Source organism: Aeromonas sp. S19(2024), from assembly GCF_041402625.1.
GTDB lineage: Bacteria > Pseudomonadota > Gammaproteobacteria > Enterobacterales > Aeromonadaceae > Aeromonas > Aeromonas caviae.
In genome coordinates this window covers 56,322-113,992 of sequence record NZ_JBGLQU010000012.1, presented here as the reverse complement: position 1 = coordinate 113,992, position 57,671 = coordinate 56,322, and the positions used below count along the sequence as shown (strand labels likewise).

Genomic DNA, 57,671 nt, shown 5'->3' with positions numbered 1-57,671 from the left:
CGCCTGCTGATAATCCACCATGGCGTTATAGCCCCGGTGTCCATGCTTGTCGCCATCGTTTACCCCGACGATGGGATGCACGTTGTAGCCGGTCTCGTCATCGAAACCACCAGCGACCTTGATCTGACCCGCATCACCCACCTGGCTGGCGCTGCTGAAAGCAGCCTGACGCTGCTTGTGGGAGCCCGCGCCCAGGTTGAACTTGTGCTGATTAGTCCCCTGGTCCGGGCGAGTGATAATGTTGATGACCCCACCGATGGCATCGGACCCATAAATGGTGGCGCGTGCACCGCGGATATATTCGATCCGCTCCACCTGGTTGAGGGGCAGGTTGTTGAGCTCGGTCATCCCGGCGGTCAGAGAGGCGCTGCGCACCCCGTCCACCAGCACCAGGGTCTGGGAAGAGGTGCCACCACGTACCCGCAGCGAGCTGAGCTGGCCGCGGCCGCCGTTGCTGACCACTTCCACGCCGGGCAGGGTCTTGACCACGTCGGTCACGGTCTGGGCTTGCAGGCGATCGATCTCGTCACGGGTCACCACGTTGACGGGAGCCAGCACACTGGAGGCAGGCTGGGCGACACGGGTAGCGGTCACCACCATGGTGGGATTGACGGGGATGGTCAGTTGTTGGGCAAAGGCCGCCGTTGGCAACAGGGCAGCCGCCAATAATGTCTTGGACATGAGAGATCCTTAAGTTCGCGTAAGCATCTACTTCGTGGCCGGTTTCTCTCGGCCCGAAATACGAACTTTGGCAGGTCTTCGGGCTTGGGGGCTGATGGCCTACGGCGACGGCTTCCCACCTGACGGCAGTGCCCTGATGTCGCTTCGTTCCCCCTTACCGCTGCGCGCCAGCTCCGGATTCTCACCGGATTCCCTTTTAAGCATGATGCGCCAAAGCGGGGGGATTATAGGCAGAGCCGCCTTGGATGTATAGCCATCTGGATTTCTAATGTCGTTTTTACCCAAAGCCGGTGCCAAGTGGCGCAGATCCTCGCCCCCTCTCGTACCTTGAGGCTCGTTGACCGTCATTCGAGAGGGTCAAACACAAGAAATGTTGAGCCAGATCCCACGGCTTTTTGGTAACATGCGGCAAACGTTTGACATCCGAGGAAGCCGTAATGACGACCCCCCCTATGATCGGCCTGGTAATGGGCTCCGACTCTGACTGGCCCGTGATGCAGGCCGCCGCCCGCATCCTCAAGGAGCACGGCGTGCCCTATGAAGCGCGCGTCGTATCCGCCCATCGCACCCCGGATCTCCTGTTTGAATATGCCGCCAGTGCGCGCGATCGCGGTCTGCGCGCCATCATCGCCGGCGCCGGCGGCGCAGCCCACCTGCCGGGCATGCTGGCCGCCAAGACCACGATCCCGGTGCTGGGCGTGCCCATCCCCACCCGCCAGCTCAAGGGGATGGATTCCCTGCTCTCCATCGTGCAGATGCCCAAGGGCGTGCCGGTCGCCACCTTCGCCATCGGCGAGGCGGGTGCCGCCAATGCCGGTCTGTTCGCCGTATCCCTGCTCTCTGTCGCCCAGGATGGCGACGCTCCCCGTTATCACCAGCAGCTCGACGGCTTCCGCGCCAAGGAGCGCGACCGGGTGCTGGCGCTCACCCTGGAGGAGCCGGCATGATACTGCCCCCCGCCACTTTGGGTATGCTCGGTGGCGGCCAGCTCGGCCGCTACTTCGTGATGTCTGCCCACCGTCTCGGCTACAAGGTGATCGTGCTGGACCCGGACCCCGTCAGCATCGCCGGTGCAGCCGCCGACGAGCAGATTGTGGCCGCCTATGACGATGCCGATGCCCTGCGCGATCTGGCCAGCCGCTGCGACGCCATCACCTGCGAGTTCGAAAACGTGCCCGCCGCCTCCCTGGCCCTGCTGGAGCAGTACAAGCCGGTGCGCCCGGCCGCGAGCGCAGTACGTGTCTGTCAGGATCGCCGGGAAGAGAAAGCCTTCCTGACCCGCGCCAGCGTACCGGTCGCCCCGAACCTGACCCTGCTGCCCGGCGAGCCGCTGCCCGCCCTGCCCGGCGACCTCTTCCCCGCCATCCTCAAGACCGCCCGCGAGGGCTACGATGGCAAGGGGCAGTGGACTATCCACAATGCGGGCGAATTGCCAGCGGCCCTGGCCGCCAGCAGCGTGCCCTGCGTGCTGGAAAAACGCCTGCCACTGGAGGGGGAGTTTGCCCTCACCCTGGCCCGCAGTCCGAGCGGTGCCATCAGTGCCCTGCCCCTGGTGCAGAACTGGCACAGCGGCGGCATCCTGGATCAGACCCGCTCCCCGGCCAATGTGCCCGCCCTGGAGCGCGAAGCCCAGCGCATCGCCGAGCACATCATCGCCGCCCTCGACTATGTGGGCGTGCTGACGGTGGAGTTCTTCCTGGTCGGCGGTGAGCTGCTGGTCAACGAGATGGCCCCCCGGCCCCACAATTCGGGTCATCCCAGCATCGACAACGCCGGTTGCAGCCAGTTCGAGTTGCAGGTGCGCGCCCTGTGCGATCTGCCGTTGCCGGCACAGGCTGAGGTTCAGCCCGCCATCCTGCTCAACCTGCTCGGGGATCTGTGGCAAGACGGAACGCCGGACTGGGCCGGCGCCCTGGCCCTGCCCGGGGTGCACCTTCACCTCTATGGCAAGGGCGAAGCCCGCCCCGGCCGCAAGATGGGCCACGTCACCGTCACTGGCCGCGACTGGGCGGCGGTCGAGGCCACCGCGCACCAGCTGCGCGCCCTGCTGGGTCTGCCTCCGCGCTGAGTCCACCCCTTGACATGCAAAGACCCGGGCCAAGGCCCGGGTCTTTTTTTATGACTTGAGAAGCGAGAGGGGTCAGGCCCTGTCGACAGCCGCAACGGGAGCCGGCAGGCGGATGGTGAGGGAGAGCACCAGGGCCACCACCAGCAACACCAGGATCAGGTTGAAAGTCGCCATGAAGCCGCCGAACAGGGAGGCCACGATGGAGCCGATGATGCTGCCCAGACCAAAGCCCAGATAGATGACGCCGTAGTTCTTGGTCAGGTTGTTGAGGCCGAAGAAGTCGCTCACCAGCGAGGGGTAGACGGTGATGGTCCCGCCGAAGCTGAACGCCACGCAGGCCACCGCCACGAAGAAGAGGTTGGCATTGAGCGGCACGAACAGCAGCAGCGCCATGCCCGCCAGGGTAATCAACTGGGCGATGGTGATGACCCGGATACGGGACATCTTGTCGGAGAGGATGCCCAGCACCAGCCGGCCGCCCAGGTTGGCCATGGCGATGATGGCGACGGCGTTGGCGGCGACCACGGCCGGCAGGCCCACCATCTTCTCGCCGATGTCCTTGGCCACGCCGATGACGTAGAGACCGCTCATGCAGGCGGTGAGGAACATCAGCGCCAGCATCCAGTATTGGGGCTTGCGCATCGCCTCGGCCAGGGTGAAGTCGCGGCTCTCGCTCTGCTGCACGGCGGCGGCCTGCTGGGGCGCATCCTTCATCAGCATGCCACCCACCAGCACCATGGACATGGCGATCAGCCCCCACAGCTGGAAGGTGGTCTCAAGGCCGTTGCTGGAAAGCAGCAGCAGGTTGATGTACTTGAAGCCCAGGCTGCCGAGGCCGTAGGCACCGATGGAGCAGGCGGAGATGAGCCCCTTGCGCTCCGGGAACCACTTCACGCAGTTGGAGAGGGTCATCAGGTAACCGGTACCGTCGGCAAAACCGACCAGGATGCCGGCGCAGAGGTAGAGCATCGCCAGGTTGCTGGCATGGGCGGTGAGGAAGAAGCCGATGCCGAGCAGCACGCCGGCGCCCAGGGTGACGTTGCGCACCCCGAACCGCTCCTGCAGCTTGCCCGCCAGGGAGGAGGCCACCGCCAGGGAGAGGCTGAGCAGGCCGAAAGCGAAGGCGACCTGGCTCACCGGCTCGTCCAGCTTGTCGGAAAGCTGGGCGTTGAACAGGCTCCAGGTGTACACGGATCCCAGCGCGAACTGGGTGATGATGGTCCCCAACAGGGTGAGGTAGCGGGTGCGATTCAGATCGATGGTCATGATGCGTCTCGAGGAATGGCCTTAAGGAAATTGGGGCCACTATAGGCAAGACGCCACTCCCGCCGACCGATTAAGGCATGAAATGCAGATCGGCGGGAATGAATGACAATCAGAGCCGCATCAGCTGACGGAACGCCTTGATGTTGCTGCGGCTGACCGGCACCTCGAACGGCAGGTCATGGAGCCGGATGAGATAGGTGCTGTTGAACCAGGGCACTATCTCGCGGATCTTGTTGATGTTGACGCAGTAGGAGCGGTGGCAACGAAAGAACCCCTCGGCAGGCAACCGACTGACAAACTCGCTGAGGGTCATGGTCATCACGTAGCGATCGGTACGGGTGTAGACATGGGTCAGCTTCTCGTCGGCTTCCGCGTAGTAGATCTGCTCGCAGGGGGTGACGATGATGCGCTCCCCCTTCACCAGATTGACGGTGCGGTTCTGTGGCAACCCGGACTCCGCACCCTGGGGCTGGGACTTGCCCGCCAGTTCGAGCTTTTGCAGCAGATTGATGAGACGCGGCTCGTTGTAGGGCTTGAGGATGTAGTCGAACGCCTCCAGCTCGAACGCCTCCACCGCAAACTCCTTGTAGGCGGTGACGAAGACGATGTGGGGCGGATAGCTCGACTTGTGCAGGTTCTTGGCCAGCAGCAGGCCGTCGATGGCGGGGATCTGGATATCCAGAAACACCACGTCCACCTCGTGATCCTGCAGATACTTGAACGCCTCCAGCCCGTCCTCGAAGCTCGCCACTATCTCGATGTTGCTGTGCTGCCCCACCAGAAAGGCCAGCTCCTCGCGGGCAAGGTATTCGTCTTCCACTATGATGGCTTTCAGCATGGCATTGCCTCCTGATCAGGCAGATAGAAACAGACTTCGGTCCCCGGCTCCAGCCGCTTGAGGTGCAGGCCGTCGCCATAGAGCAGCTTGACCCGCTGATGCACGTTCATCAGACCGATGCTGCGGCTCTCCACCCGACCGGCGGCGACCCCGTCGATCACCGCCTGGCTGATGCCGTAGCCGGTGTCGCGCACCGCGACCCGGATGCCGCCCGCCAGCTGCTTCACCTCGATGGTGACCCGACCCGGCGCACTGCGGGGCTGGATGCCGTGCAGGATGGCGTTTTCCACCAACGGCTGCAACAGCAGGCTCGGCACCTGGATATGCACGTCGTCCACCTCGAACACCACCTCCAGCTTGTCGCCGAAGCGGGCCTGCTCGATGGCCACGTAGTCGCGCACCTGCTGCAGCTCCTCCTGGATGTCGATGAGGGTGTCCCCCTTGTTGAGGTTGTAGCGCAGGTAATCCGCGAGGTTCGCGATCAGCTGGCGTGCCTGCTGGGGACGGATGCGGATCAGCGACGAGATGGCATTGAGGGCGTTGAACAGGAAGTGGGGGTTGATCTTGCTCTGCAGCGCGGTGAACTCCGCCTTGCGGGTCATCTCCTTGAGCTGCTCGATACGCGACACCTCCATCTGGGTGGAGATGAGCTGGGAGAGACCCACCGCCATCTCCTTGAGGGAGCTGGTGATGCTGTGGGTGCGGCGATAATAGATCTTGAGGGTGCCGCTGACGGCGCCGTTTTCCCGCAGCGGAATAATGATGACCGAGTGGAAATCGGAGAGGTGATACTGGCGCAGATCGTTGTTGATGATGATCTGGTCCAGCAGCACCGCTCTGTGGGTCATGTCGCTGATGGCGTGGTGCTCGTCCAGCTCGTAGTAATCCTTGCCCACCCCCACATAGGCCAGCACGTCGCGGGTATCGGTGATGGCCACCGCATCGGCGCTGATCTCGCTGCGAATGATGCCGCACACCTGGCTCAGGGAGTGGCGATCGATGTTCTGGAAAAACGGCAACGTCTTGTTGGCGATGTCGAGCGCCAGCTTGGCCTGCTTGGCGGCAATCAGCTCCTTCTCGTCATCCAGATCCTGCACCAGCTTGATGATGAGCCCGATACAGAGCGCCCCGGCGATCATCGGGTAGGCAATATGACTGACTATCTCCACACCTACCGCATGGGGCTCGGTCAGTTGCCAGATCAGCAGCATGGTCAGCCCCTCGCAGGCCATCCCCGCCAGGATGCCATAGAGCCAGAGCCGCGACTTGCGACAGCGCAGGTGCAGCCAGGTGGCAAGCAGGCCGGCGATGATGCTGGCGATGAGACAGGGAATGGAGGTGTGGCCATCCATGTCGATGAGGTAGCGGTGCAGCCCCGAGATGACCCCGGCCGGAATGCCGACCCAGGGGCCGAACAGGATGCCGCCCGAGATGATGGCGATGATCCGCACATTGATGAGGGCCCCCTCCACCGGAATGCCGGTGTAGGTGCTGAACACCGCGAACAAACAGAAGATGGCCGCCACCAGCACCAGCTCGGCCGGGGTGTGGTCACGCTTCTGGAACAATCGCTGAAACGGCCGGGTGCGGGTGAGAAGAAAGAGCGTCATCAGCATCAGCGCCGCCCGCTCAAACACCGCCAACAACATCATCTGATTTTCGAGCATGGCTCTCCTCCGTCAATGGCATGGCGCCAGGGGGCGGATCATACCCCTTATCTGCCGCCGACTCATGGGCGAATCCGGGGAGAGCGGTTCAGCTTTCGGGGAAAGCGCCGATAAGAGGAGGCCCTCGCCAAGGAGGGCCCAGTCCGACAAAGGAGATAACTATGTTTCAAAAAAGCATGGTGCTGGCAGTGATGATCGGTTGCAGCAGTGCCGCCGTTCACGCCAATACGCAGGTGAGCCAGCTGAACTGGCAGGCCACCGCCAGCAAAGAGACCAACATGGAAGTAGCGCTTACCCACCCAGGCCTCCAGGCCATCAATTCGGATCCGGCACAGGCTCCCGTCCAGATCCTGGCAGCAGACCTGAGCCACCCGGATTTCAACACCACCTATCGTTTGCAAGCCCGCGCACTCTACGGCTCCCTGCCACAGCAGGATGATCTCCGGATCACGCTGGCGCTCAACGGACAACCCCTCGAAGCAAGCCGCGCCCTCCCCCTGGCCCAGGCGACCCGCTATTACCTCAGCTATCAGGCCCCGTCAGCCAGACCGGACCAGGTGGGCGAAGCCGCCTATGAGTTGATGGTGTACTGGCTGGGCTGACCACAGGAGCCGAAGGCATGTTCCCATGCCTTCATTCCTCCCCTTCCATCACCTGCAGCTGGGTCGCCGCCAACCGAACGACCTCGTACTCTTGCTGCAAACGGGCCAGCGCCTCGGGCAGCCTGGCCTGATCGAGCTCCCAGGATTCTATTTCGCTGCAGGTCGCCACCAGTTTCAGAGTGCCCATGATCCTGGCGCCCCCTTTCAGACGATGTATACGGTCGATGAACTGGCCGACATGCCCCTCCTCCGCGGCCCGTTGCAATCCCGCGATATCGTCGTCACTGGCCCGCACAAACTCGGCCAGCAGAGGCACCATCAGGGTCGACTGATGTGCGGTCAGCGGCCCCAGATACCGCCGGATCTCCTCCATACAGACGACCATGTCACTCTGCTCTTCCCGCTGCATGTGCCGACGCAGGCAATGATCGAGCGCCTCCAGCCCGACGGGCTTGAACAGACAGTCATCCATCCCTGCCGCCTGCCCTTCATTGATCTGCTCCTGCCGCGCATCGGCCGTCAGCCCGAGGATCACGGGGCGTCGCCAGCCGTGCAGCCGCTCCAGCTCCCGGCATTGGCGAACCAGCTCGAAGCCGTTCATGCCGGGCATGTTGAAGTCGGTCATGATGACATCCACCCTGGCTCCGATCAGCAGCCGCAGCGCCTCTTCCCCCGACTCGACGGCCGTGGCGTCATGGCCCAGATAAGCCAGCTGCTGGCTGACCAGCAACCGGTTGGCTGGATGATCGTCCACGACCATGATCTTCAGTCGCCGCACCGGCTCCACCGCCGGCTCCTGTGCAGGCGTGGCGGGCATCGCCACGGCATCGGCCACCGGCAGCTTGATCTCGATACTGACCCGAGTCCCCTGCCCGGGCGCACTCTCCAGTTTCAAGGAGCCGCCCATCGTCTCGCACAGGGAGCGGGAGATCATCAGACCCAGGCCTGTACCCGACTGCTGGATTTTCTCGGGTTGGCTGGCCTGGCTGAAGGGCTCGAACAGCCTGGCCTGCTCGGCCTGATCGATGCCGATACCGGTATCCAGGATGGTTAGCTGCACGGTACACCAGCCATCGCTGACCCGGGAGGCCAGCGTCACCGTGACCGACCCGCGCTCGGTGTACTTGATGGCGTTGCTGATCAGGTTGGAGACAATCTGCTTGTAACAAAGACCATCGATCTGCACCCAGGAAGGAGTGCCCGTGACGAGATCCAGCCGCAGATTTTTCTGCCTCGCCAACGCGGTAAAGACGGTGACGACCGATGCTGTCAGGGTCACGATGTCATGGGGTTCGGGGGCAAGTTCGAACCGGCCAGACTCGATCTTGGAAATATCCAGGATGTCGCCGATGAGGCTCAGCAGATCGCTGGCCGAGCCATGGGCAATAGCGAGGGAGGCCTGATCCTCCTCGTGCAGCCGACCCCGCTTGAGCGCCAGTTCCAGCAAGCCGATGATGGCATTCATGGGGGTACGGATCTCGTGGCTCATGGTCGCGAGGAAGGTGCTCTTGGCACGGTTTGCCTCCTGGGCCTCCTGGCTGGCCACCGCCAGCTCATCGAGCAGGCGTACCCGTTCGCTGACGTCGATCCAGCCTCCCACGCCCCCCTGCACATTGCCGTCCAGATCGTAGTAAGGCTGAACCCAGTGATAGACGTCGACCCCGCCCGTCGGCAGGACCAGACGGTGATCCCCCTCCTGGGCGCGGCGGCTGTCACAGGAAAGCACCAGATCCCCGTGCAGGGGAGCAAGAAAAGGCCAGCGCGTTCGCGCGTCGTCCAGGCCCGTGCCGAGCAGGCTGACCTTGGGCTCGCCAAGGAAGCTGGCATAGCTGCTGTTGCACAGTACCAGGATCCCGTTCAAATCCCGCGCATAGATGGGGTGAGGTGTCCCGTCCACCAGATCGGCGATGAACTTGAGCTGGGTGCTCAGCGCCCCCTCCACCAGTCGCCGCTCGCGGATCTGCTTGCGCAGGGACAGGCCCCACAGGCCAACCCAGAGGGTTAGCAGCAGGATCAAGGCGATAAAGACCCCGAACTCTTGAATCAACTCCTGCCAGGTGATGGCTTCCTGCTGGGGGCTCACTCGCCAGCGGTTGGAGAGCCCTTCCAGCTCATCCGGCGGAATGATGGCAATCACCTTGTCCAGAATGTCCCGCAGTACGGGATGCGCGGGGGTGACCGCCAACGCGGCACCGATGGGGATGGAATCGAACAGCTCCCCCGTAATGATCAGGCTGTCGGGGAATTTGCTGTTCACGTAGTACTTGGCCACCCGCAGCGGCAGTATGGTCACATCGCACACATCCATCGCCACACAGCGCATGGCATCTTCAATCGTATCGAACTGCCGCGACGTCAGCTTGCCGTATTCCGCCTCGATGGCCTGGGTCGAGATAAAGCCTCTGACCATGGCCACGGTGCCGGTCTTGAGCAGCGATGCAGGGGGGACCTCCCGGTGGCGCAGCCCCACCACATAGGAGAGGGGATCGAGGACAAAGGCCCGGCTGAACAGATAGCGGTTCCTGCGCTCGGCAGAAGGGCTCAACACCCCCGCATCCACCTGGCCGCTATCCAGCAACTGGGTCATCTGCTCCGGCGTCTTGGCAGGCACCACCTCGAGCTCCACCCCCAGCTTGGCTCGCATGACCTGCAGCAGATCGGCGACCACGCCGTGCATGGTACCGGTGACGTCATAGAAACTGAGGGGCGGGATGCCGCTGTTCACCGCAATCCGGATCTTCTCCCGTTTGCTCAGCCATTCCCATTGCTCGCGGCTCAGGTCGATTCTGCTGGCACCGATGGAGAGGCCCCCCCCATTCCAGCGCTTGGCCACTTCCGCCCGCTTGCCCTCGAGGATCTCCCCCAGCGCGATATCCATGATCCTCTTGAGTCGCCGCTCCTTGGGATTGAGGGCAAAGGCAAAACCGGCGGTATCGATATAGAGCGGCTTCAATAATTGAATGCTGCTCTGATAGAACTTGTTGACGATGAAATTGCCGGAGATCATGTCCACCATGACGGCATCAACCTGACCATATGCTACCGCGGACAATGCACTATAGCGGGATGGGTATATTTTAATTTTGTAGTCCGACAGATAGCGCATGATGTCCATGAACGGCAAATAATACTCCGGCACGGCTACTGTTCTTATTTCTCGCTCTTTGACCTGAATGTTTTTATAGATGGCAGGGTCGTCAGCAATATATTTATCAGTCAGCAGAAGATGCTGTTCCCGCTCATAGGAATTGGAGGTACTCAGCAGATCGATCTCCCCCCGCTGGAGCGCTTCAATGGCAGCCGCCCTGGAGGGATATCCCTTCACCAGGATCTCGATGTGCAGCAGATGGGTCAGCATGCCGACGATGTCGGCCGTCACCCCTTCATAGGCATTCGCCCTCAGGGTGATGTCCATAGGCGGGTTGTCAGGTCTGGGCACTCCCAGGATCAGCCGCTCGCGCGCCTGCAACCAGCGCCACTCCTCCCCATGCAGCGGCAAGGGGCTGGCATCGAGGTATTCCCCGCCATCCCGCGAATAGACTTGCAGCAGGGGCTCTTCCGGTTCCTGGGCCGCCAGCGGCCACACCCAGACCAGCGCCAGCAGAAGCAACAGCAATTTCGCCCTGTTCACAGCAGTTTCTGCCGTCTGGCCAGACTGATCAGATCAACGATGTTGGTGATGTTGAGTTTCTTCATCAACCGGGTCTTGTAGGTACTGACGGTTTTCTCGCTCAACAGCATGCTTTGGGCAATCTGCTTGTTGGCATGACCCTGACAAATCTGCAGCAGCACGCTCATCTCGCGGGAAGAGAGGGTCGACAGCAGATCTTCCCGATCGACCGTATGGGCATGCCTGGCGCCGGCGATGACGTCACGGGGGTAATAGAGTTGCCGCTTTTCTATTTTTGCTATCGCATCCTTCAGCAAATACAAATCATCCAGCTTGGACAAGAACCCCTCGGCACCAGCTTGCAGGCACCGCACCATAATATGGTGGGTGGACTGTGCAGACAGCACCAGAATCTTGGCGCCAATATCCAGCATCTTGATTCTCTTTATCACTTCGATGCCATCAAGCTGAGGTATTCCAATATCAAGAATGACAATATCTGGATGGGTGTTCCTGGCCATGGCGATAGCATCAACACCATTATCAACCTCGCCTAACACATGATGTTCTTCCTGTTTCAACAACATGTTCACGGCCATTCTTATTGCTGGATGATCATCAACTATCAATACCTTCGCCATATATAGATCCGTTATTCAGCCCTGTCCGACGAGCATATTAACTACAAATCAAGCAACGACACCATACAGCTTGATCTTGTTTTCAATATGTTAAATAAATATAAAAATGGCATTCTCAAGTTAATCACCATTATAGCTTCATTTATTTTTTATATATTTATCAATATATTGCATTTTATTTGCCTCGTATGGAGCCTGGTGGTGGCCGGGTCCCCTCCCTCGTTGATGTCCCCTCCTTCCCGGTTTTTCCTGTGCTCTTCCTCCCGCAATAAAAGACCTAAAAAACATATAAATCAAATACATGAGACACAACACCCCACTGAAAGGAAAGGGAAATCAATTATTTTATAAAGTTTGCGCCCCACCATCCTTTGAGATTTTTCCTACGCACCATTCGGTCGATCAAAACAGATCCGATCGTTATCTTAGTCGACGAAAAAACAAGCTGGTCCGAGGAGAAACATATTCCAGGTCCGGCTGCCACGACTGGTCGAATCGTCGCCAACGTGGCAAGGCATGCCCCTGACGGGCAATGAACCAACCGGGTGGTCAATACCATCCAGAAGATATGTAGGAAATATCGTAATGAAGAAGACTCTGATTGCTCTGTCCGTGGCTACCCTGGGCTTTGCCGCCACCGCTCAAGCCGCCGTAGAAGCGTCTGCCGTCGCGACCTGGCAGGCCACTGCCAAGAAAGACACCACTTCCGAGCTGGTGGTCACCCCGCTCTCCAGCCTCTCCTTCCAATATGCCGAAGGGATCAAGGGGTTCAACACCGTCAACGGCCTGTTCGATGTCGCCATCAAGGGTGATGCCAGCGCGACCGACTTCACCCTGAAGGCGAAGAAGCTGAACGGCACCCTGAATCACCTGGGTGGCGACTCCACCGTCGATGTGGGCGTGCTGTGGGGCGGCGCACCGGTCAGCACAACCGCCTACACCACCCTGATCGACACCGCTGCCGGCATCACGGGGGGGAATCTTTCTCCTCTTGCCAACGGCTTCAAGAACGATGCCGAACGCGTCACAGCGCAGGGTTCCTTCACTTTCAACATTGAAAGTGCCACTGCCAGCGGCACCCCCACCACCTTTGACGCCCTGCCGGACGGCCTGTGGAGCGGTGAAGTCAACGTCGAGTTCGTAGCGAACTGGAGCTAACTCATCCACCGCTTACCATTGAGGGCCCTGCGGGGCCCTTTGTTCTCTTAGGGGCACATCATGAACCTGAAAATTGCAGCGATATGGCTGCTGCTCATTCCCGGTATCAGCCAGGCAATCAATGTCGGCGCCGTCACCACCTTCATCGATGCAGGCAGCCAGGAGGTCGCCAAACAGATTGAAAATGGCAGTGACCAGGCCAGATTGGTCACGATCAGCGTGACACGCATCACCTCACCGGAAGAGGGAGGGCAGGAGATCCCCATGGAAGTCAGCGGCGAGCTGATGTTGTCACCCAGTAGGCTGATGCTGCCCGCCAATGCCAAAAACAACGTCAGGTTCTTTTACAAGGGTCCGCAGGATGACAAGGAGCGTTACTACCGCATCCGCTGGCTGGACACGGCGCTCTCCGTCGACGATCAGCGCAACGAACGCCGTCAGGCTGTTGCCACCACGTCAGCACAGATAGGCACCATTCTGGTGGTAACACCACGCCAGCACCGGTTCGCCTATGACCTGAAGGACGACACGCTCACCAACCAGGGCAATGCCTCCTATCGCACGGTAGCGTATGGCCCCTGCCTGAAAGGCGAGGAGCTGTGCAAGGAAACCTACTACGACCTGCCGGGCAAGCAACGCCGGTTCAAGCAGGTCAATATGCGTGATCCAAAGAGCCACCTGGGACTCTGGCTGGGTCAGGAATTCGTCGTCATCAAGTAACCCCCTATCACGGTGCCGCCCCACCCTCTTGCAGGGTGACGGCTCTCGATCTCCACACCCGGAACCATGGTGCTCGATATGTTGAAAAAAGCCTGGCTGTTGCCGCTCTCCTGGCTGATTGCGATGTCAGCCTCGGCCAGCACTGCTGCCCCTCTCAAAATTGCCAACGTCATCATTCCTGCCAGTTTTGCCAAGGCGCTGGAAGAGGGGCTGGCGGTACCGGTACGCCTGCGATACACGGATGAGGACAACAGGATCGACACCCTGACCGACGACACCATCGGCAATGCCACCCTGCTGCTGCAAGACGGCAAGCTGCACTTGTTGCACCTTGATTTCAGTGCCGGCCAGCAGCAAGGCGTGCTGAACGATGCCCTTACCACTCTGCTCTCCAGCAAACAAAGACGCACCTTTTCTGCCGATGGCGACTTGCAGATCGATGCCGATGCCAGCATGCAGTTGGACCTCGTCGCCATGCTGCTCACCATCCGGGTGTCACGGGATGCCTTTGGCCAGGCGAGGCAATCTGACAACCGTGTAGCACTGACCCCGACGGTGGACACCCTGACGGGCGTACAGCGCTACAACCTGGGTTACTCCTTCATCAATACCCCCCAGAGCGGGCACCAGGACTCCAATTTCCTGCAGCTGGAGAGTACCGTCGGGCTGGGCGCGCACCATGTCGCCGTGGATGCCTCCCTTTACAACCTGGGTGAGCCGGAGCAGAGCGGCGATATCTACCGCGCCATGTACGAACGGGATCTCGATGATCGCCGCATCGCAGCAGGCATGGTCTCGACATGGGACCTGCAGACACTGGGGGTGGTGACGGGCCTGACCACGGGTCGCCTCTACGGCGCATCCTATGGCAACCAGGCGCAATCTCGAAAACAGACCACCAACGAATCGACCACTCCGGTGCAAGTCTTCATGCCCGCCAACGGCGAGGCCAGGGTCTATCGGGATGAACGCCTGATAGGCCTGCAAAACCTGGCGATCGGCAACCAGCACATCGACACCTCCGCGTTCCCCAACGGGGTCTACAACGTCACGGTCGAAGTCTATGTCGACGGCCGCCTGACCAGCACGACCACCCAGCGAGTCACCAAGCTGGGCGGCAATCAGGGCTTTACCCGGGAGTGGGGATGGCAATGGTGGGGAGGCATGATGGAGAACAGCCAGCACAGCGGCGATTCCCCCCTGCTCGGTCTGTCGCTGGCACGCTCGCTGGATACCCTTGATCTGGCGACGACCACCTATGCTTTCAGGGATGCGGCCGTCGGCGAGGCACGCGCAAGCTGGCAGGTCACGGATCGCCTCGGCACCCAGTTGCAAAGCATGCTGTCCACCGATCACTCCTGGCGGCTGGCGTCCAGCCTTTCCTTGCAAGCCCATGACAATGCCTCCCTGTGGGTCAGCCAGGAAAAACTGTATGCAGGCGATGCCCTGGGAGTGAGTGCAACCGAGCTCTATTCTGCCGGCATCACGATCAATCTGGGTGGCTGGGTCAGCGGCATGGGCCAGCTGACCTTCAACACCACGCACGACCGTCAGATGAACAGCGATCGCAGTTATGCGGATTACTACCAGCACCTCTATGCGGGCCGATACGGCAACCTCTCCATGCGCGCCAGCCTGCAGAGCGACAGTGGCACACTCAATGGATTCAGCAACAAGAGCATCACCCTGGACTACGCCATCCCGTTCGACAATCTGTTCAGCTTCGGCATGAGCAGCAACGAGCAGGGCCAGACCACGGCCAACCTCAACTATCAGAAGCGCATGGAGGGAGCCATCAACCTGGCCGCACTGAATGCCTCCCGCATGATGCACGGCAGCGACACACACAATATGGCGCTTTCCGGCACCCTGGGGTTCGAGAACAGGGTCATCGGCGGCACCATGACGCTGGGTCGCGGTCATGGCGGCGACGTGAATGGCAACCTGATTGCACGGGGTGCCCTGATCACCACGGAGAACGACGTGATCGCATCCAGCCGGAGCACCTCTGGTTCAGGCCTCATCATCAATACCGGCATCCACCGGGAAGGACAGATGCTCGCCAAGGTGAATGGACAGGACTACCCCCTGCAAGGGGAACAGACCTTCCTAGCGCTCCCGCCTTATCAGGAATACGAGGTGGAACTGCTCAACAGCAAGACGGGCAAGGACAGCTATGACATCAACACCGGCAAGCAGCGCTACACCCTGTTCCCCGGCAACGTCGCCACTCTGGATGCCGGCAGCAGCATCAAGGAGATGGTCACCGTGTTTGGCGTACTCAGGGCAGAAGATGGCTCGCTGCTTGCTAACGCCCGCATTGACAACCACATCGGCACCACGGTGACCAACGAGGTCGGCGAGTTCACCCTGGACGTGGACAAGGCCAACCCCATGCTGACTTTCCGCCGGGGAAGCGACTTCTGTGAAGCCGACCTGGATCTTGCACAACACATGGGCGCGGCCTGGGTCGGCATCGTGACCTGCCAGGGGCTGCCCACCTACGCCATGGTGAGAGAGTATTGAACATGAACATCACACACAGATTGCTGCTGGTCATTGCACTTGGCGCCAGCTGGGCACAGCAAGGCAGTGCGGCCGTATCCAAAACCGTCTGGCCGAATGCCGCGCTGCGCCATTTTCTGTTTATTGAAAATCAGGAAGACAACAACCTGTTTGTTGCGCCGACCGATGGTCTGGATCCGCGTCTGACCGGCGCAAATGCCTGGACCTCGCTCAAAGGAAATGGTCAGGTGAGCCTGGCGTACGTTGATAACGGATACAACACCGATATCAACAACTGGAACGTCGATATGTGGGAAAACGGCCCTATTCGCCGCCCTTATGTCAACCAACGCTGCATCATGTCTTATACCCGTTGTGACCCCGACACCGCTGAGGCGGTCAACAAGCCGGCCGTCGTTGATGACTTGGGCTTTTTCGGTCTCATCGGGGCATCTGCCGGGTGGGGTCATGGCAAATTGAGTGCAAGTTTCTTTGATTATCTTCGAACCATGCCTGTCGGAGCTGTTTTGAACAGGGAGATGAACCTGTGCAGGACCACGCTCAAATATGACGCGGCAGCCGGTGAACGCTGCATCAATCAGAACAGCGGAAACTGGTATGTCAGAAACATGCAGCACAAGAAGGCCGGCCATCTTCGCTTCGTACAAACCAATGCAATAAGTGAAGTCATTGTGGACAGCAATGGTGTTCCTTATGTCTTGCCCGGTTCACAAGGTTGTGAGAATTACAGGCTGGGCACCCGAGATGGGATTTTGTGTCGTTTTCTTGATTACAACTTCAATGAAGATGGCAGTCAGAACTACACCGAGCCCTACATGTATACCAATGTCAAAAACAGCTCGCTGAATAGCGCCATTGGTTCTGCGGATCTGCAAATGAGCGCAGATTTGAAAAATTGGGCAAGCAAAGGCTCTCGCTACAACATCAGCTATTTAAGAGGACAGCCATCTGTTTATCTTTTCTTGTCCAGCAATTTCTTCAAACAAGTTGTGAGGCTGGGACTGCAAGATCAACTGACTCGCAGTCTGATCAACTTCAATATGAAGAATGGATATGCTCCCGAGAGTGGATACTATGAATTCAGCGGCACAACCGAAATTCATATAAAACCACGGGACTTCAGCGTATCCATCTTGTCTTCGGAGGGCGTCAGCAATCCTTACAGGGAGGGGCAGGTCGGAAAAGATATTCTGAGCTTCTCATACAATATCTCTGATAGCGGCCCCATCAGTGCCGATATGCTGGAAATTTCTATTTCACAGGACAGAGGGTCGCCTTATCGGGGATATTGCACTTTCTATCCGGCAAGCTCCTTCGCACCTGAACAGGCCGTCCCCATCCCTACCAGGCTGGTATTCGATTCGGTGGCTCATGGAGCGGGTTCACGGCACGCCATTCGCTGCGATCGCACACCGGTGGATATTCGCACCCTCGGAATACAGGACAATCAACCACCGCAGGAGTGGAATGATCCCGTCAACGGTCAGGGCATCACCCGGTTTTACAAGCTGGCGCTGGAATTCGACCTGACCGATCCCATGGTGCAGCGCACCATGGGCGACGAGATGTGGGAAGGCGAGGTGGAACAAAGCGGCACCATCACCATCAAGGGGACCTGGCGCTGACCATGGAGTACAACATGCATCGTCTACTTTGGCCCTTGCTGGGCGGCTTGCTGGCCTCACAGGCCGCCGCCCTCGACATCGGCGCCATGACTCTTGCCATGGCGCCAGAGCAGGAGCTCATTACCAGAACCCTGACCAACAACAGTGCTTCACCCAAGCTGTACGACATACAGATGGAAAAAATCAGCGACCCCACGGCCAGAGGCAGGACACTGCCCACCGTCCCCGGTGAGCTGCTGTTTGCCCCCAGGCGCTTCACCCTGCACGCCAGACATGCCCAGAACGTCAAGTTCTACTACAAGGGGCCCGCCGATGACCATGAGCGTTACTACCGCATCACCTTCACCGAGTCACCGGCAGCCCAGGTGGATGAAGGCAGCCAGACGCAGCACCGGGGAACCGTCGAGGTGAAACTGGCCCTGCAGTCCATCCTGGTGGTGCGTCCGCGTCAGTCACGTTTTGCATACCAGTTGGACCCGGCACAGAGCACCATCACCAATACCGGCAACACCTATTTCGAGTTCATGGTAAAACGGGGCTGCCAGCAGGCGGACAGCGAGGCGGACAGCAAGTACCTGCTGCCCGGGGAGACCTACCACAATCCCGGGATCAATCAGCCGGGCAACCAGAAGCTCATCGTCTACCAGTCCCGCTTCATCCCGGTGGGCAAGGATTGCTGGCCAGACTAGGTGCCCGACACCGGACGGTCAGCAATCCCCGGGGTCAGGAGGAGAGCGTCGCCAGCCTGGCCGCAAACCCCATGAAGAAGAGGCCGATAAGGCCGTTGCCGAGACGGGCCGCCGTCTGGCGCTGACGGAAAAAGCGGGCCATCAGGGTACCGCCGAAGATCAGCAGGGTCAGGTAGACGAAGCTCATGGCTTCCAGCATGCCAGCCAGCACCAGGTAGGAGATCCAGGTGTGGGCATAGCTGAAGTCGATGAACTGCACGAAGAAAGAGACGTAGAACAGGATCGCCTTGGGATTGGTGAGGCTCAGGGTGAGGGCCTTGGTAAAATAGCGCTCACCGGGATCCATCTCGGACGCCGGTCCCGCCTTTTTGGCGATGAAGTTCGCGTGCAGGATCTTCACCCCCAGATAAAGCAGGTAGATGGCGCCCAGATAGCGCACCAGGGTAAACAGCAATGGGGTGGTGCGAATGAGGGACGCGATCCCCAGATAGGCGCAGAAAATGAGGATGGCATCGCCGACGAAGACGCCGAGGGCGGCGCGATAACCCGGGCCTATGCCGCGCACGGCACCGGTTCGCAGCACGTAGAGGGAGTTCGGGCCCGGGGCGATGATGATGAAGAAGAGACCGACCAGATAGGTCCAGACGTTGATGACACCCAGGCTTTCGAACATGTTCCCTCCATGGCGGGTGATGGGCCGGATAACGGCGGCAGGCCTTCTATACTAATCCGCCCCGCGCCAAGCACAAGATCTGACCAGCCATCCACACGCCGTCAGCATGAACGGCCTGCGCGCCGCGCGAACGCAATCCGGGCGTTCGCCCACTTTGGTTATGTCCAGATGCGCCGGGATAGGGCATGGTAGAGGGAGTGATACCCCAGCCATGGACAAGACCTTGAGTACCGACACCCCGATCACCGCCCCGCCCGCGGTGGACAACCCGACTACCACCGCTTATCCGGTGATCGCCGCCATCAGCTTCTCGCACCTGTTGAACGACATGATGCAGTCGGTACTGCTGGCCATCTATCCCCTCCTGAAGCTGGGGCTCGATCTGTCGTTCACCCAGATAGGTCTCATCACCCTCACCTACCAGTTCACGGCCTCGCTGCTGCAACCCCTGATTGGCCTCTATACCGACCGCAGACCCATGCCCTACTCCCTGCCTCTGGGCATGGGCTTCACGCTGGTGGGGCTGCTCTACCTGTCGCAGGCAGGCAGCTTTGGCGCCGTGCTGTTGTCGGCCATGCTGATCGGCATGGGCTCCTCCGTCTTCCACCCGGAATCCTCCCGGGTCGCCCGCATGGCGGCCGGCAACCAGCCCGGTCTGGCCCAGTCTCTGTTCCAGATCGGCGGCAATCTGGGATCGGCCATCGGCCCCCTGCTCGCGGCGCTCATCATAGTGCCGAAGGGACAGGGCAGTGCGGCCTGGTTCTCGTTGTTCGCACTCATCGGGGTCATCGTGCTCAGCTTCGTCGGCCGCTGGTCCAGCCACCATGCCGCCAGCTTCCATCGGCGGATGAGGGCCCATGCCGGCACCGGCCTGAGCCGCCGCCAGATTGGCTGGTCACTGGCCATCCTCGGTCTGCTGATGTTCTCCAAGTTCTTCTACATGGCCAGCCTGAGCAGCTATTACACCTTCTACCTGATGGACAAGTTCCACCTGTCGCTGGAGAGCGCCCAGCTCTATCTGTTCGCCTTCCTGTTTGCCGTCGCGGCGGGGACAGTGCTCGGCGGGCCACTCGGCGATCGCATCGGTCGCAAGCGGGTGATCTGGATCTCCATCCTCGGCGTCGCTCCCTTCACCCTGCTGCTGCCCCACGTCGACCTGTTCTGGACCTCGGTGCTGTCGATCGTCATCGGCCTCATCCTGGCGTCGGCCTTCTCCGCCATCCTGGTCTACGCCCAGGATCTGGTACCCGGCAAGGTCGGTACCATTTCCGGCCTCTTCTTCGGCTTCGCCTTCGGCATGGGAGGGATAGGGGCCGCCCTGCTGGGCAGATTGGCCGATGCCACCAGCATCGAAACCGTCTATCAGGTCTGCGCCTATCTGCCCCTTATTGGCCTGCTGACCGCCTTCCTGCCCAATATCAGGAGAGGCTAGAGGCCAAGCGGCAACCAGCGACCGACCATAAAAAACGCGGCCTGAGCAGGCCGCGTTTGGTTCCATCACTCGGGCCGCCTGACACGGCCCGATCCGCTCGGACTCATCCGCCGAGCCTCTTTGTCAGCACTCCAGCCCGACGACCGGGTCAACTGGAAGTTGTCACCCGAGAGGCCGCTGACGGGACCATTCACCGCAGGGCCGCGGCATTCCTCAGCAGTACTGGCCTGCCACCCAGCCCGACGACCAGGCCCACTGGAAGTTGTAACCACCGAGCCAGCCGGTCACATCGACCACTTCGCCGATGAAGTAGAGGCCGGGCACGGTGCGCGCCTCCATGGTCTTGGAGGAGAGCGCGTTGGTATCCACTCCCCCCAGGGTCACTTCGGCGGTGCGATACCCTTCGGTGCCGTTGGGCAGGATCTGCCAATCCCCCAGCAGGGTGGCCACCGCCTCCAGCTCCCGCTCGTTGTACTGGCGCATCGGCTTGCTCACCAGCCATCCCAGCTCCACCAGCTTGTCGACGAAGCGCTTGGGCAGCTCGCGCCCCAGCACGGTTTTCAGCTCCTGGGCAGGATGGGCCTGGGCCCAGGTCTTGAGGGTCTCTGGAATGTCGAGATCCGGCAGCAGGTTGATGTGGATCTTCTCCCCCGCCAGCCAAAAAGAGGAGATCTGCAGGATGGCGGGGCCGGAGAGGCCGCGATGGGTGAACAGCATGGCCTCCTTGAAGCGGGTGCCATCCTCGGCGGTCACCGCCACCGGCAGGCTGACCCCCGCCAGATCGGCGAAGGCCTCCTTGTCGGCCTGATGCAGGGTAAAGGGCACCAGCCCGGCGCGAGTCGGCAACACGGTGAGGCCGAACTGCTCCGCCAGCTTGAAGCCGTAAGGAGTAGCACCGAGTTTCGGCATGGAGAGGCCGCCGGTGGCGACCACCAGCGACGAGCAGGCGATCTCCCCCTTGCTGGTGTCGAGCACGAAGCCTTCATCTGTCTTGCTGACGGTGAGGATCTCGGTCTGGAACTGCAGGGTCACGCCAGCCCAGTCGCACTCGGTCAGCAGGATGTCGACGATATCCTTGGCGCTGTCGTCGCAGAAGAGCTGGCCCAGCGTCTTCTCGTGGTAGTTCAGGCCGTGCCTGTCCACCAGATCGATGAAATCCTGCTGGGTATAGCGCGCCAGCGCCGATTTACAGAAGTGGGGGTTGGCCGAAAGGAAGGCATGGGGACCCGCCTGATGATTGGTGAAGTTGCAGCGACCGCCGCCGCTGATGAGGATCTTGCGGCCCGGCTTTTTGGCGTTGTCGAGCACCAGCACGGAGCGACCCCGGTAGCCAGCCTGGGCCGCACACATCAATCCGGCCGCCCCGGCACCGATCACCACCACATCCACCTGTTTCATCGTCACTCACCCATCAAAAGAAAAACGGCCCCTTTACCTTAAAGGACCGTGATTGTACCCGGCAGACACCAGCACAGCGGTACAAGGACACCTGCAAATAGAAAACGGCCCCTTTACAAGGGGCCGTCATTGTACTGACTGAACACTAAGTGTCCACGACTATCAGGCGTTGCCGTCCATGATGCTGGCCGGGGCGCCCTTGGCCAACTCGGCCAGCTCCTTGTCGATGAAATAGAGGCCCTTGCCATCCTCGCCCACCAGGCTCAGACGGTCGACGATGCTCTTGAACAGCTTCTCCTCTTCGTGCTGCTCGGCCACGTACCACTGCAGGAAGTTGAAGGTGGAGTAATCCTGGGTGGTGAAGGCGACGTGGGCCAGACCGTTGATGCACTTGGTGATGTGATACTCGTGCTCCAGGGTGGTGCGGAAGATGTCACCCAGGGACTTGAATTCATGGGGAGGCGCTTCGATGGCCCCCAGCACCGGCATGGCGCCGGTCTCGCTCACGTAGGTGAACAGGCGCTCCATATGCTGGCGCTCCTCGACCGCATGCTGGCGCAGGAAGGTGGCGGCCCCCTCGAAGCCCTTGTCCTCGCACCAGGCGCTCATCTGCAGGTAGAGGTTGGAGGAATAGAATTCAAGATTAATCTGCTCGTTCAACTTCTCGATCATGGCTTTGGCCAACATGATGATTCTCCACTGTGATTTGCCCACGATTGTCGCCACTGTTGCATCCTGACGCAACCAGAGACAACCGACGCACCCCGCAGTTGCGACGACTTTTCACCTCATCCTCTCCCCCATACGGTTATAGAGAAGCAAAGAAACATGGTGTAGGTGACATCAGCCATTATGATGGCGCCATTGGTCGGGGAAAGGATTCAATGAGATTCATAATGGCACTGGCGCTGCTCTGGATGACCCAGTTGCAGGCAGCTCCCTCCTTGCTGAAAGAGGCTGAATTGCAGGCGGCGCGCGATCCCGTCGGCTATCTGCAGCGCCTCGACGCCAGTCCCCAGCAGGATATGGAACTGTTCTACGCCAGGTCCCTGGCCCAGGCAGCCCTTGGCCGCTATCCCCAGGCACAGCGCGACAATGCCCGCGCCCGCGGTCTGGCCAATGCCCAGCAGGAGACCCTTCGCCTGCTCGACTTCCGGTTGCAGCAGATTGCCCTGACCCTGGATGCCGATACGCCGGATCAGGCGCTCGAGCTGCTCACCCAGCTCTGGCCAGCGGTCCGGCATCACCCCAGGCAGGTCTCGGAGTGGCATGCCCTCAACGGGCTCGCCCTCTACCGTACCCAGCAGATGAAAGAGGCGATCCTCGAGCTCAAGACCGCCTATCACCTCAAGCAGAAAGAGCCGGGTTCCATCCTCTCCACCTTGCAGTGCGGCCGTCTGCTGATGACCCTCGGCAACCTCTATGCGGACCTCAATCTCTACCGTGAGGCCGAGACCTATTATCAGGATGCCCTCGGCCAGATGGTGCAGCTCAACGAACCCAACAGCCAGGCCATCATCCGGGCCAACATGGCCAGGCTCTACATCGACATGGGTCAGCCTGCCAGGGCCAGCCAGTTGCTCGATACCCTGCTGGCCACGCCGAGCCTGTCACCCCACTATCGCGCCATCGTCCTCGGCTACCAGGCCATGGTGTTCAACGCACGGGCGGACTGGCACTCAGCCTGGCGCAGCCTGGAGGAGGCACAAGCCATCTATGACAGGCTGGATAGCCCGCAGGCAGCCTCCCGTCTGACCGAGATCCGGGCAAGAACCCTGCTGGGTCGTGGCGAGAAGCAGCTGGCCCTGCAACTGCTGATGGAGCACACCGCCCCTCTCTCCATGGATGGTCGGGCGATGCAGGCCAGGTTGCTGGCCGATCTGGGCCGCTACCCCGAGGCCTACGGGGCCATGACCCGCTACATGCAGTACTACAAGCAGCACTTCAACCAGACCCTGAGCCAGCACGCGGCCGCCTTCCAGGTCGAGATGGATCTGGCTCGCAGCGAGGCCAGCAATCGCGCGTTGCAGCAGGAAAACGAGAGCAAGCGCCAGCAACTGCTCTACCAGCAGAGTGCCCGCTACTACCAATTGCTGCTGCTGGTGCTGCTGGCCGTCGCCCTGATCCTGCTCGGGCTCACCACCCGCAGGCTCCACCGCAGCTCGCGCCACCTCTACAAGCTCGCCACCTTCGATCAGCTGACCGGGCTGCCCAACCGGCGCGCCCTGCTGGAGAGACTGGGTCAGCAATGGCTGCACGAAACGCCCCTGACCCTGCTCATCATCGACATCGATCACTTCAAGCAGATCAACGACAAGCATGGTCACCAGGCGGGGGATCAGGCTATCCGGCAGTTGGCCAGGGAGCTCAAGAGCTGGGCGCCGGACCAGCAGTTGATCGGGCGCTGGGGCGGGGAAGAATTTCTGGTGGCCATGACCCAGGACGGGGCCACCTGCTGGCGGCAGGCGGAGCAGCTGAGAAGCCGGATCGCCTACCTGGCGGCCCCCCACATGACCATCAGCATCGGAGTGGCGGAACGCTCGACGCAGGATGACAGCCTGAGCCAGCTCATCCATCGGGCCGACATGGCCATGTATCAGGCGAAGCGCCAGGGGCGCAACCAGACCGTGCTGGCCCAGTCTCCCCACCTTTCCCCTGAACTGGCCTGCAACGTCGCCTGATGGCCCCTCGTGCGGGTGTCAGGGCGTCAGCTCAGTGAGTGACGCCACGTTCACCGGCGCACCGTAATCCACCCCCGGCAGCTCGAAGCCGTTGAGCTGCATGAACTCCTGGCGCAACCCTGCAAAATCCCCCAGGGCGCGAAAGTTCTCCGGCGTCACCTTGGGCCAGAGTGCCGAGACGGCGGCCTGCACCGCTGGCTCAAGCTCGTGGTCATCCATCCGGATCAGCCGGTTGCCATCGGCGACGACCCCTCTGGGCCCGTACATCTTGTCGGCAAACAGCCGCTGCATCTGCTCGATGCAGCCCTCGTGGACACCACGCTCCTTCATCACCCCCATCAACAGGCCCAGATAGACAGGCAGCACCGGAATAAACACGCTCGCCTTGGTCACCAGCGCCTTGCAGACCGACACCCAGGCATGACCGCCAATCCCGGCAAGTTGCAGGTTGATGGTCTCGGCGGTGGCGTGCAGGTGCTCCTTGGCATAGCCGATGGTGCCGTCCCGATAGAGGGGATAGGTGGACTCGGGGCCAATGTAGGAGTAGGCGACGGTCCGGGCACCGGGGGCCAGGCAATCCGCCTGCTGCAATGCCTGCATCCAGCGCTGCCAGTCCTCGCCCCCCATCACGGTGACGGTGTCGCGGATCTCCTCCGGGGTGGCTGGCACCAGCGACTGCTGCACCAGCGCATCGTGCTCCAGATCCAGCCCCCAGCCTTGCAGCGGCTGGCCTGTGGTCTTGAGCACCGAGCGTACCTGTGTGCCATCCGGCATCACCCTGACTCCGCTCGCCAGCGAATAGACCACCAGATCCACCTGCCCGAGCTGCTGGCGGAGGACGTCGATGGCCTGCTGGCGCATGGTGTCGGAGAAGGCATCCCCGATCAGGTTGACGGCGATGCGACCGGCTTGCTCCGCCGCCTGACGAAACCAGATGTTGTTGTACCAGCCAGCACTGCCGAGCCCCTTGTCGGAGGGACCCCGCTCGAACGAGACGCCCAGGGTATCGGCCCCGGCGCCGAAGGTGAGCGCGATCCGGGACGCCAGCCCGAAACCGGACGATGCCCCCAGCACCAGCACCCGTTTCGGCCCGTTGAACGGCCCCGCCGCCCGCACCTGTTCGATCTGTTGCAGCACGGCGGCGCGACAACCCATGGGGTGGCAATTGCGGGCAACACAACCCTGGATCTGGGGATGAATGATCATGAAGGACTCTCCGGTGCATCGGTGGGACATGAGAAACGGCCATGACAGCGTCACCCGGTTGCAGGTGAGGAGCCCTGGCCGTTTTGCCAAGGGAACTGGCTACAGCATAACCAAGGGGGGCGGGATTACCTTGATGTCGGACGGGATATGGGCTGGAAGAGGGCAGAAAAACAAAAGGGAGCGCGAGGCTCCCCAAAGCGGTATTCAGATGCTTTTTGTTGTTTTGTGTTCATTGCGAAGCACGGGCACATCCTATTCCCCCACCTTCCCGAGGGCAATAGCACGCCTGTGACCGGCGTCAAACTCCTGTTCAAAATATGCACTCCCCGGCCACCTGCACCTCTACGCCTTCCGGTTCGGGGTCAGGCAAATCCTGAAACTGTGGCGACGATGCCGTTTTAGTTTCAGCAGACATTGGTATAGTGGACCCAGGATCAGTGAGGAGAACTCCCATGAATGGAACCTATTACAAACACGTACTGGCCGCGATCGACCTGTCGGAAGACAACCGCAAGGTGATCGAGAAGGCGGTCGACCGGGCCCGCTCCAACGGCGCCAAGCTGTCGGTGATCCATGTGGATGTGGACCTCAAGGATCTCTACACCGAGATGATCGACATCGACATCGACAACGTGCAGGACCAGGTGATCGCCGAAGCGAAGGAGAAGCTGGAAGCCTTCCTCGCCTCGGTGGACTACCCCATCGAGAAGAAGCTGGTCATCTGCGGCGATCTGAGCGAGCGGGTTAACCAGGCGGTCAAGGACTACCAGATCGACCTGCTGGTGTGCGGCCATCGCCAGAGCTTCTGGAGCCTGCTCACCTCGAGCGCACGCCAGCTGATGAATACCGTGCCCTGCGACATGCTGGTCGTGCCCTTGCAGAAGTGATCGAACAGGCGTAGTGTGATTTGCCATGAATATGACCTCATTCAATCACAACTACTGGTGGTGCCGCTTCTAAACAGGCGGCACTGCTTTTCTATGTAGAATTTCCCAAAGAAAACACCGTGACCGCCGAGAGGCGGTCATTGTTTTCATCCCTTTGTCGCCTCCCGGCTCACCCAACTGGAGAGAGTGACATGCACAACCCCGTGATCCTGACCGGCGACCGCCCCACCGGCAAACTGCACATCGGCCACTACGTCGGCTCCCTGCGCCAGCGCGTGGCCGCCCAGCACCATTACCGCCAGTTCGTCATGATCGCCGATCTGCAGGCGCTGACCGACAACGGCCACAACCCGGCCAAGGTGACCGACCACGTGCTGGAGGTAATGGCCGACTACCTGGCCGCCGGCCTCGACCCGGCCAAGACCACCTTCTGCCTGCAGAGCGCCCTGCCCGCCCTCGCCGAACTCACGACCTACTACCTCAACCTGGTCAGCGTCGCCCGGCTGGAGCGCAACCCCACGGTGAAGGCCGAGATCCAGCAAAAAGGGTTCGAGCGCAGCCTGCCCGCCGGCTTCCTCGTCTATCCGGTCAGCCAGGCCGCCGACATCACCGCCTTTCGTGCCACTCACGTGCCGGTGGGCGAGGATCAGCTGCCCATGCTGGAGCAGACCAACGAGATAGTGCGCCGCTTCAACACCCTGGTTGGCAAAGAGGTGCTGACCGAGTGCCAGCCCATCCTGAGCGACACCGGCCGCCTGCCCGGCATCGACGGCAAGGCCAAGATGTCCAAGTCCCTTGGCAACACCATCGAACTCGGCATGTCGAGCGACGAGATCAAGCAGGCGGTGTTCGCCATGTATACCGACCCCAATCACCTCAAGGTGAGCGATCCAGGTCAGGTGGAGGGCAATACGGTGTTCGCCTATCTGGATGCCTTCCACCCCGACAAGGCCCTGGTGGCCGAGATGAAAGCCCACTACCAGCGCGGTGGTCTGGGGGACATGCGCTGCAAGCAGGTACTCAACGACTGCCTGCAGACCCTGCTTGCTCCGATGCGGGAGCGGCGCGAGGCAGCCATCGCCGACAAGCGCCAGCTGCTGCGCCTGTTGCAGCAGGGTACCGAGCAGGCCCGGGCCCTCACCGACGAGGTGCTGGCCGAGGTGAAGGGGGCGATGGGGCTGGACTACTTCTCCGGATTGGCGTGATCTGCCCCCTGCGGCGCGGGATGGCCGAGCGCATCCGCGCCGTAGCGCTCCCTCGCCAGCCGGTGCAACAACCCCTTGAACCAACCGATCGCCTCGTCATGGGCACTGAGCGGGTGGCCCGCCATCAGGTAGACGATGGGGATGGCGGGTTCCAGCTGGTGCAGGCGCAACGGATAGTGGCGACAGAAGTGGCGCCCGATCATCTCGGGCACCACCACCAGGTAGCGGCCGGTCGCCATCAGCGGCGGTACCGCCATAAAGCTCGGCAGCCTGACCCCCAGCTCCCGCTCCACCCCGAAACGGGCCAGCCAGAGATCCACCATGGCCTGGCTGTGGCCCCAGCTGGAGGTGTGGATATGGGGGCGGCTGACCAGTTCTCCCGGCCCCAGCATGTCGGGCAGAGCGCTGCCGAGGGGCGACAAACAGACCAGCGGATTGCTGAACCACTCCTCGCGCCACAACCGGGGCGAGAGGTGGTTGGCACCGGCAAACCCGATCACCAGATCCAGTTCCCCCTTCTCCAACTCCCGCTCGTAGTCGCTGTCCGCCAGCTCGCACACTTCCAGTCGGCAGTGGGGAGCCTGCTGCACCATCCACTCCACCAGCACCGGCACCAGGCCGTGCTCCACCGAGCCCGGGGTGGCGATGCGAAAGATCCGCCGGGCACTTGCCGGGTCGAATCCCTTGGCCTGACGCAGCCCCTGCTCCAGCATCGCCAGCGCCTGGCGCACCGGGCTCGCCAGCGCCTTGGCCCGTTCGGTCGGCATCATCTCGCGCCGACTCATCACGAACAGGGGGTCGTCAAGCGCCGTTCGCAGCCGCCCCAGCGCATGGCTGACGGTGGACTGGGAGAGGTGCAGCCGTTCGGCGGCACGGGTGACGTTGCGCTCCTGCATCAGCATGTCGAACACGGTGAGCAGGTTGAGGTCGAGGCGGGAGAGGGGCAGTTCCATCGATATTGACCATAGTTGAATGACGACAATTCATTTTTGGCATAGTAGCAGATTGCATAGAATGCGCAGGCGAATTACATCGGAGATTCAAATGCGTAGCTATCTGTTGTTGCTGGCGATCGGCCTGTTGTGGGGCTCCCAGTTCATTTTCATGCACCAGGCCGTGGCTGAACTGCCCCCCATCATGGTGGCCGCCGGACGCGCCCTGTGCGGCAGCCTGACCCTGGGTCTGCTCTGCCTGTTCATGCGCCTCAAGAGTGAACACACACCCTGGCGAACCTATATGCTGATCGCCCTGCTCGACGCCACCATCCCCTTCATCATGGTGGCCTGGGGACAACAGTACGTGGACAGCGCCATCGCGGCCGTGGTCATGGGTTGTATCCCCTTTGTGACCATTCTGGCGGCTCCCTTGTTTATTTCTGGTGAAAGAATCACCAAGGGCGGCCTCGTCTCCGTGATCATCGGCTTCGTCGGCGTGCTGGTACTGTTCTGGCCCAAGCTGACCAGCGGCATGAATGCCGGGCTGCTCGGTGCCATGGCCATCCTGTTCGGTGCCAGCTGCTTCGCCATCGGCCTGCTGATGATCAAGCGCTTTGCCAAGGACCATCCTGTGGTCGTGGCCCGCAACATCCTGATCTCCTCGGCCATCCAGCTGCTGCTGGCCGCGCCCTTCGTGGCCGACCTGAGCAGCCTCACCCTGCCGAGCCAGCAGGCCATGGGCGCCGTCGCCATGCTGGGGATCTTCTGTACCGGCCTGGTCTACTTCCTCTACATGGCGCTGATCCAGAAGGCGGGCCCGACCTTCGCCTCCTTCAGCAACTACCTGGTGCCGCTGTTCGGCGTCATGCTGGGAGCCCTGTTCCTCGGCGAGCAGATCCAGTCCACCACGGGCGTGGCGCTGGCCCTGATCCTGGGTTCGGTCGCCCTCAACCAGTGGGCACAGCAGCGCCGCCAACAGCGGGAGGCTGCCCTATGTCAGGCATCCTGACCACCCTCTGCGGCGGTCTGGTACTGATAGCCGGCTGGCAGTATCGCCACCGGCTGGCCGGGGTGCTGGGTCTGCTGATGGTGCTGCTGCCCTGGTTCTTCGACAGCAAGCTGCAAGCCATGCTGAACTATGCACTGAATGCCTGAAGACCCTCTCTGCGTGTGTGACGAGAGTGTATCTCTCCTGTTTTTGGGACCGTTTTAACAAAACCTCCGATTTGTCCCCTCTACCGGCGCCCTGCGCCGGTTTTTTTATGCCTGCCTTGCCCTGCCGCCCGTCACACCCGATAGCGATAACCGAGCCGCTCATTCTTGCGTGGGCCGGTGATCTGCCAGCCGAGCAGAAAGCCGTCCTCGGTCGGCGTCAACTCGGCGCTGTAGTGATCCTGGCCGCACAGGTGGGGCTCGGCGGTGAGCCAGCGACCATCCCCCTGCGGCAGCAACTCGAACAGCACCACCGGCTGCTCGTAGCGCAGATGGGAGAGCCGGATCCCCTGCTCGCCGCGCTGCCACCAGAAGCGGTTGTGCATGGTCAGCTCCCGGCCATGGGGCGTGGTGTAGCGACCCGTCTCGGCATACAGCCACCCCCCATGGTGATCGGTCACCACCACGGCACCCTCCCCGCGACCGCACCAGTCGGTGGCGGATCCGACCCCGTTGCTCGCCTCGAAGGCAAATGCTCCGATCTGTGACAACCCTTCCCATAAACGCTGGATCGCGCCTTCCAACTCGGCCATCATAGCGCCCTCAAAATTGACAACTGACGACAATTCAATCACATGAACTACTTGATAGGGGTTACCCTGCTCTGGTCCTTCTCCTTCAGCCTGATCGGGGTCTACCTTGCCGGTCAGGTGGATGCCTACTTCTCGGTACTGACCCGCATCGTGCTCGCCAGCCTGGTGTTTCTGCCCTTCCTGCGCCGTCGCTGGCTGCGCCCCGATCTGGTGGCCAAGCTGATGGCCCTCGGTGCCATCCAGCTCGGCATCATGTATCTGTTCTACTACCACTCCTTCCTGCTCTTGACGGTACCGGAAGTGCTGGTGTTCACCATCTTCACCCCCATCTATGTCACCCTGATCCACGACCTGCTGGAAGGGCGCTTCAAGCCTGTCTATCTGTGGGGGGCCCTGCTGGCGGTGCTGGGGGCGGCCGTCATCCGTTTCGACGGCCTGACCGAAAGCTATGTACTGGGATTCCTGGTGGTGCAGGGCGCCAACGTCTGCTTCGCCCTGGGCCAGGTAGGCTACAAGGTGCTGCTGGCCCGGGAGGCTGAGCAGCCGCCCCAGCTGGCGGTGTTCGGCTGCTTCTATCTGGGCGCCCTGGTGATCGCCCTGCCCGCCTGGTGGCTGCTGGGCAAACCTCAATATCCCGCCAGCCCCCTGCAATGGGGCATCCTCTTCTGGCTGGGGGTCGGGGCATCCGGGCTCGGCTACTTCCTGTGGAACAAGGGGGCGACCCTGGTCAGCAGCGGCGTGCTGGCCATCATGAACAACGCCCTGATCCCGGCAGGTCTGCTGGTCAATCTGGTGCTCTGGGGAAAAGATACCGACCTGCTCAGGCTCGGTCTGGGCGCCCTGCTGATGCTGGCTTCTCTCTGGGTCTGCCAGCGTCAGCAGGTCAGTGAGCGCTGACTGAAACCATTGACGCTGATGGGTCCATCGGCGTCAATGGGTACGCGGACAGTGACTGGCCGTCAGCCGACCACGGCGTTGTGTTCCCGCTTCGCCTGACCGTGGCAGGAGGCCAACCGGGCCAGCAGGTGATCGAGCTGCTCGGCAATCTGGCTCTGCACCAGGCCGATGCTCACGGTCACCGGGCGCTGGGGCAGCAGGCTGGCGTCGGCGATCTCGAGACGCAGCCGCTCGGCAATCTCCAGGCCGCTCAACCGATCGGTCTGGGAGAGCATCAGGATGAAGCCGTCTTCGTCCCAACGGGCGAAGGGATCTTCCCGGCGCAGCTCGCGGCGCACGATGCGGGCCAGCTTGGCCAGCATGGCGTCGCAGGCCGCTTCCCCGAACAACTGCAGGATCTTGCTGCGGTGATCCACGCTGAACTGCAGCAGACAGAAACTGCCGCTCTCGCTGGCCAGCCGTTCATCCAGCAACAGCTCGAAGTGGCTGCGGCTCTCGAGGCCGGTGAGGGGATCCGTGTCATGGCGATCCTCCAGGGGCGCCATGGCGGCATCCAGATGGCGAACCACCCCCAGCAGTTGACCCCCTTCGTCGCGACGGACCCGCTCCTCCAGCCGGATGTAATGGCCCTGATGGTGCAGGATGCGGTACTCGAGTCGAAGCCCGTTGCTGCGCCCATGCTGACAGGCCTCCAGGGCCTCTGCCAGACGGGGAGCATCATCCGGATGTACCCGATCCAGCCAGCCGAGATCTCCCAGCTCGCCCCCCTCCAGACCCAGCAGTTGCAGACAGGAAGGGTCCCGCCTCAGACCCTGCCCGGCCGACCAGGTCCAGATCCCGGCCTCCAACATCGCCATGGCCTGTGCCATCAGCGTCACCTCAAGGGGAGTGGTGACCTCAACCCCGGGAGTCTCATACCTTTCCATCACGCGCCTCGAAACCGGATCTGAATATCTGTCCAAGCAATCACACTCAATAAGTAACATTGGTGCTGGCGCCGAGCAACCGCGCCAGCATCGCTGGCCTCGCACCTCTCGCCCCCGGTGGTCCGCCATCAGGGCCTGCCAGCCTCCAGCTACGAAGTGGAACCCGACGTCACACCACCTTGCCCTGATAGCCTGCCATCAGGGCCTGCCAGTTTTCCGGCACGAAGTGGAAGCTGGTGTGCAGTTGCGACTCCTTGTTGAAGGAGCGCAGCAACCGCTCCAGGTTGGCCTGCTGCCAGTTGCCGGGGGAGCGGATGGCTCCTTTGTCGAAGTCGATCACCCACACCTTGCCCTCCTTGTCGAGCAGCAGGTTGTGGCTGTTGAGATCCGCATGATAGACCCCTGCATCGTGCAACTGGCGCACCGTTTTGCCTATCTTGTGCCACACCTCACCGGCGATCGGCCCCTGCTTGAGCAGGGCCACCAGATCCTTGGCGCCGCGAATGCGCTCGATCAGGATGTCGGCCCGATAGAAGGGCCCCTGCTTGACCATGCGGGCCGCAAAGGGGCGCGGCACCGGCAGCCCCTGTTCACTCAGGGTCGCCAGCAGACGATATTCAGCCATGGCCCGGCTGCTCTCCACCCCTTCAAACCAGAACCGGTCACGCACCAGCTTGCCCACCATGCCGCCACGGTAGTAGTGACGCAGCACCAAGTGACGGGACTCATCCTTCACGAACCAGGTCACCCCGCGGCCGATGGAAGAGCCCACCACCTGGCGATGGGTCTGCCACCAGACAGGATCGAACAAGGCAGGGGAAGGATCGCGGAAGACTCCGTCGGCATACCAGCAGACCTGGTTGTGGGTGGTGTGTGTCAGCATGATGAGAATTCCGGTCGATAGTGGGTGCAGGGCATCCATTCAGAAAGCCGTGTCGGTCGGGCAACCGGCGCAATTTTACAATCCACAGGGGAGTTTGCATAATGCCATCCATCCATTTTGCCATCGTTGCGCCACATCATGCCGCTGTTCCAAACGCCGCCCTCCTCCATCTGCATCCTGCGGCTCTCCGCCATCGGAGATTGCTGCCACGCGCTGGCGCTGGTGCGCGTCATCCAGCGGGAGTGGCCCCAGACCCGCATCACCTGGATCACCGGCAAGATTGAGGCGACCCTGTTCGCCGATCTGCCGGGGGTCGAGGTCATTCCCTTCAACAAGAGCAAGGGGTGGCGCGGCTATCGCGATCTCTGGCAGACCCTCAAGGGGCGCAGGTTCGATGCCCTGCTCCACCTGCAGGCCGCCATGCGCGCCAGCATCGCCACCCTCGGCATCAAGGCCAAGGTCAAACTCGGGTTTGATCGGGAGCGCGCCAGCGACGGTCAGTGGCTGTTCACCAACCATCGGGTCCCCTCACCCGCCTCCCCCCACGTGCTGGACGGCTTTCTCGCCTTCGCCAAAGAGCTCGGGATAAAAGATCTGACCCCGGACTGGCAACTGCCCATCAGCGCCGAGCACCAGACCTGGGCCCGGGAGAAGGTGGGTGGTAAGCCGACCCTGCTCATCTGCGCCGCTGCCAGCAAGGCATTCAAGAATTGGACTGCCGCCGGCTACGCCGCGCTGGCGGATCATGCCGCAGACAAGGGCTTTCAGGTCTATCTGTGCGGCGGACCGGCCAGGCTGGAGCGGGATCTCGCCGCCGAGATCCAGCGCCTCAGCCAGAGCAAGCCGGAAGATTTGGTGGGGCAAACCAGCCTCAAGCAATTGCTGGCGCTGATTGGCGAGGCGAGCCTGGTGCTGGCCCCGGATACCGGCCCGGCCCACATGGCCACCTTGGTGGGGACACCCGTGATCGGCCTCTACGCCCACCACAACCCCGCCCGTACCGGCCCCTATCTGTGCCGGGATTATCTGGTCAGCGTCTATCAGGAACTGATTGAGCAGGAGACCGGCAAGCCGCTGGCCGAGCTCGGCTGGCGCACCCGCCTCAAGGATCCGGACGCCATGGCCAAGATAAGCCGCGAGCGGGTCATCGCCGCCTTCGACCGCCTCTGTACCGACAAGCATCTTCTACCGACCCAGGGCAACTCGGAAATTCCGAGCCCTGGCGCAGGGATAATCTGATGGCCCGGCCCCGGCTCCGTGGGCAGAATGGCCCTCTATGCGGGTAACGCCCGCACAGCAAGCTACGGATATTTTGATCGGCTGGAATATGATTCCGGCCGTTTTTTTATCCGCCCCCATCTGCTAACATTCGCCGCCTTTACATCCTCCTGACTCTGATTCCTCCGCGCATTGCGAGCAACCGTCTCCCTTATCGGGCACAAGACGGCGGCCTCTGCTACAACCAAAGCGCGGATCATCGCTTAAAGGTACAGACATGGCGCAACAAGGCACTCTCTATATCATCTCTTCCCCGAGCGGGGCCGGTAAGTCCAGTCTGCTCAATGCCTTGCTGACCCAGCACAACGCCGCCGGCAAGATGCAACTCTCGGTCTCCCACACCACCCGCGCCACCCGTCCCGGTGAAGAGCACGGGGTGCACTACCACTTCGTCAAGGTGGAAGAGTTCAAGGCGCTGATCGAGCGCGGTGACTTTCTGGAGTGGGCAGAAGTCTTCGGCAACTACTACGGCACTTCCCGCGCCGCCATCAAGGCCTGTCTGGCGCAGGGCATCGACGTCTTCCTCGACATCGACTGGCAGGGTGCCCGCCAGATCCGCGAACTGATGCCGACCAAGTCCATCTTCATCCTGCCCCCCAGCCGCGAGGAGCTGGAGCGCCGCCTGATCGGCCGCGGCCAGGACAGCGCCGAGGTGATCAAGGGCCGGATGGAGAAAGCCATTGCCGAAATGGTGCACTACGACGAGTATGACTATGTCATCATCAATGAAGACTTTGATCAGGCACTGTTCCAGCTCAGGGCCATCATAGAGTGCCAGCGCCTGGAAATGCGTCAGCAACAGCAGGCCCAGCAAAACTTGCTGAAACAGCTACTGGCAGAGTAAGCCAAAAACAAGTAAACTTTTGCGTCATTTTTAAACACCGCTTTTTCAATCACAGAAAGCCCAAACACTGGAGTCCCGCATGGCCCGCGTTACTGTAGAAGATGCTGTAAAACAGGTAGGTAACCGTTTTGACCTGGTGCTGGTCGCTGCGCGCCGCGCTCGTCAAATCGCGGTACAAGGCAAGGATCCCCTGGTCGACGAAGAGAACGACAAGCCGACCGTGATCGCCCTGCGCGAGATCGAACTGGGTCTGGTCAACAACCAGGTGATGGATACTCAGGACCGCTATGAGCAGCAAGAGCAGGAAGCCGCCGAGCTGGCTGCCGTTGCTGCCATCGCAGAAGGTCGCGGCTAAGTCAGTCGCCTCCCATAGTCGGCGCCCGCCCGGGTGCCGGCTGTTCTCCCCATTTACAACCGCTCGAAAACCTCGCAAACTCGAGGGCATACCCTCAATTTCACGGATTGCCGTTTAACCGCTGCGGGGACTGTCTTGTATTTATTTGAAAATCTTAAAGAAATAGCCAGTTCCTACCTGCCACCCGAGCAGGTTGAGAAGCTCAGGCAAGCCTATGTGGTAGCCCGTGATGCTCACCAGGGACAGATGCGTTCCAGTGGTGAACCCTACATCACTCATCCCGTTGCCGTGGCCCGCATCCTGGGCGACATGCGCCTCGATCACGAGACTCTGATGGCTGCCGTGCTGCACGACGTCATCGAAGATACCCCTGTCACCAAGGACGATCTTGCCGAGCAGTTTGGCAACGCCGTCGCCGAGCTGGTCTCCGGTGTCTCCAAGCTCGACAAGCTGAAGTTCCGCGATCGCAAGGAAGCCCAGGTCGAGAACTTCCGCAAGATGATGATGGCCATGACCCAGGACATCCGGGTCATCCTGATCAAGCTGGCCGACCGCACTCACAACATGCGTACCCTCGGCTCCTTGCGACCGGACAAGCGCCGCCGCATCGCCCGGGAAACCCTCGAGATTTTCGCCCCCATCGCCAACCGCCTCGGTATTCACACCATGAAGAACGAGCTGGAAGAGCTCGGTTTCGAGGCGCTCTACCCCATGCGCTCCCGGGTACTGCGGGAATCGGTGCGCCGCGCCCGTGGCAACCGGCGCGAGATCATCGACTCCATCCAGAGCGAGATTGAGGGGCGTCTGCGGGAAGCCGGTATCGATGCCCAGGTGAGCGGACGCGAGAAGAACCTGTTCTCCATCTACAACAAGATGGAGAAGAAAGAACTGCAATTCCACGAAGTGATGGATATCTATGCTTTCAGAGTGAGAGTGAAAGACATAGACACCTGCTACCGGGTGCTTGGGCAGATGCACAGCCTCTACAAGCCGCGCCCCGGTCGCTTCAAGGATTACATCGCCATCCCCAAGACCAACGGCTACCAGTCCCTGCACACCTCCCTGGTGGGGCCCCACGGGGTACCGGTGGAGGTGCAGATCCGCACCGAGTTCATGGACCAGATGGCTGACAAGGGCGTCGCCGCCCACTGGGCCTACAAGCAGGATGGGGACAGCTCGGGTACCACGGCCCAGATCCGCGCCCAGCGCTGGATGCAGAGCCTGCTGGAGCTGCAACAGAGCGCCGGCAGCTCCTTCGAGTTCATCGAGGGGGTCAAGACCGACCTCTTCCCCGACGAGATCTACGTCTTCACACCGGAGGGCCGCATCATGGAGCTGCCCGCCGGCGCCACCCCGGTGGACTTCGCCTACACGGTGCACACCGACATCGGTCATGCCTGCGTCGGTTCGCGGGTCGACCGCCACCCCTATCCGCTGAGCAGCCCGCTGCACTCCGGTCAGACGGTGGAGATCATCACGGCCCCCGGCGCCCGCCCGAACGCGGCCTGGCTCAACTTCGTGGTGACCACCAAGGCGCGCTCCAAGATCCGTCAGTTCCTGAAGAACCTGCGCACCGAAGAGTCTGTGGTGCTGGGTCGTCGCCTGCTCAACCATGCCCTCGGCGCCAAGAACATCGAAGACATCCCGGAAGCCCGCGTCAAGCAGGTGCTGGCCGACACCAAACACGAGAACCTGCAGGGGCTGCTGGCCGACGTGGGCCTTGGCAACGCCATGAGCGTCATGGTGGCACGCCGCATGCTGGGGGATGAGCTGCCGCCGGAAGAGCAGCCCAAATCCACCAGCAAGAAGATGCCGATCAAGGGTGCCGACGGCATGCTGGTCACCTTCGCCAACTGCTGCCGCCCCATCCCGGGGGATGCCATCATCGCCCACATCAGCCCGGGCAAGGGACTGGTGATCCACCAGGAGTCCTGCCGCAACATCAAGGGCTACAGCCGCGAACCGGACAAATACCTGCCGGTGCAGTGGGAGGTGGACAAGGAGCAGGAGCAGGAATTCCGCACCGGCATCAGCATCGAGATCGTCAATCACCAGGGCGCCCTGGCGGAGCTGGCCAACGTGATTGCCGCCACCGGCGCCAACATCCACGCCATCAGCACTGAGGAGAAAGATGGCCGGGTCTATGTGGTCACCCTGCTCATCACCACCAAGAGCCGGATCCACCTCGCTAACATCATGCGCAAGATCCGGGTCATGCCCAACGTGCTCAGGGTGAGCCGACAGAAAAACTGAACACAGGCGGCGCAAGCCGCCTGCTGCTTTTCAAGAGATACCCAGGGCCCCATGCCGCAAGCCACCAGCCTTGTTGCATGCACCGGCCTCACGACATTGAAACCGACATGACTCCTGAACGCTTCAAACGCATTTCCGACATGCTGGCCCAGCGCCAGCTCGACCTGACCGTCTGCATGGAAGAGGTTCATAAACCTCACAACCTGGCCGCCATCGTGCGCACTGCCGATGCCATCGGCATCCACCGGGTGCACGCGGTCTGGCCCAAGAGCTGGATCCACAAGCGCAAGGGCACCGCCCGCGGCAGCCAGAACTGGGTGGACGTGAAGCTGCACCCGGACATCGGCAGTGCCGTGACCGAACTCAAGGCCTCCGGCATGCAGATCCTGGCGACCCACCTCTCCGACAGCTCCGTGGACTTTCGTGCCATCGACTACACCAGACCCACCGCCATCCTGGTGGGCCAGGAGAAGCACGGCATCGGCGAAGAGGCGCTGGCCCTGGCCGATCACCATATCGTCATCCCCATGGTAGGCATGGTGCAGTCCCTCAACGTCTCGGTGGCCGCCGCAGCCATCCTTTACGAGGCCCAGCGCCAGCGCGAACTGGCCGGCTGTTATCAGCGCGGCTGTCCACTCAGCCTGGAAGAGCAGAACACCATCTTGTTCGAGGGGGGCTATCCCGTCTATGCCCAGCTCTGCAAGGAGAAAGAGATGCCCTACCCCCAGCTCGGTCCGGCCGGCGAGATCCTGGCGGACGAACGCTGGTGGCAGCAGATGCAGCTGACCCGCAAAGGATGGGCCGCACAACAGGAAGAAGATGAATGGCAGGATCAGTGATGGAAAATCCGTTCGGCAGCTGGCTGGAATCCCAGGTCATACGGGATCATCTGACCAACCCCAATATCGAGGCCGGGGAGTACAGCTATTACTCCGGCTACTACCACGGCAAGCCGTTCGAGGATCATTGCGTACGCTACCTGCTCGGCGATGGCTCGACGCGGGAGTCCTGGGACAGTGGCCAATGGGGTAAGGAAGTTGACCGCCTGATCATCGGCAAGTTCTGCTCCATCGCCTCCGGCGCCACCTTCATGCTGGCGGGCAACCAGGGTCACCGGATGGACTGGGTTTCCACCTTCCCCTTCGATGCTGCCCGCTTCGGTGATGGCGTGCAGGACGGTTTTCTGCGCAAGGGAGACACCCGGATCGGCAACGATGTCTGGATCGGCTCGGAAGCCATGATCATGCCCGGCATCACCATCGGCGATGGCGCCGTCATTGCCACCCGGGCCGTGGTCACCCGGGATGTGGCCCCCTACTCTATAGTGGGCGGCAACCCGGCCAGGCCGATCCGCCCCCGCTTTGACGAGGAGCAGCTCGCCATGCTGCAAGCCATGCAGTGGTGGGACTGGCCGCTGCCCCGCCTGCAAGCCGCCATGCCCCTGCTCTGCTCGAACGACATCACTGCGCTCTACCACCACTGGCGCGAGGAGCTTGCCCGATGAAACCTGCCTCCCTTTCCCTGCTGGCCCTGACCCTGTTTTCTGCCGGAGCCCTTGCCGTGAGCAATCCTTACCAGCTAACCACTGAAGCCGACGTCCCCGCCCTCTATCAGCAGACCCTGCCCGACTTCTGGCGCCAGCATGCCGTCGAGGGGGAGTTCCAGGGCAAGGACGGGGTCACCCTCCGCTATGCCGCCCTGCGCCAGCCCAAGATCGATCGCGCCATCCTCATCGTCAACGGCCGGGTCGAGAGCTACCTCAAGTATCAGGAGCTGGCCTGGGATCTCTGGCGCCAGGGTTACAGCCTCTACCTCATCGATCATCGCGGCCAGGGAATGTCAGACCGCATGCTGGCCGACAAAGAGAAGGGATATGTCGACCAGTTCGACGACTATGTCGCCGATCTCAAACAGTTTCATGACGAAGTGATCGCCCAGGACCAACCCGCCAAGCTGTTCCTGCTGGCCCACTCCATGGGGGGGGCCATCTCGGCCCGCTATCTGGAACGCTGGCCGAACGACATCCAGGCGGCGGTGCTCTCCTCCCCCATGATGGGCATCAACCTCGGCGGCCTGCCCAAGTGGCTGGCCAAGGGGTTGGCGGCCACCATCGGCACGGTCGGCGGCTGGGTGGGCGAGCCCCCCTACGGCCCGGGTCAGGGACCCTATGAGGATCACGGCTTTGCCGACAACGAGCTGACCCACAGCACGGCGCGTTATGAGGCCTTCCGCCAGATCTACGAACAGCATCCCCAGGTCAGGCTGGGGGGCGCCACCGCCCACTGGATCCATCAGGCCATCACAGGATCGGACGCGGCCGTGGCCGACGCCGGCACCATCAAGACGCCGCTGCTGCTGCTGCAGGCCGGTGAGGACAGCGTGGTGGACAACGCCGCCCAGGAGGCCTTCTGCGCCAAGGCCCAATGTGAAGGGAGCAGGCCGCTGCGCATCGAAGGGGCCTGGCACGAGCTCTTCATCGAGGCGGATCCCCAGCGCCACGCCGCGCTCAATGCAACCCTGGCCTTCTTCGCGCGCTACTGACGCGACCAGAAGGGGCTGGTTATTTTTTGGATCCCTAAATAAATGGGGTGACGGCAGACGCTGGGGTACACTCCCCCGGCGTTCAATTGAAGTCGAGGTAATGATGTTCAAGGTAGTTGTGTCCGATCTCGATGGTACCCTGCTCAACGGGCAGCACCAGATCTCCTCCCGCACCCGGGATACCCTGCACCGCCTGGTCGACCAGGGCGTCAAGTTCGTGGTCGCCACCGGCCGTCACCATGTGGATGTGCGCAGCATCCGCGATGCGCTGGGGCTGGATATCTACCTCATTACCTCCAACGGCGCCGTGGTACACGACAAGCAGGATCAACTGGTCTACAACCAGGCGCTACCGAGCACGGTCGCGGCCGAGCTGATCGCCATGGAACGCGACCCGTCCATCCACATCAACGTCTACTACGGCGACGAGTGGCTGGTGGAAGAGGAGCTGCCCTGGTTGCTGAAGTTCCATCACGACTCCGGCTTCAGCTACCGTCAGGCGGATCTCGCCAGCCACCCGATGGACAGGGTCAACAAGGTGTTCTACATCGGCGACCACGACAAGCTGCTGAAGATAGAGGCGCACCTCAACCAGCAATATGGTGATCGGATCAACGTCACCTTCTCCCTGCCTGACTGCCTCGAGGTGATGCATGCCGGTGTGCACAAGGGTAATGCCGTGCGCGCCGTGCTGGAGCAGCACGGCCTGGAGATGTCACAGGCCGTGGCCTTCGGCGATGGCATGAACGACTTCGAGATGCTGAGCATGGTGGGCCGTGGTGTGGTCATGGGCAACGCCCACGATCGCCTCAAGCAGGCCCTGCCAGAGCACGAACAGACCCTCACTTCCGATGAAGATGGCGTTGCTGTCTATCTGGAGAAACTGTTCGCCTCCCAGACCCGCTGATTAGGCATCCCCATCGCGGATCGAAAAAGGGTGGCCCATGTGGCCACCCTTTTTGTTTCTCGCTCTCTTGTCACCACGCCAGTGCCGGGTGCATCAGACGGTTCAACAGCGTGCCGGATGGCGTCCACTCAAAGCTCTGGTTGGCGCCGCCATAGCATTCGGCGAGGCGCAGGGGGACGGCCGGTTTGTGACGGCGACCCGCCACATCCAGGCACAGCGACACCTGCCGATTGAACAGACGATCCCCCTGCCACTGCCATTGATGGCTCTCCTCCCGGCACACCTCCATCCCCAGACCATCTTCCCCTCTGGCGACCAGGCAATCCCCGGCCAGTTGCAGGGCGCCGACATCCCAGCTGAATGACTGGTTCGGTTGCTGATCGCAGGGCTGGGTCAGCAGACGGCCCTGCTCGCTCAGGGTCACGCAGAAGCCACCACTGGTTACCAAGGTGGCCTCGAGTTCGGCCTTTGGCTTGGGGGCGGCGCCCATCAGAAGATCTTCCGGTTTCGGCTGCAGGGCGCAACCACCCAGCAGCAGTGCGGCCATGGCCAGCACGGAGAGTTGAAGAGAAGTGATATGGTGATGCATAGGCCTTGTATCTGGTCCGTGCCCGAGCGTCCCCTGTCTCGCGGCTCCGGGCCCCAGCATAGCGAACTCGTGGCGAACAGGCGCCTGAAGAAGTGTAAAAAGACGTGACAGGAAAAAGCGGAAGAGAAACGCCAAAAAGCAAAAACCCCGCCTGAGCGGGGTTTTCAAATGTGGTCGGTGATAAAGGATTCGAACCTTTGACCCTCTGGTCCCAAACCAGATGCGCTACCGGGCTGCGCTAATCACCGAGGGGGTATTCCAAAAACACAAAGATGACCATCTGGTCATCCTCGTCATACAGCAAGTATGGTGCGAAGAGAGGGACTCGAACCCTCACACCCGGGGGGCACTAACACCTGAAGCTAGCGCGTCTACCAATTCCGCCACCTTCGCGTACCTGACAAGCTGTAAAATGGGGTGGCTGATGGGGCTCGAACCCACGACAACCGGAATCACAATCCGGGACTCTACCAACTGAGCTACAGCCACCACAGCTGTTTTCGTTCTTCAACACGCCCGTTTAACCGGCGCACTTTTGATGGTGCGCCCGACAGGATTCGAACCTGTGACCTCTGCCTCCGGAGGGCAGCGCTCTATCCAGCTGAGCTACGGGCGCTACGCTGTCGAACGGGGCGCATTATTGATGATGATGCCGACCTTGTCTACTCTTTTTTTGACACAAAGAATCAAGTGCCTGTTTTTCAATCACTTCCGACCCTTTTCAACTATTTTTGTTTTGTTCAGGCTGGATCCAGCAATTCCCCACTACTTTTTGAATCCCTCACCCCATAGGGTCAGAGATGATGGGCAATGCTTGACTTGCCTTTGCGCCCACCTAGAATGAATGAACGTTCATTCAGTCGTTGACCTCTGATAACCATGGATAAGAAAGAACGCATTTTCGAAGCAGCTCACGAGATCCTCGGCGAGCAGGGCTTCTACGGCCTTTCCATTGCCGTGGTCGCCAAGAAAGCCAAGGTGGCGGCAGGCACCATCTATCGCTATTTCAGCGACAAGGATGATCTGATCCGCCAGCTCTATCAGCACACTATCCTCAAGTGTCATCCCCTGGTCATGGAAGGTGTGCAGATAGAAGAGGTGTCCTATGAGCAGTATCGACGCCTCTGGCTCAACATCGATGCCATCTTCACCAGCTACCCCAATGCACTCAAGTGCAAATTGCAGTACGAAAGTTCTCCATTGGGGGCTGAATTGGAGCGGGATCCGGTCATAATGGCGACGTGGGCGCCACTTGAGCGCTTCTTTGAGCAAGGACGCCAACAGGGACTCTTCATCGATCTCCCCATTCTGGTGTTGCAAGCATTGAGTCTGGATTGCGTGGCCAACCTGGCACAGCAGCGCCGGGTTCACGATTTCGAATTGACGCAGGAACAGCTGGAGACGGTCATCCGGGCCAGCTGGAATGCCATTTTAAACCCTAATGTTTCCATCACAGGAGCCTGTTCATGAAAAAGTGGATGGCCATCATGTTGCTGATAGCACTCGCCCTGTTTGGCAGTGTCATCGGCTTCAATATGTTCAAGCAGAAGAAGATTGCAGAGTTCATGGCCAATCGGCCCGAGCCCGAGTTCCCGGTCACCGCCATGGTCACCAAGGCGCAGGACTGGGTCCCCACCATTGAAGCCATCGGCTTCATCGAGCCGAACCAGGGGGTCACCCTCTCCAGCGAGCTGTCAGGCACCATCGACAGCATCCGGTTCGAATCCGGGGCACATGTCAAAGCGGATCAACTGCTGCTGAGCCTGGACTCCAGTGTGGAAAAAGCCAATCTGAACTCTTCCCAGGCCAGACTGCCGGCAGCCAGGGCCAAGTTCGAGCGCTACAAGAACCTCTATCAGAAGAACTCCATCTCCCGGGACCAGCTGGATGATGCCGAGGCAAGCTACCGCTCCCTCGAGGCGGACATCGACAGTCTGAAGGCCACCATCGCCCGTCGTGAGGTGCGAGCCCCCTTCAGCGGCGCCGTGGGCCTGCGCAACGTCTTCCTCGGCCAGTATCTGGAACCGGGTACCGAGATCGTGCGCCTCGAAGACACCAGCGTGATGCGCCTGCGCTTCACCGTGCCCCAGACCGACATCTCCAAAATCACCCTGGGACAGACCATCAAGATCAACGTGGATGCCTATCCCCAGACCCAGTTTGACGGCCAGATCACGGCCATCGAGCCCGCGGTCAACTATCAGAGCGGCCTGATCCAGGTGCAGGCAGACATTCCGAACAACGACGGCCAGCTCCGTTCCGGCATGTTCGCCCGCGCCAGCATCATACTGCCCACGGTGAAAGACCAGATCGTGATCCCGCAGTCCGCCATCTCCTTCACCCTCTATGGCGAGAACGTCTACGTCATTCACGAGGCTGACGGCGTGAAACGCGCCAAGCAGGTGGTGGTCAAGGCAGGTGAGCGTCGCGGCAACGATGTCCATGTGCTGTCCGGCATCAAGGCTGGCGATCAAATCGTGCTGTCGGGTCAGGTTCGCCTGAGCAACGATACCAAGGTGCACGTGGTCGAGAACGATGCCCTTGCCGTTCCGGCACAAACCCCGATGCTGTAAGCGCGGAGAGCTGCGATGCGATTTACTGACATATTCATAAAACGGCCTGTGCTGGCGATCTCGCTCAGCTTCCTGATAGCCCTGCTGGGCTTCCAGGCCATCTTCAAGATGCAGGTGCGTGAATACCCCGAGGTGATCAACACCGTCATCACGGTCAACACCAGCTACTATGGCGCCAGTGCGGACCTGATCCAGGGCTTCATCACCCAGCCCCTGGAGCAGGCGGTCGCCCAGGCCGACAACATCGACTTCATGACCTCCTCGAGCCAGTTGGGCAGTTCCACGGTGACGGCGTACATGAAGCTCAACACCGATCCGAACGCCGCGCTGTCCGACATCCTGGCCAAGGTCAACTCGGTGCGTTCCCAGTTGCCCAAAGAGGCGGAAGACCCTTCGGTCACCTCCTCCACCGGCTCCACCACGGCGGTGCTCTACATGGGCTTCACCAGCCCGGAGCTCAACTCCAGCCAGATCACCGACTACCTGGAGCGGGTCATCAAGCCCCAGCTGTTTACCGTGGGCGGGGTCTCCAAGGTGGATCTGTATGGCGGGGTCGAATTCGCCCTCCGGGTGTGGCTGGATCCGGCCAAGATGGCCGCCTTTGACCTGACCTCAAGCGACGTGATGACGGTGCTCAACAGCAACAACTATCAGTCCGCGACCGGCCAGGCCACCGGCTATTTCACCCTGTTCAACGGCAACGCCGAGACCCAGGTCGGCAACATCGAAGAGCTCAAGCGTCTGGTGGTCGCCACCCGCGACAGCAAGGTGATCCGTCTCTCCGACATCGCCAAGGTCTCCCTGGAGAAGAGCCACGATATCTATCGCGCCAGCGCCAATGGCCGCGAAGCCGTGGTTCTGGCCATCAACGCAGCCCCGACAGCCAACCCCATCAACATCGCCCACGATGTGCTGGAGCTGCTGCCGAGCCTGAAGCGCAACATGCCGAGCACCATGCAGGTGAACATCCTGTATGACTCCACCATCGCCATCAACGAATCCATCCACGAGGTCATCAAGACCATACTGGAGGCGGCCGCCATCGTACTGGTGGTGATCACCCTGTTCCTCGGTTCGTTCCGGGCGGTCATCATCCCCATCATCACCATTCCCCTGAGCCTCATCGGCGTGGTGATGATGATGGACATGTTCGGCTTCTCCATAAACCTCATGACCCTGCTGGCGATGGTGCTGGCCATCGGTCTGGTGGTGGATGACGCCATCGTGGTGCTGGAGAACGTCGACCGTCACATCAAGGAAGGGGAAGAGCCGTTCCGGGCCGCCATCATAGGTACCCGGGAGATCGCCGTGCCCGTCATCGCCATGACGGTCACCCTGGCGGCGGTGTATGCGCCCATCGCCCTGATGGGGGGCATCACCGGCTCCCTGTTCAAGGAGTTCGCGCTGACCCTGGCAGGAGCCGTGTTCGTCTCGGGCATCATCGCCCTGACCCTGTCGCCCATGATGTGCGCCAAGATGCTCAGGGCCAACGAGGAGCCCGGCAAGTTCGAGCGTACCGTGCACGATCTGCTGGACCGGATGACGGCCCGCTACGACGCCATGCTCCATGCCGTGATGCAAAAGCGCATCGTGGTCATCCTGTTTGCCGTCATCGTGTTCGCCAGCCTGCCGCTGCTGTTCAAGTTCATTCCGAGCGAGCTGGCCCCGTCCGAGGACAAAGGCGTCATGGCGGTGCTGGGGACGGCGCCTTCCAACGCCAACCTGGACTACATCGAAAACACCATGGCGGACGTGAACAAAGTCCTGGACGACCAGCCGGAGATCGCTTACTCCCAGGTCTTCTCGGGGGTGTTCAACTCCAATCAGGCGTTCGGTATCGCCTCCATGGTGCCCTGGAGCCAGCGTGAAGCGAGCCAGAAAGAGGTGCTGGATCGGGTCGCCGGTCTGGTGAAGGACATCCCCGGGATGGCCATCACCACCTTCCAGTTCCCGGAACTGCCGGGGGCGTCGAGCGGTCTGCCCATCCAGTTCGTTATCACCACCCCGAACAGCTTCGAGAGCCTGTTCCTGATCGCGGGTGAGATGCTGGCGGCAACCCAGGCCAACGGCCAGTTCGTCTATTCGGATCTCGATCTGAACTACGACTCGGCCACCATGAAGATCAGCATCGACAAGGACAAGGCGGGTGCCTACGGCATCACCATGCAGGACATCGGCATCACCATGGGCACCATGATGGCGGACGGTTACGTCAACCGTATCGACCTGGATGGCCGCTCCTACGAGGTGATCCCGCAGGTGGAGCGCAAGTTCCGTCTCAACCCCGAGTCCATCAAGGGCTACTACGTGCGTGCCGCCGACGGCAAGTCGATCCCGCTGGGCAGCCTGATCAAGATTGAAGTGAAGGGAGAGCCCCGTGCCCTGCCCCACTTCAACCAGCTGAACTCCGCCACCATCGGCGCCGTGCCGGCACCGGGCGTGGCCATGGGGGATGCGATCAACTGGTTCAAGGCGACCGCGGAAGAGAAGCTGCCCCAAGGCTATCGTTACGACTTCATGGGGGAAGCCCGCCAGTTCGTGACCGAAGGGAATGCGCTCTACGCCACCTTCGCCCTGGCCCTGGCCATCATCTTCCTGGTGCTGGCGATCCAGTTCGAATCCGTGCGTGACCCGCTGGTCATCATGGTGTCGGTGCCGCTGGCCATCAGTGGCGCGCTGATCGCCCTGGCGTGGGGTATGGCCACCATGAACATCTACTCCCAGGTCGGTCTCATCACCCTCGTCGGTCTGATTACCAAGCACGGTATTCTGATCTGCGAGGTGGCGAAGGAGGAGCAGCTGCTCCATGGTCTGAACCGGATGCAAGCCGTGATGCAAGCTGCCAAGGTCCGTCTGCGCCCCATCCTGATGACCACGGCGGCGATGATCGCAGGCCTTATCCCGCTGCTCTATGCCTCGGGTGCGGGGGCGGCACAGCGCTTCAGCATCGGCATCGTCATCGTAGCGGGTCTGGCCATCGGCACCCTGTTCACCCTGTTCGTGCTGCCGGTCATCTACACCTTCCTGGCATCCGAACACAAGCCGCTGCCGGAATTCGACGAATCCATCCCGGCAAAAGCCAAGGGCGGTCACTGATCCCAGCCCACACAAAAAAGGCCCCGAAAGGGGCCTTATTTTTATCCATTGGATGACACACGACATAAGTCCATGAAGCAGTTAAACTAAACCGCACTCAATCCAGACCGCAAGGACGCCATGTCAGGAATCTTCTCCAAGGCCGTCGGCCTTAACGGACTCTCTTATCGTCTGCTTTCCTACATTCTGATCTGCAGTACGGTGCTGGCACTGCTCATCACCGTGCTTCAGCTCGCCTGGGACTACAACAAGGATGTGACCGTCATCGAGGCCAGCATCGGCCAGATCGAGGCCTCCTTCCTGCAACCCATCTCGGCCAGTCTCTGGAACCTGGATGAAGAGCAGGTGAAGGTGCAGATCGAGGGCATCATGAACCTGCCCAACATGCAGTTCGTCATGGTCAAGGAGATGCTGGGCAATTCGGAAGTGCCCCTGCTCACCCAGGGGGTGGAGCAGCCCCAATACGACATCTCCCGCGAGTTCACCCTGAGCTATCAGGGGGAAGTGGTCGGCAAGCTGTTCGTCGCCGCCTCCCTGGAGCAGGTCTACCAGCGCCTCATCGAGAAATCCGTGCTGATCCTGGTCAGCCAGACCATCAAGACCCTGGTCGTCTCGTTCTGCATCCTGGTCATCATCTACTATCTGGTGATCCGTCATATCAACCGCATCGTCAGCTATGCCCAGAAACTGAGCCTGGATCGCCTCGCGGTAGAGCTGACCCTGGAAGGTCGCCCCCTGCCCCGCAAGTCCCCTGACGAATTCGATACCCTGGCCGCCACCCTCAACCAGATGCGCACCCGGCTGAACGACGAGTTCACGGCCCGCCATCAGGCCGCCGATCAGCTCCAACAGGAGCGGGACTTCTCCGCCACCCTGATCAACTCCGCCAACATGGTCATCTGCTGCATGGAGCCGGACCTCAACATCGCCAGCATCAACCCGGCGGCCATCCTGCTCACCGGCTATCACCACCAGGAGTTGTTGCAGCACAACTGGCTGGATCTCTTCGTCAGCAAGGAGCAGCGTGACGAGCTGGCCGCCACCCTGGCCGAGCAGGGCGCCCTGGAGGACAGGGAGATCACCATGCACGACCAGCAGGGCAACGAGCTGGTACTGCAGTGGACCTTCGCTCCCTTCTACGAGGGGCCCAACCTCAAGTACCTGATCGGCTTTGGCTATGACATCACCCCCCTCAAAAAGGTGGAGCGGGAGATCACCCTGTTCAACGAGCAGCTGGAAGGCAAGGTGGCTGAACGCACCCGCAGCCTGAGCGATGCCAACGACCAGCTGGGCAAGGCCTATGACGATCTCAAGCAGGCCCAGCAGACCCTGGTGGAGTCGGAGAAAATGGCCTCCCTCGGTTCCCTGGTTGCCGGCGTGGCCCACGAGATCAACACCCCCATCGGCATCAGCGTCACCGCCTCCTCCTACCTGCAGGAGCGGGTGGCCGACTTCAAGCAGCATATCGAGGCCAAGCAGCTCTCCCGCTCCTACCTCAACGAATTCACCCAGAATCTCGACGAGTCGATGCAACTGCTGCAAGGCAACCTGAGACGCGCCTCCGAGCTCATCGCCAGCTTCAAGCAGGTGGCAGTGGATCAGTCCTCCGAGGCCCGCTACAACTTCAGCCTCGCCGACAACCTGCATCAGGTGGTGGTCTCCCTCGGCTACAAGCTCAAGAAGGCCCAGTGCGAGGTGGACATCCAGTGCGATCCCAAGCTGAGCATCTACTCCTTCCCGGGCAGCTTCACCCAGATCTATTCCAACCTGATCCTCAACTCCATCCATCACGGTTTCGATGGCTGGGACAGGCCCAGAAAGATCACCATCCAGGTGGCGCAGCAGGGAGACGAGCTGGTCATCGACTACAGTGACAACGGCCGCGGCATCCCCCCGGAGATATTGCCGCGCATCTTCGATCCCTTCGTCACCTCCAAGCGGGGACAGGGTGGCAGCGGGCTCGGCACTCACATCATCTACAACCTGGTGGTCCAGCTGCTGCGCGGCCGCATCCACTGCGCCAGCGAACCGGGCCAGGGCGCCCAGTTCCACATTCGCTTGCCCATCCAGCAGAACTGAGCACCGGCTCTTGTGGGCCGGCCGCTTTGTCCCCATCATGCTGTGACTGCATTCTTAACGAGCGGAGAACCTCGCAATGGCACAGCATTTTGACTACATCGCCATCGGTGGCGGCAGCGGCGGCATCGCCTCGGCCAACCGGGCAGCCATGTACGGCAAGAAAGTCGCCCTGATCGAAGCCAAAGAGCTGGGTGGCACCTGCGTCAACGTCGGCTGCGTACCGAAGAAGGCCATGTGGTATGCAGGCCAGATCGCCGATGCCCTGAAATATGGCGCTGACTACGGCTTCGACACCACGCTCAACCACTTCAGCTGGGCCAGATTGATCGAATCCCGTCAGGCCTATATCGGGCGCATTCACCAGTCCTACCAGAACGTGCTGGGCAAGAACCAGATCACTGTCATCAAGGGCTTCGCCCGCTTCGTCGACAGCCATACCGTCGAGGTGAACGGTGAGCAGTACAGCGCCGATCACATCCTGATTGCCACCGGCGGCCGCCCCGAGGTCCCGACCATTCCGGGCGCCGAACTGGGTATCGACTCCGACGGTTTCTTCGACCTGCAAAGCCAGCCCAAACGGGTTGCCGTGGTGGGTGCCGGCTATATCGCCGTGGAGATCGCAGGCGTGATGCAGGCACTTGGCTCCGAGACCCATCTGGTGGTGCGCAAGCATGCGCCGCTGCGCAACTTCGACCCCATGATCCACGAGACCCTGGTGGAGATCATGACGCAGGAAGGGCCCAAGCTACACACCCACGCCATTCCCAAGGCCGTCATCAAGAACGCCGACGACAGCCTGACCCTGCAGCTGGAAGATGGCCGCCACCTCACCGTCGACTGCCTGATCTGGGCCATCGGTCGCGTGCCCGCCACCGACAACCTCAATCTGGCTGCCACCGGCATCGAGTTGGACGAGAAGGGCTTTATCCCCACCGACAAGTTCCAGAACACCGCCGTCGCCAACCTCTATGCCGTCGGTGACAACACCGGCCGCATCCAGCTCACCCCGGTGGCTGTCGCGGCAGGCCGCCGCCTCTCGGAGCGGCTGTTCAACAACAAGCCGAACGAGCACCTCAACTACGATCTGGTGCCGACCGTGGTGTTCAGCCACCCGCCCATCGGCACCATAGGACTGACCGAGCCGGAAGCCGTTGCCGAATACGGTGAAGATCAGGTGAAGGTCTACCGCAGCCAGTTCACCGCCATGTATTCGGCGCTGACCCAGCATCGCCAGCCCACCCGGATGAAACTGGTCTGCGTCGGGCCGGAAGAGAAGGTGGTCGGTCTGCATGGCATCGGCTTCGCCATGGACGAGATCCTGCAAGGCTTCGGCGTCGCCATGAAGATGGGCGCCACCAAGGCGGACTTCGACAACTGCGTCGCCATCCATCCGACCAGCGCGGAAGAGTTTGTGACCATGCGATAAGCGGGGTTGAAGCTGACCTCATCACCATCGGGTCAGCTTCCACCACTTGCTACCAAAACCCGGCTCAGGCTGGGTTTTTTGTGCCTTGCCTGTCCACCAGCCAACAAAACCTGCCTTCTTTACGCCGATTTTACGCCAGCCAAATTGGGCTTTATGGCGCCTTTACGCCCGTTTTACATACCCTTTGAGCGTCAATGAGACCCATGGGATCGACACGGATATGCATCGATCCCTGACGCTAATTACCTCAACGGAGTCGTTATGAATTGGCTATATCTGCTGCTGGTCCTCGCCCTCGCGGGTTATCTGCTGCGCGCCCTCGCGCGCACTCATGAGTGAGGAACCGGATATGTGGCAAGAGATCATCTATCCCGTCGCGTTCGTGCTGCTGGTGCTGCTGCCGGCGCCTCTGCTTGGCAACTACCTGTATCGGGTGTTTGAAGGCAAGAGTCGCTGGCTGGCCCCGCTTGAGCGCGCCACCCTGGCCTGCTGCGGCACGGACGGGCGCGAGCAGGACTGGAAGTCCTACGCCCTCAGCCTGCTGGCCTTCAACGGCGCAGGCTTCGGCCTGCTGTTCCTGATCCTGATGGCGCAGGGGCTATTGCCCCTCAACCCGCAGCAGCTGCCCGGGCTGAACTGGCAACTCGCCTTCAACACCGCGGTCAGCTTCATGACCAACACCAACTGGCAGGCCTACTCCGGCGAAGCCAGCCTCTCCTACTTCAGCCAGATGGTGGGGCTCACCACCCAGAACTTCGTCTCCGCCGCCACCGGCGCTGCCGTCGCCATCGCCCTGTTTCGCGGCATCGCCCGCCAGCAGACCACCCACCTCGGCAACTTCTGGCAGGATCTGGTGCGTTTCTGTCTCTACGTGCTGCTGCCGATGGCGCTGATCCTGGCGCTGCTGCTGGTCTGGCAGGGGGTGCCCCAGAGCCTGTCTGCCTACCTGCCGTTCCACGCCCTGGAAGGCCAGGAGCAGCTGCTGCCGCTCGGCCCGGCCGCCTCCCAGATCGCCATCAAGCAGCTCGGCTCCAACGGTGGCGGCTTCTTCGGCATCAACTCGGCCCATCCGTTCGAGAACCCCACCGCCCTCTCCAACTGGCTGGAGATGGTCGCCCTGCTGACCCTGGCCGCCGCCATGGTCTGCACCCTGGGTCGCTACGTGAAGGATCTGGCCCACAGCCGCGCCATCCTCATCGCCATGACCATCATGCTGGTGCTGGGGCTCTGCCTCGCCATCGGCCAGGAGCTGAAGCCGGATCCCGCCCTCGCCCACCTCACCAGCGAAGCCGGCAACTGGGAAGGCAAGGAGAGCCGCTTCGGCCCCGTGCTGTCCAGCATCTGGGAAGTGGCGACCACCGCCGCCTCCAACGGCTCGGTCAACGCCATGCACGACAGCTTCGCCCCCCTCGCCGGCATGGTCGGCATGATCAACATGCTGCTGGGTGAAGTGGTGTTCGGCGGCGTCGGTGCCGGCATCTACGGCATGATGCTGTTCGTGCTGCTCACCGTGTTCCTGTGCGGCCTGATGGTGGGGCGCACCCCCACCTATCTGGGCAAACGGCTCGGCATCACCGAGATGAAGTGGGTGGTCGCCAGCATGCTGGTGATGCCGGTCGGGGTATTGGTGATCGGCGGCATTACCCTGCTGATGCCGGACTCCGCCACCGTCATCGGTCACGACGGCCCCCACGGTCTGTCACGGCTGATCTATGCCTACGCCTCGGCCGCCGGCAACAACGGCTCCGCCTTCGCCGGCTTTGCCGCAGCCGACAGCTGGCAGTGCATCGCCATCGGGCTGGCCATGCTGCTCGGCCGCTTCGGCTACATCATTCCGGTGCTGGCCATCGCCGGCCAGCTGGCCCGTGCCCCGCGCCAGGAGCGAAGCGAGGGGGACTTCCCCGTCAGCGGCCCGCTCTTCATCACCCTGCTGATCGTCACCGTGCTGCTGATGGGGGGTCTCTCCTTCCTGCCGGTACTGGCGCTGGGCCCGGTGGCGGAACACCTGAGCCTGCTGGGAGGTGCCTTCTGATGCTGCACATCCGACTGATCTGCGTGACCAACTATTCGATGCAGGGAGCTTTCCAATGAGCAAGTCCGCTTCAATGAGCACCGACACCATTCAGGTGAAGGGCAAGAAACAGAAATCACAGATCCTGCAGGCCATGGTGGAAGCCCTCTATCGCTTCAACCCCAGGGCGCTGTTTGGCAGCCCCATCCTGTTCACCCTCTGGCTGGCGGCAGTGATGGCGACCCTGGAGTCACTGCTGGGGCAGCCGCTCTCCGGCGTCGCCCCTTCGCTGGCCTGGCAGCTGACTGCCTGGCTCTGGCTCACCCTCTGGTTTGCCAACTTCGCCGAGACTCTGGCCGAGGGGCGCGGCAAGGCGCGGGCCGACAGCCTGAAGACCGGCATGAGCCAGCTCAAGGCGCGTCGGGTCAACAGCCCGCAGGATGACAAGGGCGAATGGGTACCGGCCACCAGCCTGCTCAAGGGCGATCTGGTGCTGGTGCGCAGCGGCGAGATGATCCCGGCCGACGGCGAAGTGGTCGCCGGCATCGCCTCGGTCAACGAGGCGGCCATCACCGGCGAATCCGCCCCCGTCATCCGCGAGTCCGGCACCGACCGCAGCGGCGTGACCGGCAACACCACCGTCGTCTCCGACCAGATCTGGGTACACATCAGCAACAACCCGGGCGAAAGCACGCTGGATCGGATGATTGCACTGGTGGAAGGAGCCAAGCGGCAGAAGACCCCCAACGAGATGGCGCTGGACGCCCTGCTGGTGGGGCTGACCCTGATCTTCCTGCTGGTGGTGGCCACCCTGCCCTGGTTCCTCGACTACAACGGCACCCAGGTGCCCCGGCTCTATCTGCTGGCGCTGTTCATCACCCTGATCCCGACCACCATCGGCGGTTTGCTCTCCGCCATCGGCATCGCCGGCATGGACCGGCTGGTGAAGCTCAACGTGATCGCCAAGTCGGGCCGGGCGGTGGAAGCCGCCGGCGACGTGCGCACCCTGCTGCTGGACAAGACCGGCACCATCACCTTCGGCAACCGGATGGCGGACGAGCTGATCCCGGCCCCCGGCGTGGACCCCTCCCTGCTGGCCCAGGCCGCCATGCTGGCCTCGCTCGGTGACAATACCCCGGAGGGCAAATCCATCCTGACCCTGGCGGGCAAGAGCCACACCAGGCCGAGCCAGCTGGAGAGCGACATCCTCATCCCCTTCAGCGCCGAGACCCGGCTGAGCGGGCTGGATCGCAACGGCCATCACTATCGCAAGGGGGCGGTGGACGCGGTGCTGCGCTACCTCTCCCTCGATCGCAAGGCGGTGCCCGAGCTCATCCTCAAATCGGTGGACAACATCGCACGCCAGGGCGGCACCCCGCTGCTGGTCTGCACCCACGAGAAGCTGCTGGGGGTAGTGTTCCTCAAGGACATCATCAAGCCGGGCATCAAGGCACGCTTCCAGATCCTGCGCCACATGGGGATCCGCACCGTGATGATCACCGGTGACAACCCGCTGACCGCCGCCGCCATCGCCGCCGAGGCTGGGGTGGACGACTTCATCGCCGAGGCGACGCCGGAGAAGAAGCTGGCCTACATCCGTCAGGAGCAGGCCGATGGCCGCCTGGTCGCCATGTGCGGGGACGGCGCCAACGACGCACCGGCGCTGGCCCAGGCCGACGTGGGCCTGGCCATGAACGAGGGGACCCAGGCCGCCAAGGAGGCGGGCAACCTGGTGGATCTCGACTCCAACCCCACCAAGCTGCTGGACGTGGTGCTGGTGGGCAAGCAGCTGCTGGTGACCCGTGGCGCCCTGACCACCTTCTCCATCGCCAACGACGTGGCCAAGTACTTCGCCATCCTGCCGGCCCTGTTCATCGCCGCCTATCCACAGCTGGGGGCGCTGAACCTGATGCAGCTGGGCAGCCCGGAGAGCGCCATCCTGTCGGCCATCATCTTCAACGCCCTGATCATCGTCGCGCTGGTGCCGCTGGCCCTGCGCGGGGTCAGCCTGAAGGGAACGGCGGCCAGCCTGCTGCGCCGCAACCTGCTGATCTACGGCGTCGGCGGCCTGATAGTGCCTTTCATAGGTATCAAGCTGATCGACCTGGTCATCACCGGCCTGGGGCTGGTGTAACGGCATCACCGGATGCGGGGCAGGCCCGCATCCACCCAACACATTTGGAGCAAACACATCATGATAGCAATCAGAACCCTGCTGACCCTGACCCTGCTGCTGGGGGTAGCGTATCCGCTGGTCGTCACCGGGCTGGCCCAGCTGCTCTTCCCCTGGCAGGCCAACGGCAGCCTGCTCACCAACGCCAAACAGCAGGTGGTCGGCAGCGCCCTGCTGGCACAGAAGTTCGAGCGGGCCGACTACTTCCACTCCCGCCCCTCCGCCAGCGATTTCGCCACCATAGGTGGCGGCGGAAGCAACCTGGGGATGAGCTCGCCGCTACGGGCCGAGTTTGCCGCAGCGGCGGCCAGGGCGCAGCCGGAAGCCAGGGTCCCCGCCCTGCTGACCCGCTCCGCCTCCGGCCTCGATCCCCATCTGCCCCTCGATGCAGCGCTGGCCCAGGTGGATAGGGTCGCCGGGCAACGGGGGCTGGATCCCGTTCGGCTGACGGAGCAGGTCAAGTCGGCGGCACAAGCTGGTATCCTTGGCCCGCAGGTGGTCAACATTCTCCAGTTGAACCTGCAACTCGATCATCAAAAGGGCGCCTGAGGGCGCTCCTTGCCGTTCGGGAAGGCTCCCTTTCGACAACGGGGACAAGCATGAGCAATGAGGTCACGGCCGCGGTTCGGCCGATGCAACGGGAGCACGGGGATGCGTGATGAAGTGAGGGCGGACGCCCTGCTGGCGAGCCTGGAGCAGGAGCACAGGGGCAAGCTGAAGGTGTTTCTCGGCGCGGCCCCCGGCGTCGGCAAGACCTACGCCATGCTGCAGGCGGTGCGGGAGCAGGCCAGAGAGGGAGTCGACATCCTGATCGGAGTGGTGGAGACCCACGGCCGCCAGGAGACCCTGGCCCTGCTCGACAAGCTCGCCATCCTGCCGCGCACACTGCACCTGCACCGCCAGCAGCGGCTGGAGGAGATGGATCTGGACGGCCTGCTGGCGCGAAAACCCGCCATCGCCGTGGTGGACGAGCTGGCCCACAGCAACGCCCCCGGCAGCCGCCACGAGAAGCGCTGGCAGGATGTGGAGGAGTTGCTGGGTGCCGGCATCGACGTCTACACCACCCTCAACGTGCAGCACCTGGAGAGCCTCAACGATCTGGTGTGGCAGCTGACCGGGGTCAGGGTCAAGGAGACCCTGCCGGATCAGGTGCTGCTGGAGGCCGACAGCCTGGTGCTGATAGACCTGCCCCCCAAGGAGCTGCTCGGCCGCCTCAAGGAGGGCAAGGTCTATGTGCCCCATCAAGCCAAGGCCGCCCTGCAGTCCTTCTTCTCCCTCAACAACCTGACCGCCCTGCGCGAGCTGGCGATGCAGACCGCCGCCAGCCACGTGGAGGGGGATCTGCAATTGCAGTGGCAGGCCGCCGGCAAGACCACACTGCCGCTGCGGGGCAAACTGATGGTCTGCATCGGGGATGAGCACGGCGCCGCTCTGGTGCGTTACGGCCACCGCTTCGCCCAGCGCAGGCAACTGCCCTGGCTGGTGGTGCACATCGACAGCAGGGGGCAACGCTCCCCCGAGCTGGAGCAGGCGCTGGCCCTCGCCTCCCAACTGGGGGCCAGGGTGCTGACCCTCTCCAGCCCGGCCGTGGCCGATGCCCTGCTGGAAACCGCCGAACAGCAGCAGGTCTCCCAATTGCTGCTCGGCAAATCCCGCAACCCGCCCTGGCGTCGATCCCTGGTACAGCACCTGCTCAAACAGGCGCAGGGATTCGAGATCACGCTGGTGGATACCGAGAAGCGCAAGCCCGGCCTGACCCTACCTACGGCAGGCCCGGGTGAGCTTCGCCAGAGCCTGCTCGCGGTGGCCATCATGGGGGGGACCTCGGCCGTGGTCTGGGCCCTCTCCCACTGGCTGCCCCCCGCCTCCCTGCCCATGCTGTTCGTGCTGGGGGTACTGGCCACCGCGCTCACCACCAGCCTGGTCCCCGCCATCCTGGCCGCCGTGCTGGGCTTCGTCGGCCACAATCTGCTGTTCACCGTCCCCTACTTCTCCCTGAGCGTGGCCAGCCACAGCGACCTGCTCACCCTGTTCGTGCTGCTCATCGTCGGCATCGCGGCCGGGCGCCTCGCCTCCCGCCAGCGTCAGCAACTGGTCAGTCTGCGCGAGACCCAGCAGCTCGGTAACGCCCTGCTCTCCCTGAGCCAGGGGCTGGCCACCGCCAGCAGCCCGGTGGACGTGCTGAGACAGGGAACCCAGGCCATCGCCCTCGCCCTTGGGCAGCCCGTGTTCGCGCTCGATGGGGATTACCAGTACCGGGCCGGTGACACCCAGACCGGGCCGGGCCAGACAGACAAGGCCGCCATTGACTGGTGCCTGGCCCAGAAACAGAGTGCCGGTGCCCATACCGCCACCCTCAACGCCGCCGAGGCCCAGTATCATCACCTCGGCGATGACCTGGTGCTGGGCATCCGGCTGGCCAGCCCGCTCACCTCCGCCGCCGAGCACCAGCTACAGGCCCTGCTCACCGATATCCGCGCCGCCCTGGCGCGGATCGATCTCAACGAGCGGCTGGCGGACAGCCAGTTGCAGGCGGAGACCGACCGGATGCGCGCCGCCCTGCTCTCCTCGGTCTCCCACGACCTGA

47 protein-coding genes, 4 tRNA genes and 1 riboswitch (2 of these 52 cut by a window edge) are annotated in these 57,671 nt (G+C 61.8%); of the genes, 32 read left to right on the top strand and 19 right to left on the bottom strand.

The window, feature by feature from the left end:
• Positions 1–681: the 5' portion of a TonB-dependent receptor domain-containing protein gene (locus ACB037_RS18680; protein WP_319908037.1), read on the bottom strand. Its footprint begins 1,185 nt before the window's first position; the window shows 681 of its 1,866 coding nt (coding positions 1–681); its start codon is at positions 679–681; the stop codon falls past the left edge of the window.
• A gap of 51 nt (positions 682–732) precedes the next feature.
• Positions 733–911, bottom strand: a riboswitch (cobalamin riboswitch).
• 207 nt (positions 912–1,118) lie between these two features.
• On the opposite strand from ACB037_RS18680, the gene purE reads away from it, so the two are divergent.
• Complete coding sequence (purE, locus tag ACB037_RS18675) at positions 1,119–1,628, top strand: 5-(carboxyamino)imidazole ribonucleotide mutase (RefSeq protein WP_029313402.1); 510 nt, start codon at positions 1,119–1,121, stop codon at positions 1,626–1,628.
• Positions 1,625–2,749 (top strand): 5-(carboxyamino)imidazole ribonucleotide synthase, encoded by a 1,125-nt coding sequence (locus ACB037_RS18670; RefSeq protein WP_371175713.1) that lies wholly within the window; start codon positions 1,625–1,627, stop codon positions 2,747–2,749. Before purE ends, ACB037_RS18670 begins: the two co-directional genes overlap by 4 nt.
• 72 nt (positions 2,750–2,821) lie before the next feature.
• On the opposite strand, the gene ACB037_RS18665 is transcribed toward ACB037_RS18670, so the two are convergent.
• From ACB037_RS18665 to ACB037_RS18655, 3 genes are all read right to left on the bottom strand, one after another.
• A complete protein-coding gene (locus ACB037_RS18665) occupies positions 2,822–4,015 on the bottom strand; it encodes an MFS transporter (RefSeq protein WP_045522696.1) in 1,194 nt (397 codons plus the stop codon).
• Positions 4,016–4,124: 109 nt separating this feature from the next.
• Positions 4,125–4,853: a LytR/AlgR family response regulator transcription factor gene (locus ACB037_RS18660; RefSeq protein WP_371175712.1), complete on the bottom strand. Its 729-nt coding sequence runs from the start codon at positions 4,851–4,853 to the stop codon at positions 4,125–4,127.
• A complete protein-coding gene (locus ACB037_RS18655; protein ID WP_039040684.1) occupies positions 4,847–6,520 on the bottom strand; it encodes a sensor histidine kinase in 1,674 nt (557 codons plus the stop codon). The genes ACB037_RS18660 and ACB037_RS18655 overlap by 7 nt, the downstream gene beginning before the upstream one ends.
• A gap of 161 nt (positions 6,521–6,681) precedes the next feature.
• Here ACB037_RS18655 and ACB037_RS18650 point away from each other — a divergent pair, with 161 nt between their 5' ends.
• The gene (locus ACB037_RS18650; RefSeq protein WP_045522692.1) at positions 6,682–7,122 is read left to right on the top strand and encodes a hypothetical protein; all 441 of its coding nucleotides are present in this window, start codon (positions 6,682–6,684) and stop codon (positions 7,120–7,122) included.
• A 31-nt stretch (positions 7,123–7,153) separates the two neighbouring features.
• On the opposite strand, the gene ACB037_RS18645 is transcribed toward ACB037_RS18650, so the two are convergent.
• Both ACB037_RS18645 and ACB037_RS18640 read right to left on the bottom strand, forming a co-directional pair.
• Positions 7,154–10,753 (bottom strand): ATP-binding protein, encoded by a 3,600-nt coding sequence (locus ACB037_RS18645; protein ID WP_371175711.1) that lies wholly within the window; start codon positions 10,751–10,753, stop codon positions 7,154–7,156.
• Complete coding sequence (locus ACB037_RS18640) at positions 10,750–11,373, bottom strand: response regulator transcription factor (protein ID WP_045522690.1); 624 nt, start codon at positions 11,371–11,373, stop codon at positions 10,750–10,752. The genes ACB037_RS18645 and ACB037_RS18640 overlap by 4 nt, the downstream gene beginning before the upstream one ends.
• Before the next feature lie 585 nt (positions 11,374–11,958).
• On the opposite strand from ACB037_RS18640, the gene ACB037_RS18635 reads away from it, so the two are divergent.
• The 5 genes from ACB037_RS18635 (at position 11,959) to ACB037_RS18615 (ending at position 18,091) form a co-directional block, all read left to right on the top strand.
• Positions 11,959–12,531, top strand: coding sequence for a common pilus major fimbrillin subunit EcpA (locus ACB037_RS18635; RefSeq protein ID WP_010672341.1), 573 nt, complete (start codon positions 11,959–11,961; stop codon positions 12,529–12,531).
• A 60-nt stretch (positions 12,532–12,591) separates the two neighbouring features.
• Positions 12,592–13,251 (top strand): fimbria/pilus periplasmic chaperone, encoded by a 660-nt coding sequence (locus tag ACB037_RS18630; protein ID WP_045522689.1) that lies wholly within the window; start codon positions 12,592–12,594, stop codon positions 13,249–13,251.
• A gap of 78 nt (positions 13,252–13,329) precedes the next feature.
• Positions 13,330–15,777, top strand: a complete 2,448-nt coding sequence (locus ACB037_RS18625) for a TcfC E-set like domain-containing protein (RefSeq protein ID WP_371175710.1) — start codon at positions 13,330–13,332, stop codon at positions 15,775–15,777.
• Between the two features lie 2 nt (positions 15,778–15,779).
• Complete coding sequence (locus ACB037_RS18620) at positions 15,780–17,402, top strand: hypothetical protein (RefSeq protein ID WP_324018751.1); 1,623 nt, start codon at positions 15,780–15,782, stop codon at positions 17,400–17,402.
• 14 nt (positions 17,403–17,416) lie between these two features.
• Positions 17,417–18,091, top strand: coding sequence for a fimbria/pilus periplasmic chaperone (locus tag ACB037_RS18615; protein WP_371175709.1), 675 nt, complete (start codon positions 17,417–17,419; stop codon positions 18,089–18,091).
• 34 nt (positions 18,092–18,125) lie between these two features.
• On the opposite strand, the gene leuE is transcribed toward ACB037_RS18615, so the two are convergent.
• Entirely contained in the window at positions 18,126–18,764 is a 639-nt protein-coding gene (gene leuE / locus ACB037_RS18610) for a leucine efflux protein LeuE (protein WP_010672336.1), read from the bottom strand.
• Positions 18,765–18,975: 211 nt separating this feature from the next.
• Between leuE and ACB037_RS18605 the strand changes: the two genes are divergently transcribed.
• Positions 18,976–20,196, top strand: a complete 1,221-nt coding sequence (locus ACB037_RS18605) for an MFS transporter (protein ID WP_041214206.1) — start codon at positions 18,976–18,978, stop codon at positions 20,194–20,196.
• 213 nt (positions 20,197–20,409) lie between these two features.
• On the opposite strand, the gene ACB037_RS18600 is transcribed toward ACB037_RS18605, so the two are convergent.
• The gene (locus tag ACB037_RS18600) at positions 20,410–21,594 is read right to left on the bottom strand and encodes an NAD(P)/FAD-dependent oxidoreductase (protein ID WP_045522679.1); all 1,185 of its coding nucleotides are present in this window, start codon (positions 21,592–21,594) and stop codon (positions 20,410–20,412) included.
• A gap of 162 nt (positions 21,595–21,756) precedes the next feature.
• Positions 21,757–22,281, bottom strand: a complete 525-nt coding sequence (ftnA, locus tag ACB037_RS18595; protein WP_010672333.1) for a non-heme ferritin — start codon at positions 22,279–22,281, stop codon at positions 21,757–21,759.
• A 209-nt stretch (positions 22,282–22,490) separates the two neighbouring features.
• Between ftnA and ACB037_RS18590 the strand changes: the two genes are divergently transcribed.
• Positions 22,491–24,275: a diguanylate cyclase domain-containing protein gene (locus ACB037_RS18590; RefSeq protein ID WP_371175717.1), complete on the top strand. Its 1,785-nt coding sequence runs from the start codon at positions 22,491–22,493 to the stop codon at positions 24,273–24,275.
• Positions 24,276–24,293: 18 nt separating this feature from the next.
• Here ACB037_RS18590 and fabV read toward each other — a convergent pair whose 3' ends face one another.
• Positions 24,294–25,481, bottom strand: a complete 1,188-nt coding sequence (gene fabV, locus ACB037_RS18585) for an enoyl-ACP reductase FabV (protein ID WP_371175708.1) — start codon at positions 25,479–25,481, stop codon at positions 24,294–24,296.
• A gap of 452 nt (positions 25,482–25,933) precedes the next feature.
• Between fabV and ACB037_RS18580 the strand changes: the two genes are divergently transcribed.
• Positions 25,934–26,368, top strand: a complete 435-nt coding sequence (locus tag ACB037_RS18580; RefSeq protein ID WP_010672329.1) for a universal stress protein — start codon at positions 25,934–25,936, stop codon at positions 26,366–26,368.
• A gap of 191 nt (positions 26,369–26,559) precedes the next feature.
• Positions 26,560–27,573 (top strand): tryptophan--tRNA ligase, encoded by a 1,014-nt coding sequence (gene trpS, locus ACB037_RS18575; protein ID WP_104455000.1) that lies wholly within the window; start codon positions 26,560–26,562, stop codon positions 27,571–27,573.
• Here the strand turns inward: trpS and ACB037_RS18570 are convergent.
• Positions 27,552–28,526 carry a LysR family transcriptional regulator gene (locus tag ACB037_RS18570; RefSeq protein WP_039040672.1) on the bottom strand — a complete coding sequence of 325 codons (975 nt, stop codon included), beginning with the start codon at positions 28,524–28,526 and terminating at the stop codon, positions 27,552–27,554. The genes trpS and ACB037_RS18570 overlap by 22 nt on opposite strands.
• A gap of 91 nt (positions 28,527–28,617) precedes the next feature.
• On the opposite strand from ACB037_RS18570, the gene ACB037_RS18565 reads away from it, so the two are divergent.
• Complete coding sequence (locus ACB037_RS18565; RefSeq protein ID WP_010672326.1) at positions 28,618–29,517, top strand: DMT family transporter; 900 nt, start codon at positions 28,618–28,620, stop codon at positions 29,515–29,517.
• Positions 29,502–29,663 (top strand): hypothetical protein, encoded by a 162-nt coding sequence (locus tag ACB037_RS18560; protein WP_010672325.1) that lies wholly within the window; start codon positions 29,502–29,504, stop codon positions 29,661–29,663. Before ACB037_RS18565 ends, ACB037_RS18560 begins: the two co-directional genes overlap by 16 nt.
• Positions 29,664–29,794: 131 nt before the next feature.
• On the opposite strand, the gene ACB037_RS18555 is transcribed toward ACB037_RS18560, so the two are convergent.
• Entirely contained in the window at positions 29,795–30,253 is a 459-nt protein-coding gene (locus ACB037_RS18555; RefSeq protein ID WP_371175707.1) for a DUF6314 family protein, read from the bottom strand.
• Between the two features lie 42 nt (positions 30,254–30,295).
• Between ACB037_RS18555 and ACB037_RS18550 the strand changes: the two genes are divergently transcribed.
• Positions 30,296–31,150: a DMT family transporter gene (locus ACB037_RS18550; RefSeq protein ID WP_041212087.1), complete on the top strand. Its 855-nt coding sequence runs from the start codon at positions 30,296–30,298 to the stop codon at positions 31,148–31,150.
• A gap of 62 nt (positions 31,151–31,212) precedes the next feature.
• Here ACB037_RS18550 and ACB037_RS18545 read toward each other — a convergent pair whose 3' ends face one another.
• Entirely contained in the window at positions 31,213–32,076 is an 864-nt protein-coding gene (locus tag ACB037_RS18545) for a GGDEF domain-containing protein (RefSeq protein ID WP_371175706.1), read from the bottom strand.
• 169 nt (positions 32,077–32,245) lie between these two features.
• Positions 32,246–32,959 carry a 3-deoxy-D-manno-octulosonic acid kinase gene (locus tag ACB037_RS18540; protein WP_346199488.1) on the bottom strand — a complete coding sequence of 238 codons (714 nt, stop codon included), beginning with the start codon at positions 32,957–32,959 and terminating at the stop codon, positions 32,246–32,248.
• 138 nt (positions 32,960–33,097) lie between these two features.
• On the opposite strand from ACB037_RS18540, the gene ACB037_RS18535 reads away from it, so the two are divergent.
• From ACB037_RS18535 to ACB037_RS18500, 8 genes are all read left to right on the top strand, one after another.
• A complete protein-coding gene (locus ACB037_RS18535) occupies positions 33,098–34,198 on the top strand; it encodes a glycosyltransferase family 9 protein (protein WP_346199487.1) in 1,101 nt (366 codons plus the stop codon).
• 256 nt (positions 34,199–34,454) lie between these two features.
• Entirely contained in the window at positions 34,455–35,081 is a 627-nt protein-coding gene (gene gmk, locus ACB037_RS18530; RefSeq protein ID WP_336591562.1) for a guanylate kinase, read from the top strand.
• 79 nt (positions 35,082–35,160) lie between these two features.
• A complete protein-coding gene (gene rpoZ, locus ACB037_RS18525) occupies positions 35,161–35,436 on the top strand; it encodes a DNA-directed RNA polymerase subunit omega (protein WP_005307060.1) in 276 nt (91 codons plus the stop codon).
• A 135-nt stretch (positions 35,437–35,571) separates the two neighbouring features.
• Positions 35,572–37,689, top strand: coding sequence for a bifunctional GTP diphosphokinase/guanosine-3',5'-bis pyrophosphate 3'-pyrophosphohydrolase (spoT, locus tag ACB037_RS18520; RefSeq protein ID WP_039040667.1), 2,118 nt, complete (start codon positions 35,572–35,574; stop codon positions 37,687–37,689).
• A 107-nt stretch (positions 37,690–37,796) separates the two neighbouring features.
• A complete protein-coding gene (gene trmH / locus ACB037_RS18515; protein ID WP_182951432.1) occupies positions 37,797–38,528 on the top strand; it encodes a tRNA (guanosine(18)-2'-O)-methyltransferase TrmH in 732 nt (243 codons plus the stop codon).
• On the top strand, positions 38,528–39,193 hold the full coding sequence (locus ACB037_RS18510; protein WP_371175705.1) for a CatB-related O-acetyltransferase: 666 nt from the start codon (positions 38,528–38,530) through the stop codon (positions 39,191–39,193). Before trmH ends, ACB037_RS18510 begins: the two co-directional genes overlap by 1 nt.
• Entirely contained in the window at positions 39,190–40,230 is a 1,041-nt protein-coding gene (locus ACB037_RS18505; protein WP_371175704.1) for an alpha/beta fold hydrolase, read from the top strand. Before ACB037_RS18510 ends, ACB037_RS18505 begins: the two co-directional genes overlap by 4 nt.
• Positions 40,231–40,333: 103 nt before the next feature.
• The gene (locus ACB037_RS18500) at positions 40,334–41,137 is read left to right on the top strand and encodes a Cof-type HAD-IIB family hydrolase (RefSeq protein ID WP_371175703.1); all 804 of its coding nucleotides are present in this window, start codon (positions 40,334–40,336) and stop codon (positions 41,135–41,137) included.
• Positions 41,138–41,207: 70 nt separating this feature from the next.
• Here the strand turns inward: ACB037_RS18500 and ACB037_RS18495 are convergent, their stop codons facing one another.
• From ACB037_RS18495 to ACB037_RS18475, 5 genes are all read right to left on the bottom strand, one after another.
• Positions 41,208–41,726: a ricin-type beta-trefoil lectin domain protein gene (locus ACB037_RS18495; protein WP_043153707.1), complete on the bottom strand. Its 519-nt coding sequence runs from the start codon at positions 41,724–41,726 to the stop codon at positions 41,208–41,210.
• Between the two features lie 171 nt (positions 41,727–41,897).
• Positions 41,898–41,974, bottom strand: a tRNA-Pro gene (locus tag ACB037_RS18490).
• Between the two features lie 59 nt (positions 41,975–42,033).
• Positions 42,034–42,119, bottom strand: a tRNA-Leu gene (locus ACB037_RS18485).
• 20 nt (positions 42,120–42,139) lie between these two features.
• Positions 42,140–42,215 (bottom strand) — tRNA-His (locus tag ACB037_RS18480).
• A gap of 50 nt (positions 42,216–42,265) precedes the next feature.
• Positions 42,266–42,342 (bottom strand) — tRNA-Arg (locus tag ACB037_RS18475).
• A gap of 263 nt (positions 42,343–42,605) precedes the next feature.
• Here ACB037_RS18475 and ACB037_RS18470 point away from each other — a divergent pair.
• The 9 genes from ACB037_RS18470 to ACB037_RS18430 all read left to right on the top strand — a co-directional run.
• Positions 42,606–43,196, top strand: a complete 591-nt coding sequence (locus ACB037_RS18470; RefSeq protein ID WP_042864666.1) for a TetR/AcrR family transcriptional regulator — start codon at positions 42,606–42,608, stop codon at positions 43,194–43,196.
• Positions 43,193–44,299: an efflux RND transporter periplasmic adaptor subunit gene (locus tag ACB037_RS18465; protein ID WP_041212081.1), complete on the top strand. Its 1,107-nt coding sequence runs from the start codon at positions 43,193–43,195 to the stop codon at positions 44,297–44,299. The genes ACB037_RS18470 and ACB037_RS18465 overlap by 4 nt, the downstream gene beginning before the upstream one ends.
• Before the next feature lie 15 nt (positions 44,300–44,314).
• Complete coding sequence (locus ACB037_RS18460; protein WP_045522654.1) at positions 44,315–47,395, top strand: multidrug efflux RND transporter permease subunit; 3,081 nt, start codon at positions 44,315–44,317, stop codon at positions 47,393–47,395.
• A 120-nt stretch (positions 47,396–47,515) separates the two neighbouring features.
• Positions 47,516–49,474 (top strand): ATP-binding protein, encoded by a 1,959-nt coding sequence (locus tag ACB037_RS18455; protein ID WP_113978752.1) that lies wholly within the window; start codon positions 47,516–47,518, stop codon positions 49,472–49,474.
• 76 nt (positions 49,475–49,550) lie between these two features.
• Entirely contained in the window at positions 49,551–50,900 is a 1,350-nt protein-coding gene (gorA, locus tag ACB037_RS18450; protein ID WP_323934500.1) for a glutathione-disulfide reductase, read from the top strand.
• Between the two features lie 349 nt (positions 50,901–51,249).
• Positions 51,250–52,932 carry a potassium-transporting ATPase subunit KdpA gene (gene kdpA, locus ACB037_RS18445; RefSeq protein ID WP_323934502.1) on the top strand — a complete coding sequence of 561 codons (1,683 nt, stop codon included), beginning with the start codon at positions 51,250–51,252 and terminating at the stop codon, positions 52,930–52,932.
• A 55-nt stretch (positions 52,933–52,987) separates the two neighbouring features.
• Positions 52,988–55,045 (top strand): potassium-transporting ATPase subunit KdpB, encoded by a 2,058-nt coding sequence (gene kdpB / locus ACB037_RS18440; protein WP_371175702.1) that lies wholly within the window; start codon positions 52,988–52,990, stop codon positions 55,043–55,045.
• Between the two features lie 60 nt (positions 55,046–55,105).
• Positions 55,106–55,633, top strand: coding sequence for a potassium-transporting ATPase subunit C (locus ACB037_RS18435; RefSeq protein ID WP_128296623.1), 528 nt, complete (start codon positions 55,106–55,108; stop codon positions 55,631–55,633).
• Between the two features lie 102 nt (positions 55,634–55,735).
• Positions 55,736–57,671 carry the 5' portion of a DUF4118 domain-containing protein gene (locus ACB037_RS18430; RefSeq protein WP_371175701.1) on the top strand. 653 nt of this gene lie beyond the right edge of the window, so the window shows 1,936 of its 2,589 coding nt (coding positions 1–1,936); the start codon lies at positions 55,736–55,738; its stop codon lies beyond the right edge, outside the window.

Excerpts from the sequence above, each read along its gene's own strand:
- ACB037_RS18535 (WP_346199487.1), top strand. The coding sequence starts at position 33,098 with ATGCCGCTGTTCCAAACGCCGCCCTCCTCCATCTGCATCCTGCGGCTC.
- kdpB (WP_371175702.1), top strand. The coding sequence starts at position 52,988 with ATGAGCAAGTCCGCTTCAATGAGCACCGACACCATTCAGGTGAAGGGC.
- ACB037_RS18540 (WP_346199488.1), bottom strand. The coding sequence starts at position 32,959 with ATGCTGACACACACCACCCACAACCAGGTCTGCTGGTATGCCGACGGA.
- ACB037_RS18555 (WP_371175707.1), bottom strand. The coding sequence starts at position 30,253 with ATGGCCGAGTTGGAAGGCGCGATCCAGCGTTTATGGGAAGGGTTGTCA.
- ACB037_RS18670 (WP_371175713.1), top strand. The coding sequence starts at position 1,625 with ATGATACTGCCCCCCGCCACTTTGGGTATGCTCGGTGGCGGCCAGCTC.
- ACB037_RS18665 (WP_045522696.1), bottom strand. The coding sequence starts at position 4,015 with ATGACCATCGATCTGAATCGCACCCGCTACCTCACCCTGTTGGGGACC.
- ACB037_RS18550 (WP_041212087.1), top strand. The coding sequence starts at position 30,296 with ATGAACTACTTGATAGGGGTTACCCTGCTCTGGTCCTTCTCCTTCAGC.
- ACB037_RS18510 (WP_371175705.1), top strand. The coding sequence starts at position 38,528 with ATGGAAAATCCGTTCGGCAGCTGGCTGGAATCCCAGGTCATACGGGAT.
- gmk (WP_336591562.1), top strand. The coding sequence starts at position 34,455 with ATGGCGCAACAAGGCACTCTCTATATCATCTCTTCCCCGAGCGGGGCC.
- ACB037_RS18615 (WP_371175709.1), top strand. The coding sequence starts at position 17,417 with ATGCATCGTCTACTTTGGCCCTTGCTGGGCGGCTTGCTGGCCTCACAG.
- ACB037_RS18565 (WP_010672326.1), top strand. The coding sequence starts at position 28,618 with ATGCGTAGCTATCTGTTGTTGCTGGCGATCGGCCTGTTGTGGGGCTCC.
- ACB037_RS18560 (WP_010672325.1), top strand. The coding sequence starts at position 29,502 with ATGTCAGGCATCCTGACCACCCTCTGCGGCGGTCTGGTACTGATAGCC.
- ACB037_RS18570 (WP_039040672.1), bottom strand. The coding sequence starts at position 28,526 with ATGGAACTGCCCCTCTCCCGCCTCGACCTCAACCTGCTCACCGTGTTC.
- ACB037_RS18435 (WP_128296623.1), top strand. The coding sequence starts at position 55,106 with ATGATAGCAATCAGAACCCTGCTGACCCTGACCCTGCTGCTGGGGGTA.
- ACB037_RS18650 (WP_045522692.1), top strand. The coding sequence starts at position 6,682 with ATGTTTCAAAAAAGCATGGTGCTGGCAGTGATGATCGGTTGCAGCAGT.
- ACB037_RS18455 (WP_113978752.1), top strand. The coding sequence starts at position 47,516 with ATGTCAGGAATCTTCTCCAAGGCCGTCGGCCTTAACGGACTCTCTTAT.
- ACB037_RS18580 (WP_010672329.1), top strand. The coding sequence starts at position 25,934 with ATGAATGGAACCTATTACAAACACGTACTGGCCGCGATCGACCTGTCG.
- ACB037_RS18620 (WP_324018751.1), top strand. The coding sequence starts at position 15,780 with ATGAACATCACACACAGATTGCTGCTGGTCATTGCACTTGGCGCCAGC.
- gorA (WP_323934500.1), top strand. The coding sequence starts at position 49,551 with ATGGCACAGCATTTTGACTACATCGCCATCGGTGGCGGCAGCGGCGGC.
- ACB037_RS18640 (WP_045522690.1), bottom strand. The coding sequence starts at position 11,373 with ATGGCGAAGGTATTGATAGTTGATGATCATCCAGCAATAAGAATGGCC.
- trmH (WP_182951432.1), top strand. The coding sequence starts at position 37,797 with ATGACTCCTGAACGCTTCAAACGCATTTCCGACATGCTGGCCCAGCGC.
- ACB037_RS18465 (WP_041212081.1), top strand. The coding sequence starts at position 43,193 with ATGAAAAAGTGGATGGCCATCATGTTGCTGATAGCACTCGCCCTGTTT.
- ACB037_RS18500 (WP_371175703.1), top strand. The coding sequence starts at position 40,334 with ATGTTCAAGGTAGTTGTGTCCGATCTCGATGGTACCCTGCTCAACGGG.
- ACB037_RS18495 (WP_043153707.1), bottom strand. The coding sequence starts at position 41,726 with ATGCATCACCATATCACTTCTCTTCAACTCTCCGTGCTGGCCATGGCC.
- rpoZ (WP_005307060.1), top strand. The coding sequence starts at position 35,161 with ATGGCCCGCGTTACTGTAGAAGATGCTGTAAAACAGGTAGGTAACCGT.
- trpS (WP_104455000.1), top strand. The coding sequence starts at position 26,560 with ATGCACAACCCCGTGATCCTGACCGGCGACCGCCCCACCGGCAAACTG.
- ACB037_RS18590 (WP_371175717.1), top strand. The coding sequence starts at position 22,491 with ATGGCACTGGCGCTGCTCTGGATGACCCAGTTGCAGGCAGCTCCCTCC.
- ACB037_RS18605 (WP_041214206.1), top strand. The coding sequence starts at position 18,976 with ATGGACAAGACCTTGAGTACCGACACCCCGATCACCGCCCCGCCCGCG.
- leuE (WP_010672336.1), bottom strand. The coding sequence starts at position 18,764 with ATGTTCGAAAGCCTGGGTGTCATCAACGTCTGGACCTATCTGGTCGGT.
- ACB037_RS18625 (WP_371175710.1), top strand. The coding sequence starts at position 13,330 with ATGTTGAAAAAAGCCTGGCTGTTGCCGCTCTCCTGGCTGATTGCGATG.
- ACB037_RS18660 (WP_371175712.1), bottom strand. The coding sequence starts at position 4,853 with ATGCTGAAAGCCATCATAGTGGAAGACGAATACCTTGCCCGCGAGGAG.
- ACB037_RS18600 (WP_045522679.1), bottom strand. The coding sequence starts at position 21,594 with ATGAAACAGGTGGATGTGGTGGTGATCGGTGCCGGGGCGGCCGGATTG.
- ACB037_RS18630 (WP_045522689.1), top strand. The coding sequence starts at position 12,592 with ATGAACCTGAAAATTGCAGCGATATGGCTGCTGCTCATTCCCGGTATC.
- fabV (WP_371175708.1), bottom strand. The coding sequence starts at position 25,481 with ATGATCATTCATCCCCAGATCCAGGGTTGTGTTGCCCGCAATTGCCAC.
- ftnA (WP_010672333.1), bottom strand. The coding sequence starts at position 22,281 with ATGTTGGCCAAAGCCATGATCGAGAAGTTGAACGAGCAGATTAATCTT.
- ACB037_RS18505 (WP_371175704.1), top strand. The coding sequence starts at position 39,190 with ATGAAACCTGCCTCCCTTTCCCTGCTGGCCCTGACCCTGTTTTCTGCC.
- ACB037_RS18545 (WP_371175706.1), bottom strand. The coding sequence starts at position 32,076 with ATGGAAAGGTATGAGACTCCCGGGGTTGAGGTCACCACTCCCCTTGAG.
- purE (WP_029313402.1), top strand. The coding sequence starts at position 1,119 with ATGACGACCCCCCCTATGATCGGCCTGGTAATGGGCTCCGACTCTGAC.
- kdpA (WP_323934502.1), top strand. The coding sequence starts at position 51,250 with ATGTGGCAAGAGATCATCTATCCCGTCGCGTTCGTGCTGCTGGTGCTG.
- ACB037_RS18635 (WP_010672341.1), top strand. The coding sequence starts at position 11,959 with ATGAAGAAGACTCTGATTGCTCTGTCCGTGGCTACCCTGGGCTTTGCC.
- ACB037_RS18460 (WP_045522654.1), top strand. The coding sequence starts at position 44,315 with ATGCGATTTACTGACATATTCATAAAACGGCCTGTGCTGGCGATCTCG.
- ACB037_RS18655 (WP_039040684.1), bottom strand. The coding sequence starts at position 6,520 with ATGCTCGAAAATCAGATGATGTTGTTGGCGGTGTTTGAGCGGGCGGCG.
- ACB037_RS18470 (WP_042864666.1), top strand. The coding sequence starts at position 42,606 with ATGGATAAGAAAGAACGCATTTTCGAAGCAGCTCACGAGATCCTCGGC.